Source organism: Elusimicrobiota bacterium (assembly GCA_041660185.1).
GTDB lineage: Bacteria > Elusimicrobiota > Elusimicrobia > 2-01-FULL-59-12 > 2-01-FULL-59-12 > JBAZWU01.
This window is the reverse complement of sequence record JBAZWU010000009.1, coordinates 1-56,535: the sequence shown is the minus strand read 5'-3', so window position 1 is coordinate 56,535 and position 56,535 is coordinate 1. Positions and strand designations below refer to the sequence as shown.

Genomic DNA, 56,535 nt, shown 5'->3' with positions numbered 1-56,535 from the left:
ATAGGGAGCCGCTATGGGACCGATTTTTTTGCGGATTCGTCGCATGTGAACATCCAGGGTTCGGTGATGGAGGCGCTCCGCTGGAACTCCCCAGACGGCCAGAGCCAAAGCATTTTTATCAATGACTTTGGGGGCATGCAACAAGACTTGTCGCAAAAGCTCAAATTCTTTGGGCGCCAGGCTCGGGATCGGTCGCCCTTTGACCATGACGCGCCGTTCCCCTACGTGCAGGCTGAGAGGACCCTTATGAAAAACCGCATCACTGGAAGAATAAAGACGGGGGCGCCGCAACAGAGACTTGACCCTGGCCACCAGTTCCTTTATATCAAACGGTTTGGCAAGGTAATCGTCAGCCCCGCTGTTCAAACATTCGGCAGTAAGGCCCTCCATTACCCGGCCGGTTAAAATCAATATGGGGATGGAACAGGCCAACGGGTCCTTGCGAATGCGCTGGCACACCTCATTCCCGGACAAATCCGGAAGGTTCAAATCCAACACCATGACATCCGGCTGTTGGTCCTTGAGGATCTGAAGCGCTTCTTTCGCGGAAGCCGCCAACAAGACCTGAAAACCTTCCTTCCGCAGGATTCTCTCCAGAACCGCGCGGACGGATACTTCGTCATCAACAACCAGGACTCTCGAAACAGGGCTCATGAGTTCATATAAAGTGAAGTAGATTCACTGATTTTTAACATAGCATTTATAGTAGAGCTTTGAAATGCTGTCAATCAAAAAAATGCGGGTTACAGGTGCTGATAGTCGGCCATCCCGAAGGGAAGACCGACAAAGGATTGAGCCTGCTGCAAGAGGAATAACGAAAAAGACTTCAGGGATTCTGCCGCGCCAAGCTCGCTGACAAAAGGGATACGATCCGGATCCCCGTACCAACCGCGGGAATTGCGGATCAGGGCATGGTGTCCCAGCGTTAAAACACCGTCGATGGCTTCGCCTCCCTGGCTTTTCAGGAGATCCGCGACATGGTCTAAAACCAAGGGTTCAAAGGAAATGACCCCACAAAAAACAGGAAGGGTACTTTTTCGCTCAAGTTTTTTAAGGGCCGCCGCCTGGCGGCCATATTCCGTGAGATCACTGACGGACCAATCGCGAGCCTGGAGCACGAACGCCACGCCATCGGCCGGATAAAGACTTCCGGCGCCTTCCCCAATCGCCGGGAAGACCTCCCAGGCGCCGACAATATCAAAAGAACCGACCTGACGATCTTTCAGATCAACGATGCTGCCCGGACCCAGACGAATCGCGCCGGGCAAAAGGGGTTTCAAGAGGCGGGAGATTAAGATTCCTGCCGGAGAAGCCCGACGGACCGCCGGCAAACCCGCCGCGTGGTCCGCCAGCAGGGCTTCGGTCAGATTGGCAAACCCTTCGCTCAGACTTCCCATAGGCTTAGTACCGTAGCAAATCCAATACGGCTAAGAAAGTTCATTAAAGCTCATCCATTCAATGCCGGCGAATTGAAGACGCTTTCGAATGTCTGAAGAAATGCAACGGGCCAGTTCCTGTTCTCGCCATGCCTCGCCTTTCCCCGGATGAACCATCAACTCGGCTGTCTGAAAGGAGGCGGAAGGGTCAAAATAGCGATACCCCGGCAAACTCGATTCCACCGGTTCCCACCCCGCGAAAAACATATCGGTACAACGCAATTGAAAACGTTGGACAATCTCCAGGATCCAATTCATATCAGATTGAGGGTAAAGTCCCTCGTAGAATCCTTTAAAATAGCGAATCGTTGGGATTTTGTATTTGACGGTCAACGCCGCGACGGAAGCGAAAAGCTCCGGGCGCAGGTGAACATGGTGGTGGCCATCCAGATGCCCGATCGGCAGCCCCGTGGCCAGAGCTTTTTGGATTTGAGCCTCGGTTTCCTGAACAATCGAAGCCATGGGAAGGGTGGGATCTCGATACCCCAGGAGGCGTCCGGCCCCGTGTTGTAAATTAAAAAAATGATCCAAATCGAGATGTAGCCCGATCCCCAACTTCGGATTGGCCTTGGCCAGATTCACCGCCTCCGCAAAACCTTCGCGGTTGGTCATGAGACTGGCACTCGTCACGATCCCTTTCTGGTGCGCTTCTATAATTCCCTGGTTAACCGGAGAGGAACGGCCAAAATCGTCGGCATTGATAACCAGTTTTTTCATGAGGGATCGGCTCGGCCTCTATCGTTAAATGGATTCCCTTTCCAACAGGACTTCGGCGATCTGGACCGCATTCAATGCGGCCCCTTTTAACAACTGATCCCCTGCGACAAAGAGCGCGATCGACCGGCCGGACGGATCACTGATATCCTGCCGTATGCGACCGACCAGAACATCCCCCTGGCCCGTTGCATCCTTGGGCATCGGGAAGTAATTCTTTTTCATATCGTCCACAATTCGAACACCCGGGGCTTCCTTTAAAATAGCCGTCACTTCTCCGGGCGTAATCGGCCGTTCGCACTCAATCGTCAACGCTTCCGAATGAGCGCGCAGCACAGGAACCCTGACGCAGGTGGCGGTCACCCGGATCTCGGGATCGTTAAAGATTTTCCTCGTCTCCTGAATCATCTTGATTTCTTCTTCGTTGTAACCGGTCGCCGGGTCGATCTTGGAATTATGGCTGAACAGGTTAAACGCATAGGGATGCGGAAGAACCGTCTGGGGATACTCCCGATTCTCCAGATACGCCCGAGTCGATTCAACCAGTTCGGTCATGGCCGCGGCACCGGCCCCTGACGCGGCCTGGTAAGTGGCCGCGATCAGCCTTTTGATCCGGTTTCGCTGATGGATGGGCCACAGGGGCGTGATGGCAATGATCGTCGAACAATTAGGATTGGCAATGATTCCTTTGTGACCCAGCGCGGCTTCCGGATTAATTTCCGGAATCACTAAAGGGACGGCCGGATCCATCCGAAAAGCAGACGAGTTGTCGATGACTACACATCCTGCTTGTGCCGCCAAGGGAGAAAATATCTTCGAAATGCTTGAGCCAGCGCTGAAGAACGCGATATCGATCCCTTTAAAGCTCTTCTCGGTAAGCTCTTCGACTGTGATCTCCCCCCCGCCAAACGCCATTTTCTTCCCCCGCGAACGGGCGGAAGCCAGCAAACGCAATTCGGCTAAGGGGAAATGCCTTTCTCCCAGGCATTTCAAGAATTCAACGCCTACCGCTCCGGTGGCGCCGACGATCGCAACATTCAATTTCTTTTTGGACACCTCCGCCTCCTTTCCTTTATTGTGACAAGGTGGCGCTTATTTTAGCAGGACCATCCCTCTCCAGGCAATGCGCGATGCGTACGAAAAACAACGTTGATACATGATATTTTACACGTTGGACATGTTCCTGTAACGCAGGCGCTCTAGACTGTTTATCGCGAGAAGGAACAACACGATTTACCCCTTGACCGTTATAACTCGCTCTGTTAAACTGGCCAAGTATGGAGATATGTACAATAGGGGCATGATCAGCTTCCCGATCACCTCCAAAAATCAACGAAAGATGAAAACCGCGTTAACAAAACTTGAAATGAGTCGTTGGGGGTGCGTAGCTATTTTGGTTTTATCCTTAGGGATTCCCCTCTTCACCATCAGCGCTTACGCACAGGAGAAAAAGGTTTTTACGCACTCTGTGGATGTCCGGCCCGAACGGGAAGACGCCTTGCTGGGCATTTTTAAACCCATATCCGAACAATTCGAAAATGACTATCGAGCGCTGGGAACCGTTTACACAACCGGTGAAATTCTTTATCAAGAAAAACGTTATGATGATGCGGCCCGAAATTTCGAGACGGTCGTCAACAAAGGGCGGAAATATCCTTATTTGACAGACAGCGCCAAGACCCGCCTGGCGCAGACCCATTTATTGAGCGGACGATCCAGCGAATCGCTCCTGATCGCACGAGAAGTCGCCAACTCAACAAACCGATTTCTGGCCGCTGAAGCCTGGTATACGATTGCACGTGCTTACCTCGCCAAGGGAAAAATTGATCGCGCGGAGGAGGCCTACAAAAATATCCTTACCGTCAACCCTGCCTATGGGAGTCTTCTGAAGGTTGACCTCCTGGCCGGGCTTTTATCGTTTGAGAAGGGGGCTTACCTGTCTGCCGCGGCTTATTTCAAACGGCACCAGGATAACATCCCTTCCTTATATTATTCCATCGCCTGCTTCTGCCAGATTAAGGACATCGCCAAAGCCGTATCGGCCTACCAGAACTTACTTTCCAAAGCCAAAAAAGGCGCCTGGGTGGATCGCGCTCGAATTCTGATCGGGGAAGCCATCTATCAGACGCATGACTACGATCTGTCCATGACCTTTTTCGGTCCGGTCAGCCGACGGGACGCTCCTCGAGATCTTCGCGTTCTGGCGCTCTATCGCCTGGCCTGCATCGATTTTCAGAAGAAAAACTACACCCGTTGCGAGCTCACGCTTCAAAACCTGCTGAAAGAATACAACTCCCATCCGCTCGTGACGGATTGGGTCTATCTCCTGGCGACGATTCCCGTTTATCAACGCGACTGGAACCGGACCATCCATGAGGATAACCGCTACACGTCGGGTGGATCCGGGGTAGCCCCGGCGCCCCGCTCGATTCCCAAAGAGCAATTGATCCCGGAGTCGGAATTCCGCGTGATCTGGGCTTACATGGCGCTGGGAAACTATCGGGAAGTGATTAAACTATCGGACAAATTTTTCAGAAAATACGCGAAGAATCCCCTGACCGGCTATGCGCTTTTGCTTCAAGGAGTGGCCTACGATCAAGTCAACAACGCGGAAAAAGCGATCGACTCCTACCAAACGCTTGTGGATCTTTTTCCTCAGAGCCCGGCCGCCGGCAAAGCCGTTTATCTGATGACACTCAGTCTCCATCGAGCCAACGAACCGTCTCGGATTGTGAGCGCGCTGAACCACATGAACGAAGGGCTTCAGCGGCAGGAAGAAACCAAATCAGACGCCTGGCGAAAAAACACACTCTTCTGGATCGCGGAGGGCTATTACTCCATTCAGGATTGGCCGCATGCGGAGCAGACCTATCGCCGATTTGTCGAGTTGGCTCCCGACAGCACGGTCATTCCTTACGCCCTCCAGGGATTGGCAGCCAGTCTGGCGGCTCAAGGACCCGAGAAACTGGATCAGGCGAAAATTTTTGAACAACAGGCCATTCAACGCGCCACGGAACTGGGGAACACCGCGGTCGGGGCCGATGCCAAGCTTCAATTTGGGAAAATCCTTTTCAATCAGAAGAACTTCGACGGGGCCATGACTCAATTTGACGCATTCATCCACGAATCCACCAATACCGTCCGGGTGGCGGAGGCTCTTTATACGTCTGGGATAGCGCTTTTTAATCAACAGTACTACACCGAATCCATCGCCCGGTGGAAGCAAGTCATTGACGGTTATCGGTTCTCTCCTTTCCGTTCGCTGGCCTACTTAAAAACCGGTCAGACCCAGTTTGGGTTGGGACATTACGACCAGGCGATCGCCGCTTACCAGTCCCTGGTCGCCAACTACCCCAACACCACGGAAGCGCAGGAAGCGCAATTCCAAATCATCCAAAGCTACTTTAACAAAGGCGATATCCGGGGAGCCTATCAGCAGTTCAGCGCCTTCAGCAACGCCTACCCGGCGGACCCGCGGATTAAACAGATGGCGGAAACCCTGCTGACGGCTTATCAAAACCAGGGGAGTAATTCACTCCATTCCCCCGAAATCAGCGATCTCTTACGCAAAGCGCCGGGCAGCCAGACCGCCTCCCAGATTCTATGGGAACGCGGGGCCACTCTCTTCAACAAGAAGGATTACTCGGCCGCACAGAAATACTTCCAGCGAATCATGCTGTCCTATCCGAACGAGGAATTTGCGGCGCAGGCTTACTTTTACAACGCTGAATGCTACTTTTTCCTCAACAACATGGACGCGGCCGCATCCGCCTACAAGGCGTTCTATATCAATTACCCGAATGACAAGATGGTTTCCCAGGCCATGTTCCAAGTCGGAGTTAGCTTTTTCAACAAGAAGGATTATGAGAAGGCGGCCGAGGCTTTCAACGAATTTGTTAAACGCTATCCGCAGAATCCGCTCGCCAAAGACGCGGCTTTAAACGTTGCGCTCTGCTACAAGAAAGCGTTCCGATTGGATGAAGCGATCAAGTCGTATCAGAATTTCCTGCAGCTTTTCTCCTCTGATCCGAAGGCGACCTTTGTCCGCCTGCAGATCGGGACACTCCATGCGAGCAAGGGCAATTTTCAGCAAGCCATCCGTGATTTTGAGTCTATCCCGCCGGGAACAGCGGAGCGGGCGGAGGCGCACTATCAGATCGGGCAAGCCTATCAGAATTTGCACAAAGATGCAGAGGCGCGGGCGGCTTTCCAGCGTCTGCTCAGCATCGGGCCTCGCGATAATGAATTTCGGATCGCGGGGCTTGTCGAACTGGCCAAGATGATCGAGGCCAAAGGATCCACGGAAGGACTGACGACGATTTACGGAGAGATCGCTTCATCTTCCAAGAATCAGGAAATCGCCCTGATGGCCCAGCAAAAATTGAAAGAACTCAAAGGAGGACAATAAGATGGAGAACATGACACTGACCTCACTACTGAAAGTAAGCCTCGTCATCCCCGTACTGCTTTTCTGCTCGGTGATCATGGTGGCTTATGCTCTGGAACGATTCTGGGCCTTTCTCAAAATCGGGCGGCTCGAGGGGACTATTGGAGAACGCATTAAACAATTCATCCGGCAAGGACAGGTGAAGGAAGCCATTGCCTTGTGCACCCGAAACCCGAACTTCATTACCCATGCGCTCGAAGTCGCTCTGAATGCGGCCAGTTTTCCGCGCGAAGAGATGGAAAGCATTTTCGCCCTGTATCGCATGAAACTGCAGGGGCTTCTCACCAAACACCTGGCCATTTTCGGAACCCTGAGCTTTATCGCTCCTCTTCTGGGTCTGCTCGGGACGGTGCTGGGGGTGATTCGAGCCTTCCGAGACCTGGCGCTTTCCGGATCGGGTGGTCCGACCATCGTCGCGGCCGGCATTGCCGAAGCCTTGATTGCGACGGCCGCCGGCATTGCGGTCGCCGTCACATCAGCCGTTCTGTACAACTACTTCACGACACGCGTCCGAACAATCGTTCAGCAGTATGATCTGCTCAGTCAGGAAGTCGCGATCCTGGTTTACACAGGGAACGAAAAGCATCACTAAGAGGTGACTTATGTCTGCCGGCTCGCAAAATGCGCAAGAGGACGATCCACTCTCTGATGTCAACGTCATTCCGTTGGCGGACCTTTCGCTCGTCCTGCTGATCGTCCTGATGGTGCTGTCTCCGATGATCATGCAATCGATGATCAAAGTTCAGGCCAGCAAGGCAACGGCAACCAGAGTATTGGCCAAGCAACCGCTGGAGCCGCCGATGATTCTGGCGATCAATTCGGATGGAACCGTCGTGCTGAATGCGGTTAAGACCACGACGGATCTGGATCTGGCGGCCCGCCTGGCGCAGGAGATCGGCGGTCGGCAGGACAAAACCGTACTCCTGACAGCGGATCCCGGCGTCATTCATGGACGGTTTGTCCAGATCCTGGATCTGGTGAAGCAGCAGGGGGCTGAAAAAATTGCCCTCCTGAAAAAGGCAGGCGGTTCCGCTGGACCGGTATGGGTCCAGCCGAAGAAGCGATAAGATCGGAGAATCTGATGAAATTTAAACCCCGATTAGACGAAGAGGTCCCTTTATCCGGAGTCAATATTATTCCGGTCATCGACGTTTCGCTCGTGCTGCTGATCATTCTCTTGGCCACGTCACCCATTCTGAACCTGCCCGGTTTTGCGGTGAAACTGCCCAAGGCGGTGACCGCCGAAAGTAAAGAGAAAAACATCAGCATCAGTCTGTCCACCAAGGACGAGCTGGCGGTCAATGAAAATTCGGTGAACTGGGACAACCTCGGAGCGGCTATCAAGAAGGAATTGGTGAACAAAAAAGATTTCCTGGTGATTGTGCGCGCGGATCAGGGCGTGGCTTATGGCAGAGTGGAACGTGTGATGGAGATTGCCAAGAGCATCGGCGCTCAGCGTATCGCAATTGCGACGCAACAACAGGAAGAGAAAGTGAAGTAAATGACCATGATGAGGATCTCTCCAGCCGATGCGAGGATTGAATCGACGCTCCAGCGGGAAAGCGTCTGTCTGATAGCGGCCGCAGTGATCCATGCGTTGGCCTTATGGTGGAACCCCGGTATTCTGAAAAGCAACTGGCACCCGGCCCACGAATTTGTGACCATTGATATCGTTGAACAACCGGCTCCCGGTGGATCCGCTCCCGCACCGGAGGCCCCGAAAAAAACCGGGCTCATGGAAGCTCTCAAAGATATGCTCATGAAGCCCAAAATAGAAGAAATCGCTCATATCGCCCCTGAACCTCTGACGACCCGGGTGGCGGCCCCCCTGCGGCCCACGTTGACAGAGAAACTGATGCCGAAATCCATCGCCAAAGTCTTTCAGCCGAAAAGCAGTGCGGAAGACATCGCGATGGCCAGCATGCCCAATCCGATTCAAACGGGGATGAAAACACCGACTCTGCCCATGCCCAGTGGTCCGACCCTCACAACCAAGGCTTTCAGCGGCATTAAGGCCAAGGATCTTCCTTTTCAGGTGGGCGCCGATGAAGCCATCACCGGAGGCGGGGCCGTGATTCCGATTGCCGTCGGAAAGACGTCCCTGAAACAGACCATTAATTACGGTGGAGCTCAGCTGCAGGAATCCAAGGGAAAACCCGTTCTCCAAAGCAAAACCGGGTTTATGTCAGCCGGTAGCGCTGAGATGAACAGCCTGGGCGCTGGCGCGGCCTCATCCATCCAGCTTTCCGGCACCGGAGGGACAGGAAACGCACCGACCGGCGCACCATCCGGATCCGTTTTAACGAACCGCGCCGGCAGCAGCGGCGGTTTTGGCCGAGGAGGATTTGGATCCGGGACAGGACGCGGCAGCGGCCTTGGATCGGGATCAGGATTGGGCGGAGGAATCCCCAGCGCAGCAGCCCAACTGGAACAGGAACTGGAGGCATCCAACGCTTCCGGGAAGAGCTCAAAAAGGGCGGGCGGGAGCGGGCCGGAGATTGTCGGGCCCCTGAAAAACCGTCCCGTGGTGAAGAAAGTGATCCCGCAATACCCGGCTTGGGCCGAGGAACAAGGAATTATCGGATCCGTACGGTTGTATTTTACCGTGACCGCCGATGGGGTTGTGCGCACCAATATGCGCATCACGAAAACCACCGGATACCCGCAGCTCGATGAATTGGCGATCGAAGCGCTGAAACAGTGGCGATTCGCTCCGATCGGCGGGGTCGGCGATGAAGGACAATGGGGTATTATCACCTTTAATTTTGCGTTGTCGTCATAAGGAGGAGAGGGTGCTTGTGAAGTTATTGAAATTGTCCGTACGGTTATTGGTTTGCGGAGCGGTGGCGTGGAGCTTGGAAGGATTCAGCCAGGCCGCTCCCGCAGCACCCGCGGCCGCCCAACCCCAAACCCCGGCGCCGACATCGATCCAGGCCCCCCCCGCGTCGTCGCAGGGAGATCTCGGCGATATCACCATTAAAGGCGAACGGAAAGATAAACTCCAGGTCGGCAAATTCGATCCCCCGGCCGCCTTTAATCTGGAAGATATTCAAAACTTTCCGGAAGAGCGGCTTCAGCCGGTCTTGAACAACCCTCTGACGTTCGAAGAAGGCCGGGATTTCTCCTCCATGATAGACTTCCAGGATGAACAGCTTTTCCATCCTTGGCTTCCGGACATCTCGTACGCCCCATTCCTATCCATGAAACCCGTTCTGGATAAACCGGCTAAGGAATGGATCTTCACGATTATCGATCAGGCGGGAACTACGGTGGCCAAGCAAGAGGGCAAAAATACTCCCCCCTCTGTTTTAAACTGGAACGGCGAAGACCTGGCCCGAGACCATATCGCCGTCGATACGGTTTATATCCCGCAGTTGGCGACCACCGACAAGGACGGCTACCATCACACCTACATGGGCCAACCTATCCAATTCTCGATTCTGATGTTCAAAGACCGCGGCAAAACCGTCATTGAGCTTTCCAGCAAACGGTTGTTCCTGGAAAAAAAGGCTGAATGGACCAAGGAAGCCTCAACCCTTCTGGACAAGGTGTGTGACACCATTCGAGAAGACGGGCGTCTGCCGTTTGCGATTCAACCCTACGACGCGGACCCCGAACTGGCCCGAAGCCGTCAGCAGCTTCTCATCAAATATTTCAGCGAGAAACTCTTTATCCCCGCGAATCAAATTGTGGCGTCCAATCCGAGCAGCGCCGATAAACGCGGTTCCGCCATGGCCATTATCTCAAACGCCGTTCCGGGAGGATCCGGCACGTGAAAAAACCACCGCTACTCCTTCTGTTGAGTTTAGGGATTTCATTCGTTCTGGCCGGAGAAGGATGGGGAGAAACCAAGGACAACAACCCCACGGACCAGACTGACAGCAACTACTACTGGCAGGGGACCCAACTGTACAATTTAGGCCGGCTGGGCGAGGCCTTTGAAAGTTTTGAAAAAGCCATTCAACGCAAGCAGAACGCGAAAGAATCCGAAGCCTACCTGCTCCAGATCCGGCAGGAGATCGTCACGAACGCCAAAAAGCGGGCGGAGGGACGTTCCACTTTAAACTATGGCGGGCAGAATCCGGACAGCGCGTTGACGGTGGTCTATCTGGATCGGGATCATCTTAAAGTGACTCTGCAGGCCAAATTCCTATTTGACGAGAACACCGCTTGTCTCAAGAACTCGGCGATGGATGTCTTGAACCGGTTGTCGGATCTGATTCAAACAAAGGAAGGAAGCCGGGTTGAAATCGAGATGGTGGATGAATTGGATGTGACGGGAAAGTCAAAAGATATCGACGCCGAACGAACGCTTCTGGTCTTTGCTCTCTTAAATTTCAAACGCCTTTCTCTACCCCCCAGCTGATCGGTTGCTGGGGACTTACTCGTCCTGCCTGTTTTCAAATTCAATCCCGTAGACCATCGCTCCGCTTTTGGATTTCATCCAAATCACTGTCGCGGAGATCTCGGCCACAATTTCACTCACCAGGCGCATCCGAGCCACCAATCGCTCTCCAACCTGGAGCCGCTTGGTCGTCGTGAAACAGGCCCCCATCGCGGAGTAATTCATCAGATGCCCAACCCCGACGATCAAGTTGCCGCTGTCGTCGTAAAGCTCCAAGACCGATTCCGTCCGGGTCCGGGGGGCACGACGTTTTTCAGACCGGTGGCTCATTAAAATTACCTCTTCGCAATCCGTTGTTTGACGTACGGCATCAGCCCGCCCGCCCGGATAATCTGCTGCATAAAAGGAGGGAAGGCCTGGGCTTTATAGCTTTTCCCTTTGGTCACATTCCTGATTTCCCCTTTATCGAGATCCACTTCCAGCTGATCGCCTGTGGCGGTGTCTTGAGCCGCCGCCGGGCATTCCAGAATGGGCATTCCAATGTTAATGCAGTTGCGAAAGAAAATGCGGGCAAACGATTCGGCGATCACCAACCCCAACCCCATCCCCTTGATGGCGAGCGGCGCATGCTCGCGGCTGGAACCGCATCCAAAGTTTCGTCCAGCGACCAGAATATCCCCCGGCTTGGCTTTGGTTGGAAAATCCGCATCAGCGGTTTCCATGCAGTGCTTGGCGAGTTCCCTGGCATCGGTCGTCACCAGATATGGGGCCGGGATGATCTGATCCGTATCCACATTATCCCCGAATTTGTAAGCCGTTCCCTTGATCATGGTTCTATCCTTATCCTGCGACCGGTGTCGCTTTTTTCCCCAGAATGTCCTCAGGATGGCTGATCGTGCCGGTGATCGCGCTGGCGGTCACAACCGCCGGATTGGCCAGATACACTTGGGAATCCCGGTGACCCATGCGGCCCGGGAAATTCCGGTTGCTGGAGGAAATACAAACCTCTCCCGGCCCGAGCACTCCCATGTGCCCTCCCAGGCAGGGACCGCACGTGGCGGCAGAAACAATGGCTTCCGCCTCCATGAAAATCTCGATCAGACCTTCCTTCAGCGCCTGGCGATAGATCGTCTGGGTCGCGGGGATGACCATGAAACGGATTCCTTTGGCCACTTTGCGCCCTTTCAGCAACTGGGCGGCGATCCGAAGATCCTCGATGCGGCCGTTGGTGCACGACCCCAGGAAAGCCGAGTTGATTTTGGCCCCTTTCACCTGGCTGACCCCCGCCACTTTGTCCGGCAGGTTGGGCTGCGCCACCTGGGGCTCCATCCCGGAGATATCCCAATCGTAGCGGGCCACATACGAAGCGTCCGGATCACTTTTATAGATCGTGTAAGGCCGTTTGGCCCGTCCTTTCAGATAGGCTTCCGTAACCTCATCGGCCTCGATGAAACCACTTTTGCCGCCGGCTTCAATCGCCATATTGGTGATGGTGAGACGCGCCTCCATGGAAAGGTGCTTGAGCGCAGGCCCGGTGAATTCCATATTGCGATAAAGGGCTCCGTCAAAGGTAATCTGACCAATGGTATACAGGATCAGATCCTTGCCCGTCACCCAGGGACCGGGTTTCCCCCCATAATTGAACTTCATGGTTTCCGGAACTTTGAGCCAGATCTCGCCCGTCGCCATGACCGCCGCCACATCGGTGCTGCCGACGCCTGTGGAGAAAAGGCCCAGCGCGCCGTAGGTACAGGAGTGCGAATCCGCCCCGATCACCACATCCCCGGGGACGACCAGCCCCAACTCAGGAAGCAGCGAGTGTTCAACACCGCCCCGTCCTTCGTCAAAGAAAAGACTGATGTCCTGTTTCTGGCAGAACGTGCGGGCCACCGCCGCCTGCGCCGCGCTGAGGATGTCTTTCGCGGGAACAAAATGCGAAAGAACAATCGCAATGCGATCCTTGTTCCAGAGTTTCGTGATCCCGGCGCGCTCCAGCGCTTTGATGGCGATCGGTGCGGTGACATCATTGGCCATGGCCAGGTCGGCCTTGGCCATAATGAATTCCCCCGGTTCGACCGACGCCTTGCCGGCGTGCGCCGCCAGGATTTTCTGCATCGCTGTCTGTCCCATCATGTCCTTAAACCTTTCCTTGAATTTTTGTTTTATTGTGCTGCTTCTTCGCCTTCATCAGCCGGTTAATGGCGTGCAAATAGGCTTTGGCGCTCGCCTCTATAATGTCCGTTGAAGCGCCCCGGCCAAGGATCATCAGACCGCTCTCTTCAATTCGAACGGTCACTTCCCCCTGCGCATCCTTGCCGCTGGTGACAGCATGCAGATTATAATCGACCAATTTGGGCTTCAGACCGACGACCTTATCAATCGCGCGAGTGGTTGCATCCACGGGACCATCGCCGCAGGCGGCTTCCTGAACGATGTCGCCATTGGCCAGTTTCACCCGTATGGTGGCGGTCGGGACGGTTCCCATTCCACTGGAGGTATGCAAATACTCCAGGGAATAGGCGTCGCAGACCTCTGCCGTTTCCTCGTCCATCAAAGCGAGCAGGTCGTCGTCGAACACATAGCGTTTCTTGTCCGCCAGCGTTTTAAATTTCACAAACATCTCATTCAACTGCTTCTGGGTGAGCCGGTATCCCAGCTGTTTCAGGCGTGATCCCAGCGCATGACGGCCGCTGCGCGAGGTCAAGAGCAGGCTCGACTCCTCGATGCCGACGTCCTCGGGATTCATGATCTCATAGGTTTGCCGGTATTTGAGGATGCCGTCCTGGTGGATACCGGACGAATGCGCGAAGGCATTGGCCCCGACAATGGCCTTGTTCGGGGGGACCATCACGCCGGTCAGGGACGACACCAACCGGCTGGTCTTGGCGATTTCCCGGGTCCGAATCCCTGTCGACAAACCAAAGACATCCTTCCGCGTCCACAACCCCATGACGACTTCTTCCAGACTCGTATTGCCCGCGCGCTCACCCAACCCATTGATCGTGCACTCCACTTGACGCACCCCGGCCTTGATTCCGGCCAGAGAATTCGCCACCGACAGCCCCAGGTCATCGTGACAGTGGGTGGAAACAATCGCCCGGTCGACGTTGGGGATCCGGTCCACCAGCGCTCCGATGAGCTGCCCATACTCCGACGGGATCGCAAACCCGGTGGTGTCAGGCACATTGATGGTCGTAGCACCCGCTTCGATGACGGCGGTGAAGATCTGCACCAGAAAAGCCACATCCGATCGGGTCGCATCCTCAGCAGAGAACTCCACAGCCCGGGTGTACTTCCGGGCCAGCTTGACGGACTCGACCGCACGCTGCAGCACCTGCGCGCGCGTCATATGCAGCTTATGCTCCAGGTGAATATCCGACGTCGCGATAAAGACGTGAATGCGGGGGCGCTTGGCCGGTTTGACGGCCGCGCCGCAAGCCTCAATATCCCCTTTAACGCAGCGGGACAACCCGCAGATCTCCGGCGCATCCGCTTGACGCCCGATCGTCCTGGCGATTCGCTGAACCGACTCAAAATCCCCTCGCGAAGAAACCGGAAAACCCGCCTCGATGACATCGACGCCCAGACGATACAGCTGCTCCGCCACCTGCAATTTCTCAGGAGCTCCCAGGCTGCAGCCCGGCGCTTGTTCGCCATCTCTTAACGTAGTGTCGAAAATAATTACTTTTTTAGATTCCATGGTTATGATCCCTCAGAAACGGTTAGTGTGATGCTCCCGGATCTCCAACATCCGTGCTTCGGCGGCCCCATTTTTGTGGCGCCATTCTTTTCGCTCGCTGCGCGTAATAAAACCGCACCGCGAGCCGACTAAGGCCGGAGAGGACATAGAGGCAGAAGATCACAAAGATCATGTTCTGCGGATAAATGAAGACCAGCAGCAGGCCGCCTACGAGGACGACCAGCGTCTGAATGGATTTCGGGCTGCCAAGCTTCAGCTGCTTGAAATTCCCATATTGCACTTGCGACACCATCAAAACGGACAACAGCATCATCATCACCGGGACAAAGCGGTAAAAGGTCGGCATCCGGTGCATGACCGCCGGAATGGTTCGCGCCGGAATGGTATCGTTGCCGAAAAGTTCATAACTCAAAACGAAAGAAGCTAGAATCCCGGCGGCGGCGGGAACGGGGAGCCCGGTGAAATGCGTCGAGGGTTCCCCGGTCTGGGCTTTGAGATTGAAGCGTGCCAGACGCAGGACTCCGGCCATCACAAAGAAAATCGAAATCGCAGCGCCCGAGCGGCCCATGGACGAAAGGGCCACCTGATACATCAAAACAGCCGGAGCCACGCCGAACGTAACGGCATCGCAGAGAGAATCCAGTTCCAGACCGAATTGACTCGTGGCCCCGGCCCAACGCGCCACCCGGCCATCCATCATGTCCATCACGATCCCGACCAAAATGGCCCAGGAAGCGGACGTGTAATGACCATTCGACGCAAACAGCACCGAAACCATCCCGGCGGCCAGATTGCTCAGCGTGAGAATACTTGGGAAAAGATAAATGCCTCGCTTCATTCTGGAAGAACCTCAGCCATCACACTGGACCCACCCTTAACTCGATCGCCTGTTTTGACCTTCAACTGAACCGACTTCGGGATCACCAAATCGACCTGAGAACCAAAACGAATGAGCCCGATCAGTTCTCCGGCGGCGACCCGTTGTCCCTCGCGCACCCAACAAACGATTCGTCGGGCAATCAAGCCGGCAATTTGGGTCACAACCAGCGGTGAGGAAAACCGCCCGTCCGGCACGAACTCCATGCGGTTTTGTTCGTTCTCAAAACATGCTTTTGGATCTCGTGCATCCAGAAAACGCCCGGTTTTGTATCGAACCGCCTGGACCCGGCCGGCCACGGGAGCGCGCTGGATATGAACATTAAAAACAGAAAGGAAAATTCTCAGGATCCACACCGGCTGCGTCGAGACCGGATCGGTCCCTTCCACGATTTCCATGATCTTTCCATCCGCGGGCGACAGGATCAGATGCTCGCCCCGCGGAATCCGACGGAAAGGATTCCGAAAAAAATAAACGCAAAAACAAGCGCCCAAAAACGAAAGTCCAGCCAGAATTCCGAGGAAAGGACATTCAAATACATGAGCCAACGCCGCGATGACCGCGCCGATGAACAAGCATCCTAGAATAAAGGGCCAGCCGGCCTTGGCGATTCGCATGGCTTATTTCTGGCGGTCCATCCCCCGTTTTTTGAGCCAGGGCATCATGGCGCGCAGAACCGATCCGACCTTTTCAATCGGATGCGCGGCATAGGCTTCCTTCATCCGCGTGAAATTCTTACGGCCCGCCTTGTCTTCGGCGATCCATTCCTTTGCAAAGGCGCCGGACTGAATCTCGCCCAGGATCTTTTTCATTTCTTCCTTGGTTTTTGGCGAAATGATCCGCGGGCCCCGCGTAAACTCTCCGTACTTGGCGGTGTCGGAAATGGAGTGGTTCATCCAATCGATTCCGCCTTCGTAAATGAGGTCGACAATGAGCTTCACCTCATGCAAACACTCAAAATAAGCCGATTCCGGCTGATAACCGGCTTCCACCAGCGTCTCAAAGCCGTTTTTGATCAATTCAACCAGACCACCGCAAAGCACCACCTGCTCGCCGAAAAGATCGGTCTCGGTTTCTTCCTTGAAAGTGGTCTCCAGCGTCCCGGCACGCGTGCAACCGATGCCTCGGGCATAGGCCAACGCCAGCTGTTTGGCTTTCCCCGTCGCATCCTGGAATACGGCGACGAGTCCCGGGGTTCCGCCGCCCTCTTCGAACGTCCGGCGGACCAGATGTCCGGGGCCTTTTGGAGCTACCATGACCACATCCAGATGAGACGGCGGAACAATTGTCTTAAAATGAATGTTGAAACCGTGCGAGAAACCCAGGGCCGCCCCTTTCTTAATGTTGGGAGCGACTTCATCCTGCCAAACCTGCGCCTGAGCGGTATCCGGGAGAAGCATCTGGACCCAATCCGCATCTTTGACGGCCTCTGAGACGGTACAGGGCGCCCACCCATGGCCGCTGGCCAGATCCCAGGTCTTGCCACCTTTACGGGTTCCGATCACAACAACCGCCCCGGAGTCACGCAAATTCAGCGCATGGGCATGCCCTTGCGAGCCATAGCCCAGCATGGCGATCTTCTTCCCCTTCAATAAACCGAAATCCGCGTCCTTGTCGTAATAAACCTTAGCCACCATAAATAGACTCCTTAGTCTTTTTTCTTAGTACCACGGGCCATGGCAATGATCCCGGTTCGGACCATTTCTTTGATTCCGAAAGGCCGCAACAGCGCTTCCAGCGCCTGAATTTTTTCCTCATCACCCGTCATCTCGATTATCAGGGAATCCGAGGCCACGTCAATAATCTTGGCGCGAAAGATATCCACGATCTGATAAATTTCGCTGCGGTTCGTTTTGTCCGACTTCACCTTGATCAGCGCCAGGTCGCGCTCGATGTGCTTTTCGCCGGTGAAGGTCGTGACTTTGATCACATCAATGAGCTTATTGAGCTGCTTTTCCACCTGCTCGAGAACCGCCTCATTGCCGGAAGCGACAATCGTCATCCGGGAAACAGAAGCATCTTCGGTCTCGCCGACCGCCAGGCTGTCGATATTGTACCCGCGGGCCGCGAAAAGTGTGGCGATGCGGGCCAGGACCCCAAACTTGTTCTCGACGAGAACGGAGATGGTTCGGGACAGCGCGTGACTGCCGTTATTGTTTTCCATGCGTCAGAATCCTTTTATGGCGCTGAATGGGTGCGCTCAATCAAAACATTGATCAGATTGGCCAGATGCTGCAGCGGGTCGTCGGGACGCAGGCGAATCATCTTGCCGCTGGCGGCGCCGCTTAAGAGAACCTCAAGATCTTTTTCAATCCGGTAATAAGGGCCGGCGATGCTTCGCGAAACCCAGAGCGACACAAAGGCTCCAATGGCCAGACCGACCGCCACCGCCCAAATCCACTCCTCCATGCAGAAAGCCAAAGTCACCGCGACAGCCATGGAAAAGAAGATGCTTACCCCCACCAGCCAGAGGACACGCAGCTGTGTTTCTTTGGTAACAATCAGCCGGAAAGGATTTCGCCGGTTCGGATTCTCGCTGTCGGGCACGTGTTTTCTCTCTTATTATAGCAAGTAATCGATTCAGCTCTTATTTTCGACGTTTTACCGCTTCTTTAAAGAGTTTATACTCAATGGCATCCACCAGCGCCATCCAGGAGGCTTCAATCAAATTTGTTGAAACCCCGGTCGTGGTCCATTCATCCTGCGGATCCCGCGACTCGATCAGAACGCGGACTTTGGCCGCTGTACCGGCGGCAGCATCAATGACGCGAACCTTATAATCCGTCAACGCCATGTCCCTGATCGACGGGTAAAACTTCTCCAGCGCTTTGCGCAACGCGTTATCCAGGGCGTTGACCGGTCCGTCCCCTTCGGCCACCGTGTGGTCGCTGCGGCCATTCACCTTCAGCTTCACCGTGGCTTCGGTCACCAGACCTTCGGAGTCTCCGTTTTCGACAGAAACCCGGAAACTTTCCAATTCAAAAGCCGGCTTGTAGCGTCCCAAGGCTTTCTCAACCAGGAGATCAAATGACGCTTCCGCCCCTTCATAGTGATAGCCTTCCAGTTCTTTTTTCTTCAGCGCGTCCAGGACAACCTGAGTCGCCTTCCCGTCCCGGAACAATTCTTTCTGAATCCCTTTGCTCTTCATCAAAACGTTGCTCTTGCCGGAGAGTTCGGAAATCAGAATGCGTCTTTGATTCCCGACCAAGGCCGGGTCGATGTGCTCGTAGGTGGCGACATGCCGGGCCAGCGCCGACACATGCACACCGCCTTTATGAGCGAAAGCCGAATGCCCGACGTAAGGCTGCCGATCATTCGGCACAATGTTGGCGATTTCAGCAACAGCATGTGCGGTCTCGGTTAGTGAACGCAATTGATCGTCCGAAAGGACCGGATACCCCAGTTTCAGCTGCAGATCCGGGATAACCACCGCCAGGTCGGCGTTCCCGCAGCGTTCCCCGAAACCATTCATCACCCCCTGAACGAGCGTCACACCCGTCTCGACCGCCGCCACCGTGTTGGCGACCGCGCAGCCGGAGTCATTGTGACAATGGATTCCCAGAGAAGCCCGCGGAAAGGCTTCGCGGACCGCCTCCACAGCGGCGGAGATCTGTCGAGGAATCGACCCGCCATTGGTATCGCAAAGCGTGAGATTGTCCGCGCCTCCGGCCAGAGCCGCTTCCAATGTTTTCAAGGCATAGCCGGGATTGGCGCGATAGCCGTCGAAGAAATGCTCGGCGTCATAAATGACTTCCAACTTTTTAGACTTCAGATAAACGACGGAATCCCGGATCATCCGGAGATTTTCGTCCAGCGTCGTATTCAACGCCCGCGCGACATGGAGATCCCAGGTTTTTCCGAAAATACAGGAAACCGGAACTTTCGCCCGCACAATCGCCTGTAAGTTGGCATCTTCCGAAGCACGGATCCCTTTGCGGCGGGTCGAACCGAAAGCGGTCAGGCGCGCCTGTTTGAGCTTCAGTTGACGCGCCTCGGCAAAGAATTGGTTGTCCTTGGGATTGCTCCCCGGCCAGCCGCCTTCAATGTAATGAATCCCCAGATGATCCAGCGCCTGGAGAATACGCAGCTTATCCTTGGTCGAGAAGGAAATCCCCTCGGCTTGGGAACCATCACGCAGCGTGGTATCGAATAATCGAATAGAGGTCATGGCATTTCTCAACGGTTTTTGACTGTTTTTCCCAACCCGAACTCCTGATGCAGCACCTTGACTGCGTCTTCCACTTTAGAGCGGCTGATGATGCAGGAGATTTTAATCTCCGACGTGGAGATCATCTGGATATTGATCTTGTGATCCGCCAGCGCCTGGAACATGCGGGACGCTACCCCGGGGTGGCTACGCATCCCGACTCCGACCACCGCGACTTTGGCCACGGTTGTGTCGGAGGCGAGTTCCTTGGCTTCGAGCTTGTGCTTGACCAGGTCGAGCGCGGAGAGGGCTTTTTTGACTTCTCCTTCGCTCACCGTAAAGGATATATCGTTAGTCCCCTCGCGGGCCTCAGATTGGATGATCATGTCGACGTTCACACCCGCTTTGGCCAGCGCGCCAAAAATGGAGGCGGCCACGCCTGGACGGTCCGGCACATCCACCATCGAGATTTTGGCTTGTTTGCGATCAAACGCGATCCCTGACACAACGACGTCTTCCATTTGAGAAACCTCCTGATGGACTCGGGTTCCGGACGCCTTGGAAAACGTCGATCGGACCTCGAAAACCACACCAAATTTCTTAGCCACCTCTACCGAGCGGCCCTGCATCACCTGAGCGCCGGATCCGGCCAGCTCGAGCATCTCGTCATAAGAGATTTCGTTCAGCTTGCGCGCGTCCGGCACCACCCGTGGATCGGTGGTATAAACCCCCTCGACATCCGTAAAAATCTCGCACAAATCCGCCTGGAGTGCAGCGGCCAGGGCGATCGCGGTCAAATCGCTTCCTCCGCGACCCAACGTTGTTATATCCTCGTTCGCATTAAGGCCCTGAAAACCAGCGACCACCACGATGCGTTTCCGGGTCAACTGCTCGCGAACCTTCTTGGGCTGGATATCGGTGATGCGGGCCCGCGTATGGTCCATATCCGCAAAAATCCCCGCCTGCGGCCCGGTGAGCGAAATGGCATCGTGCCCCTGGGAGTGCAGGGCCATGCACAAAAGGGCGATCGAAGCCTGCTCGCCTGTGGCCAGAAGCATATCCAGCTCGCGCGGCGACGGGTCGTCGGAAACCTCCTGCGCCATCTCGATCAGGTCATCGGTCATGTCGCCGGGCGCGGAGACCACGACGACCACTCCAAAACCGGCTTTCTTTTTCTCAATCACACGGCCGGCCACATGCTTGATCTTGCCGGCATCGGCCACGGAACTGCCGCCGAATTTCATCACCACCAGCTTTTTCATCGGATGCGAATCCCCGTATTGTCCAGCGCCAGATCCAGGAAACGGCTTTCCAGCCGGCGGACACGAAACGCATGTTTCATGGCATTGGCAACGCGCCGGGCCACCGTCCCCGGAGGGGTCAAAGCGATGATGGAAGATCCCGCGCCGGAAAGCGCCGCACCCCAGGCGCCGGCTTTTCGAGCCGCCTGAATGACGTCATTGAGTTCGGGCACCAGGTGGGACCGTGTCGGCTGGTGCAGAATGTCCTCCATGGCAAACCCCAACAAATCATACTGGCGCTGAAGAATCGCCCCGATCAGAAATGCGACCCGGGAAGAGGTGAACACCGCCGCCGTAAAAGGAACCCGGCGGGGCAGGACACGGCGCGACTGCGAGGTCGCCAATGGACGGGCCGGCGAGTAAATGACGGCATGAAGGTTGGCCGGCGCCGGAAATTTCAAATAACGGACCCGTTGATCGATCAGCCCTGACACGCAAAATCCGCCGACCATGGCCGGCACGACATTATCAGCGTGGCCTTCCATCCGGACCGCCATCTCTAAAATATCCTGATCGGAGAGCGGCTTATGGAGCAGGGCATTGGCCGCAGAAAGACCCCCCAGAACAGCGGCAGCGCTTGAACCGAGACCCCGAGACAGCGGGATCCGGTTCACCATCCGCACGTCAAGGGACTTCGGCCAGCGCTTCACGCGCTTAAACACTTTCAGGGCGGACTTCAACACCAGGTTGGAGTCATTGCGGGGCAAGGTGTCCTGTCCTTCCCCCTCGATCCGAATCGAAAGCGGAAAATGGATCCGATGGTGAGACCATCCGGAACCATGCGCCTCAAATGTAACCTCGTTAAAGTGATGCAGCGCCACACCCAGAACGTCAAACCCGGGACCCAGGTTGGCGCTGGTGGCGGGGATTTGTACTGTGATTCGTTGCTTCATAATTCCTCGACTCATTCTTAATATTTTTGGTTCTCTAAAATTGATTTCAGGTACGTTGTGGCTGCTGCGATATCCATTGTCCCGCAGACCGCCCGCACCACCGCCACGCGCCGGGCACCGACCGCTAAGACCTGCTGGATGTTTTCGGCGCTGATCCCGCCAATCGCCACCTGCGGGATGCGGATCCGGGCCGTGACCTCGCGCACGAGCTGCAGCCCCACCGGTTCAACCGAAGGCTTCGTCGGCGTCGCAAATACAGGGCCGATTCCGATATAGTCTGCGCCCTGCCGCTCGGCTTCCAAAGCCTGGGATAAACGATGGGTTGAACACCCGAGGAGAAACTCCCGCCGGGTCATTCTCCCGATCAATTCACGGGCGGCCGGCAACGGCAGATCCTCCTGTCCCAGATGAACCCCATCGGCCCCCACGGCCAGGGCCAGATCCAGGCTGTCATTCACAATAAAAAGAACGTTCCGCGCGGAGCAGATGTGCCTCAAGCGCAATGCTACCGCGTACCGCTCTCGGCCGCTGAGGAGCTTGTCGCGAAATTGTACCACGTCCGCGCCCCCCTCACAGGCCGCCGTCACCATCGGTTCGTAGCCTTCCGTTCCACCCGCCGGAGGACAGGTGATCACATACAACCGGGAGGCGATGAAGCGTTTAATCAACGTCGGGGGAGCAATCGTTTTTCCCATTGGTATACCCGAAACCGCAGTTTTTGGGCGGTGCTGACCGCACGCGGGGAAAGAACCCGTCCATATTCCTCAAAGACCCGTAACGCTTCTTCGCAGCGTTTGATATTGGCGACCACCAGTTCGGGAACCCCGTCCCGGTACGACTTAGAGAGATTGGTCCGTCCAGGATCTTGCTCAACATCGCGGTGACTCACCAGCGGATGATAGTGGCCTCGAATCAGCCCGTCGAATTCGTGGCGCAGGGCTCGAAACGCTTTCGCGGCACCCGGCCGGTTCAGCACAAAGCGCGCTGTATCTTCGATGACTCGCAGGCCTTCGCGTAACCGGTTGGCGTTGGCGTCCAACAGACGCCAGACACCTTCCTTATCTCTTCCCATAAGCCTTTAAAATCTTTGAAATGGTGTTGGTCGTGGAGCGTCCCGGCACAAGCGGGATGCGCACGACTTTTTTGACCAGGTCCCGGCCGACGATTTCATCGGCACGGTAATCGCCCCCCTTGACCAGGATAGCGGGCCGAAGCTTTTTCAAAAGCTCATGCGGGGTGTCTTCCTCGAAAAAAACAATGTAATCCACCGCTTCCAGAGCGGCTAAGACTTTGGCTCGGTCCGCTTGCGAACAGAGGGGGCGCTTCGGTCCCTTGAGGCGACGCACGGACCGATCTGAATTGAGCCCCAGGACCAGGCAATCCCCCAGGGCCCTGGCCTTCTGGAGAAGCGTGACGTGACCGGCGTGAATCAAATCGTAAACCCCATTCGTAAAAACAACGCGGCCGCCCCGCCGGCGAAGCCGTCGGGCAAGGGCTGTGGCTGAAAATACTTTACTCCGAGATGTGGAGGTCATGGAAAAATCGAACGCGTTAGACGCTCGCGGGGAGGAACACCTCATCCACCCGCGCGCAGAGCGCGTGGATAAGAGCAATGTGCGTTTCCTGGATATGCGCCGTGCGTTGAGAGGGAACGCGAATGCAGCAATCCACAACATCCTTCAACTTGCCGCCCGACATCCCCGTCAGGCCGGCGACCCAGGCGCCGCGACGGCGGGATTCCTCCACTCCGCGCAAGATACTGCGGGAGTTCCCGCTGGTTGAAATCGCCACGACCACATCGCCCGATTGAACCAGCCCCTGAACCTGGCGGGCGAAGACTTCGTCGTAGGAGTAATCATTGCCGATCGCCGTCAAAATGGAGGTGTCGGTGGTTAAAGCGACCGCCGGCAGAGCCTGTCGTTCCTTTTCAAAACGTCCGATGATTTCGGCCGCGAAATGTTGGGCGTCCGCCGCGCTCCCGCCGTTACCGAAAACAACCAGTTTTTTACCCGCCTGCAGCGCGCGGCAGAGACGGTCCGCGAGCTGCTCAACTTCCGCCAGCTGCTCGGCCATGCGCGTCTGAACCGAAGCGGTCTGACGAAGATGATCCGCGATCGAATAGGGCATCGTTATTTCGCTCCGTTGACGTTTTCCATCATATACTTGGCGATAAAATCCGTATAGGCCTCGCCTTTGCGATACACCTCATGCTGCATGATCCTGGCGAACAGCGGCAGAGTGGTCTTCACCCCTTCAATCGTGAACTCCGAGAGGGCGCGCTGCATCCGGCGGATCGCCTCGTCCCGATTGGTTCCCAATACGATCAGCTTGGCCAGAAGCGAATCATAGTAAGTCGGAATGGCATAGCCGGCGTAAATGTGCGTATCCACCCGGACCCCCGGAGGCCCCGGGAATAGGACCTGCTTGATGGTGCCCGGAGAAGGACGGAAATCGTGGTCCGGATCCTCCGCATTAATACGCACTTCAATGGCATGACCCAGGAGCGGGAAATCGTCCCGGTCGTAGGTAATCCGTTCACCGGCCGCCAGACGGATCTGCTCTCTGACCAGATCAAGGCCCGTGACCATTTCCGTAACGGTATGTTCGACCTGGATCCGGGTATTCATCTCGAGAAAATAGTACTCCCCGCGTGGGTCCAATAGGAACTCCACCGTTCCGACCGTCACATAATTCACGGCTTCCGCGGCACGGCGGGCGGCCTTGCCCATCTTCCGCCGCAGGCTGGAATCCACGGCCAGCGACGGGCTTTCTTCGATTAGCTTCTGGTGACGCCGCTGGATGGAACACTCGCGTTCCGGCAGATAAACCACATGTCCTTTGCAATCGGCTACAATTTGAAATTCGATATGCCGGGGCCTTTCCAGATACTTTTCAATATAAACATCGCCGTTGCCGAAAGCTGCTTTGGCTTCAGCCTGGGCGACCTGAATCGCCGGAATCAGCTCGGCTTCGTTCTTGACCACCCGCATGCCCTTGCCCCCGCCGCCGGCGACCGCTTTCACAATGACGGGATAACCGATCTTGCGGGCCAGCTTCGGGAGTCCTGGATCTTCCAGAGATACCGGCCCATCCGAACCTGGAATAATGGGGACCCCGGCTTTGTGCATGGTTTCACGCGCCGCCGCCTTGTCGCCCATGCGTTCGATCGCTTCTTTCGAAGGACCGATAAAATGGATATGGCAGGACTCGCACACATCGGCAAAGTAGGTATTTTCCGCCAGAAAGCCGTACCCCGGATGGATCGCGTCCGCCCCGGAGATTTCTGCCGCCGAGATGATGTTCGGGATATTGAGATAGCTTTCCGTCGCCGGCCCCGGACCGATACAAACCGATTCATCCGCGATCTGAACATGGCGGCTGTAACGATCAGGCTCGGAATGCACCGCCACCGTCCGGATGCCCATCTCCCGGCACGTCCGGATGATCCGGACGGCGATTTCCCCCCGGTTCGCGATAAGTATTTTCTTAAACATTGTCCGGTGCAGGCTCCACTTCAAAGAGGGGCTGCCCATACTCCACGGCATGCCCGTTGGCGACCAGCGCTTTGACAATCCGGCAGGGGGACTGAGCGACCACGTCCTTCATAATTTTCATCGCTTCGATGGCGGCCACCGGCTGCCCGGCGTTGACAATGGTTCCTTCCACCACCAGTGGTGGACGATCCAGAGAATCCGAACGGTAAAAGGTCCCGACCATAGTGGATTTGATGGTCATGGGCTCAAATGATTTCGCGGGCTTCGCCGGCACCCGTGAAGCGGATGGCGCTGGCGCATCCAACCCCCGGGTAGAGGCTCCGCTTCGCCGGAAGCTGATCTGAGCATCCTTCTTCTCCCAGACCACTTCCTGGAGGTCAGTCTTTTGAGCGAACTCCAGAAGCTCCTTCAGCTGCTTTTTCAGCATCGTGGGTTCCATAATCATTTTTCTTCCGTCATCCCCGAAAGCCACTGTCGGGGATCCATCATTGGTTGCTAGATCCCCCGCCAGAGTCCGCGGGGGATGACGGCTCCAAATTAGGCCCGGGACAGATACTCGCCGGTGCGGGTATCCACACGGATCGAATCTCCTTCTTTGACGAAGAGCGGGACCTGTATTTCAACCCCGGTCTCAAGGGTCGCTGGCTTCATCATATTGGAGACGGAGTCGCCCTTGATCCCCGGCACGGTGGAGGAGACTTTCATCTCAACCGACGTGGGAAGCGCAATCGAAAGGAACTTATCATCGAGATAAAGCGCTTCGACTTCCAGGTTTTCGGTCAAATACTGGGCCATGTCTCCCAGCTTTTCCTTCGGATAGGACAGTTGTTCGAAGGTTTCCATGTCCATGAAATGGTACATATCGCCGTCGACGTAGAGGAACTGCTTCTTCCGCTTGGTCGGGATGATCTCTTTAAAGCGGTCCGCCTGTTTGAAAGTCCGCTCAAGGATCGACCCCGTATAGAGGTTCTTGAATTTGACGCGCATGATGGCATGCGACATCGCGGTTTTGTGGTTTTGAAACCATAAAATCTGGTAGGGCGTGCCTTCGTATTCGATGATCAAACCATTTCTAAAATCAACGGGCTCTAACATAAAAATACCTTCTTATTTCGTTAAAATTTCACATCCGGTCCGGGTGACCAGCAGGGTGTCTTCGATCCGCACACCACCGAATCCCTGCAGATAAATACCCGGCTCAACCGTAATGATCATGCCGGGTTCCAGAACCTCTTGACTGGCTGGCCCCACCGAGGGTGCCTCGTGAATCTCGATCCCTACGCCATGGCCGGTGCTATGAATGAAACGCCGCCCATATCCGGCTCGCTCGATTTCATCCCGGGCGATGCGGTCGATCTGGGCGGTTCTTACACCTGGCTTGACAGCTTGGATAGCGGAACGCTGGGCCTGTACGACAACGCTGTATATCTTCTGACCCAAGGGGGATATCCTACCCAAAAAGAAGGTACGGGTCAAGTCAGAGCAGTAGCCATCCACCAGAACACCTAAATCACACAAAACAACATCATTTTTCCGCAAAATCCGGTTTCCGGTAATGTAGTGCGGATAAGCGGCATTTTTGCCGGAAGCCACAATCGAATCGAACGATGATTTGGTCGCGCCGTTCTTACGGATATAGGCTTCAAATTCAGCTGCCAGATCACACTCCCGCATCCCAGGCCTGGCGATCTTCCGGATATGGTTGAACCCCTTCACCACAAGATGTCCGGCCCGGCGCATCGCCCGGATTTCCTCTGGATCTTTTTTGATGCGCAAGGAAGCTATGGCCGAGGGGATCGGGACCCACTTCAACCGGCGGCCAGATGCCTTGCGAATCGCCTGAATGTATGTTTCCACGGTGCGGGACGGGTCGTACCCGATCGTTCGCCACTTGTTTCGAATCGCCAGCTCGACCACCATCCCATAGACATCCCGGGCTTTCTTGACGGTCCTAATTTTAAACTCCGTGGCGATGGCCGAGGCCTGCTCAGCCACAAGGGCCGGAGTCAGCATGATCGCTTGTCGCCGGCCCACGAGTCCCCAGCAACCTTCGCTCGAGAAACCGGCCAGGTAAAACAAATCCGGGACATGGGTCACCCAATAAGCGTCAACTTTCAGGATTTTGAGACGCTTTTGGAAATTGAGGTGATGCGAAACCAGCGCTTTCGGCATGCTAAACGAGGCTGGCACTGAGAAGGCGGGCTTGGCGTTCCTGAAAACCTTCCTCGTAATGCGGATAGAGCGCGCGGATGCGCTCCTGAAGGTCCCGGTAAGACAGCTGGCCGCTGGCGGTAGGCGTACCGATGTATCCATAGATCAGGCACGTGTGGAAAATCGGCATCGCCAGGCGCGAAACCGTCCCCAGCGGCCCCATTCCCATGACCGCCACCTGTTTTTTAGCGCCCAGCCGGGCGCTCACCTGCAGGAGCGTGCGAACATCTTCCTCCACCGTAACGCGCGTTGCGATTTTGACGATATCAGCTTTCTTGGCATAGGCCGCCTTCGCCAGTTTCAGCAGTTTGGCTTCCGTCGGGGTGGCGGTATAGTCGTGATGCGAAATCATCAAGGCCAGGTTATAGCGGCCGGCGTTCTTGAGAATGTCGCGCCAGGAGTATTTGGGATTCCACTCGACATCGATCATAGCGGCATGCGCGAGCGCCCGCCAATGGACCGGCTGCCACCATTTCGGGAAAGGATGGCCGCCGCGGAAACTCACGAGCATGGGGATGCCGATTTTTGCCTTAAAACGGGCCATCTTATCGAGCATGTCGTCCCGGAAGAAATTGCCCCAGAGGTCCAGGCGGATCTCCACGATATCGGCCCGCTCGGAGCGCGCCTGCTCCAGCAAATAGGGCAGATCATCCCCATCCAGCGAGGCCACCAGCAACGGTGAGGATTTCTTCAACAACGATAAAAGCTCGTTTTTCATGGTTTGACCCCCTCAGGCGGTCCGGCTGCTGTGTATTGTGTAATGTGTCATCCCCCGTGTCAAACGGGGAAAATGAACACGGACGTCATCATGAATATTCTGACCGCATGCCCATCCAATGGTTAGGGGCACCCTTTCATTCCTGGGCGGGCAGCATGGCGGGCGCACAGCGGTGCGCCCCAACATACCCAATGGATCGTATTTATCCGCATCGTTTATCCACCCGAATGCCATTGTTCGATTATGGACAATCAGGGGCATATTTTGTTTCCCTGGTTGCAATTGGCCGCCAACCGCTGTTTGGCAGGATTCTGAATAACGCTGTTCAATTGTCTGATGCCGGATTAATTGTCAGGGAGGAATGGTTACGTCCGCCATTAATACGACCGGGTGTTTATCTGGACGATTGGACCATTATGCCGGATCATTTCCATGCGATCCTGATCATCGATATGGACATCCACCGGGACATGGGAACTGTAGGGGCGCACCGCTGTGCGCCCGCCAAAACGTTACATCGACAACCCAGAACATTGGGGTCCGTCATCGCTCAATTCAAGGCCACCACCACCAAATGCATCAATGATTTACGAGGCACCCCAGGTGAAAAGGTGTGGCAGAGAGGTTACAACGACCGCGTAATCAGAAATGAAGTTGAACTGGACAAATTGAGGGAATACATCCAAAACAATGCGCGTTTTCAAGGTCACAATTTGTGACCTTGAAACCTCACCGCCCCTCTCAGGTTGCATATTGCAACCATAGACAAAAAGGACAGGAACGTAGGGGCGGCCGGCTGGCCATCCGGACGGCCCATTCGGTTACAACAACCACATAATCAGAAATAATTTGCGCGCCCGGTCAGTCGGTGATTGTTCGGAAAGCCGTTCGGCAGGAACGCCTCTCTGCTTCCCTACAACCCCGACGCGGCGAGGGCGGGGTCGAGGAGGTCGGGCGGGACGGTCTGGCAGCTGACGGCTTTGCCCAGGGACTGCAGGAGAACAAATTTTACGATTCCGTCTTCCACTTTCTTGTCCCGGGCCAGGAACTGCATCAGCTGCTCGCGGGGAATCGGTCGTTTGACGCGCGAAGGCAGGCCGGCCTGGGTCAGAAGGGTTCCCAACCGGATACGATCCACCGGCTCCAGAAGCCCCATCTGCGACGAGAGGTAGCCGGCGACAAACATCCCGATGGAAATAGCTTCTCCATGAAGGGTGGTCTTGTATCCGCCAGCCGCTTCAATGGCATGTCCCACGGAATGGCCGAAATTTAAAATGGCGCGTTTTCCCTTGATCTCTACCGGGTCGTCCTGAACAATCTCCGCTTTAATCTCCGCGCACCGGGCAATAATGGACATCCAGAGTGGGGAGTAACCTTTTTTCAAAATATCGATTTTTTCTTCCAGCGTGCTGAAAAGCTTGGCGTCATAGATCGCCCCGTACTTAATGACCTCGGCTAAACCATTACGCCAATGCTCTTTCGGAAGCGTCCGAAGCAGAGTCGGATCGATCCACACGATCCTCGCCTGACAAAAAGAACCGACCAGGTTTTTCCCTTCCGGGAGATCCACCCCTGTTTTCCCGCCGATCGAAGAATCCACCTGCGCGAGGAGCGTGGTCGGCATCTGAACGTACTGAATCCCGCGCAAATACGTGGCGGCCACAAACCCGGTGAGGTCCCCCACAACTCCTCCACCCACCGCGATCAGCCAGGAACGGCGTTCAAAGCGGCGCCGGGCCAGAAGCCGGTAAAGCCGGCTGGCCTGGGCCAGGGATTTGGATTTTTCTCCGGAAGGCACGACGAACAGCTCCGCGGCAAAATCCGCCTTGATCAGCTCACGTTTCAACGCCTTCCCGTAGGAGGAAGCGACCGCGGCATCGCAGATAATCCCGACCTGGGTCCCCGAAACAGCCGCCTGATGAGCAAGATGCGAGACGAACCGGGACAACGGCTGCCCCACCCAGATTTCGGAGGTCTGATCACAGACTTGAAGCGAGATCGGCTGATTCATCCGTTCGGCCATTGGGATTCCACTTTCTGAAGGATATCGCCGGCGACTTCGGCGATAGTTTTGCCATCCGTCGCCACCTGATACCTGCAGGCGGCGTAGACGGATTCCCGTTCTTTCATCAGACGTTCGATTTTCGCTGACAGATCTTCGCCCGCCAGAAGCGGCCGCGTGACATCGTCTTTCAGCCGTTCCAAGAGCGTTCCGGTGCGCGCGGTCAGGCAGACCAGAAGGCTCGAGCGTTCCAGCGCGGTCCGGTTCGCGGAGTCGACCAAAGCCCCGCCCCCCGTGGCGATCACCGCATGGTCTTTGGTCGCCAACTCAGCGATCACCTGGCGTTCCAGCTCCCGGAACGCGGGTTCGCCCTCTTCGGCAAAAATCTGAGCCACAGGTTTTCCCGCCCGCTTGACGATCAGCGCATCCACGTCATGGAAAGAAGCCTTCAGGCGTTCCGCCAGATGACGTCCGACAGCGGTTTTCCCCGTCCCCATAAAACCTGTTAAGACGATATTCATGCACGATGCTCCGCAACTACCCCTCGATCGTCATTCCCCGCGGCCACTGGCGGGGAATCTATTCTTTTGTCGGAGATGCTGGCACGGCATGATGGATCCCCCGCCAACAACCGCGGGGGATGATGAGAGGGTACACCGATGGGAATGGCTCTCCTATCGTTTCCGGACATGAGCCGCATACCGGTCGAAGTTGTCTTTCATTTCCCGTAAGGAATCCCCGCCGAATTTTTCGCAGAGGGCGTTAGCGACTTCGAAAGCGACAACCGCCTCTCCCACGACTCCAGCGGCAGGAACCGCGGTTACATCCGAGCGGATCACTTCCGCTTTGAAGGGTTCTTTGGTCTCCACATTCACCGACTGAAGCGGCTTCATCAGCGTGGCGATCGGCTTCATCGCCGCGGACAGAACGAGGCGCTCCCCGTTGGTCATGCCGCCCTCGAAACCACCGGCATTATTGGAGCCCCGGTAATACCCTCGCGCCGGGTCATGAAGGATTTCATCATGGACCTGGCTGCCGCGCTGCCGGGCGGCCTCAAACCCAAGCCCGATCTCCACACCTTTGATGGCTTGAATGGACATCAATGCTCCGGCCAGACGCGCGCACAGCTTACGGTCTCCCTGCACGTGGCTGCCGAGACCCGCCGGGCATCCATCCACGATCACGGTGAAAATACCGCCCAGTGTATCCCCCGCAGACTTGGCCGTTTCGATTTCTTCGACCATCTTGGCGCTCAGTCCCGCGTCCGGACAACGGACCGGGGATTGTTCCGTAGCCGCGATCAGATCCTTTGGACTCAGGCTCTGCAGCGTCGAAAGATCCAGATGATGCGGGCCCAGTTCCCGGACGAACGAATACACCTGGATGCCGAAAACCTCCAGCAGCTTTCGGCAAACCGCGCCGACCGCCACACGAACCGCGGTCTCCCGCGCGGAAGCCCGTTCCAGGATATCCTGCGCGTCGCGCCGGTCGTATTTCAGCATCCCAACCAGATCCGCGTGGCCCGGGCGCGGTTTGATCACGCGCTTGGAGTCGTCGCGATCCGCCGGATCAACGGAAAGCAGCTTCTGCCACTTCTCCCAATCCTTATTCTCGATGACGAGTGTAATGGGCGACCCCAGCGTTTCTCCCCAGCGAACACCACTGGTGATCTGGACGCGGTCGGCTTCGATGGCCATGCGCGGGCCGCGGCCATGCCCTTTCTGGCGGCGGGCCAGGTCCTTCCGAATGTCCTCTTCCGTAACCGCCACCCCCGCCGGCATCCCTTCCAGGATGGCGGTGAGTGAACGGCCGTGAGATTCCCCTGCTGTCAAATATCGCATCATAAATTTTGACCCCTCCGTCATCCCCTGCGGCCCCAGGCAGGGGATCCACAGAGCCGTGCTGATTCTGGATTCCCCGCCAGAGACCGCGGGGAATGACGCGTCTGGTTTATTTTCTGAACTTCAATGCTTGCTCCGCCGCGTTTCTCATCACGCGAAACGGCGCCCGCTTGCCGGTGAAGAGCTCGAAGGAACGCGCCCCCTGGGACACGAGCATGCCCAGGCCGTCCAGTGTTTTCAACCCGCGCCGCTTGGCCATCTTCAGAAGCGCGGTTTCCCGGTAGACCAGATCAAACACAAAGAGTTTCCGGTGCAGACCGTTCGGATTGATATTGAGCCGCTCGTTCCCGACGAGCCCGACGGAGGTGGCGTTCACCAAGAGGTCGCTTTCCTTCATCAGCCAGTAGAGCGCCCGGGATTCATCCAGAGCCACCGGAAGCGTCTCGCGGTCAAAATGGCGCAGGACCCGCTTGGCCAGGATCTCGGAGCGCGTTTTGTTGCGATTGGCGATGACGATCCGCCGCACACCAGCTTCGGCTAAAGACATCGCGGCCGCGCTGGCCGCGCCGCCGGCCCCTAAAATCACAACCTTTTTCCCCTCCGGATCAAAATGACCGTCTTTTCGCAGAGACAGGATAAACCCGGCGCCATCCGTGTTGTAGCCATGAAGGCGTTTATTCTTCTGTACGATCGTGTTCACGGCTCCGATCTGCTTGGCCGACTGGTCGATTTCATCCAAAAACTCAATGACCGCTCCCTTGTGCGGCACCGTCACGTTCACGCCGGAGACTCCCAGCGCGCGCAAGGCCATCGTCGCCTTCCCGAGTTCTTCCGGTTTGACGAGGAAGGGCACGTACACCGCGCGGATCCCCAGGGCCTCAAAAGCGGCGTTATGCATGACCGGCGAAAGCGAATGCTCGATCGGGCATCCCATGATGCCGAAAAGCTGCGTGTCTCCTGATACTTTCATTTAGGCGCCTCCTACGGATATATCGCGAATGCAGAGGGTGGGCGATCCCACCGACCCTGAAAAAATCAGATCCGACCCCACCGCGGTCACGTTCTTCATCAGATCCAACAGATTGCCGGCGATGGTGACGCCGCGAACCCCGTGCGTCCGGCGGCCGTTTTCAATCCGCTCGCCCATGACCCCGAGCGAGAAATCGCCCGAGATGACATCAACGGTATGCAGCCCCATCACGCTGCGGACGTAAATCCCCGAACGGCTGCTCGACACGAGCGTCTCGGGCGATTGGGTGCCGGGCTTCAAATAAAAATTGGTCTCTTCCGGTCCCGGAACGCTTTTGTAAGAGGCCCGTCCGGCATTGCCGCTGGACAGCTTCCCGGCCCGGCGAGCATTATAGCTGTCATACAAAAATCCTTGAAGCACGCCTTGCCGGATCAAAACGGTCGTTTGAGTCGGGAGTCCCTCCGCATCATACGGTGAACTGCCGAGCCCGCGCAACAAACGCCCATCATCGATCAGATCCAGGCACGACGCTCCGACGGATTCTCCGACCCTGCCGCCAAGGAACGATTTTCCCTTCAATACCTGATCGGCCCGCAAAGCGCTGGCGATCAGTTCCAGAATCTCCGCGGCGACGAAAGGATCCAGCAACAGATCGTAACGCCCGGACGGGAGCTGTTTCCCCCCCAGGAGCGATAACGTGTGCTCAACGGTCTTGTCAACGACCCAGCCGGTTTTCAAATCCGCGTGGTGCCGGACCGCCTGAAAACCATAACCCACCTGCGTTTCGCTCCCTTCCACCGCCACACAGGCCAGAGCGAAACTGACGTGGGTCCCCTCCCCGCTCACCCGCACACCGCGATTATTGACGACCGCGGTACGGACACGCCCCTCCCGGTAACTGGCGCGAAGCACTTTGGCCAAACGGGGATCACGCCGCTTCACGTCGGCCTCGACTTCTTTTAAAAAGGACGCCCGGGATTCCGAAGAAGCCAAATTCAGGGACGGATCGACGAGCTGCAGCTCCACCGGCGAAGAAGCCGCTTTCGGAGACTCCGGAATTTCCAGCAAAGGTTCCGCCGCACAAAGGCGCGCGCCGGCCGCGGCCCGCTCCACCACGGCACTGACCGCATCCAGCGTCAGCTGGTTGGTGTAACCAAACCCCAAGCGTCCTTCATGAACCACGCGCAACCCGAGACCCTGACTTTGCGATAAGGCATCGTTTTCCGGAGCGCCTTCGCTCCATTCCGTATTCCGGCTCTCGGACGCAAGCAAAAAAGCTTCGGCCTGCGCTCCAGGAAGACGACGACCGGTTTCCGCTAAAACGCGCTCGCCCGTGAGAACTAAATTCACTGGTCAAGCCTCAGCGCCGAGGCGAATAAAAGAAATCCGAGAAGGAGTAAAACGCTGCCGATGCGTCGATTGTTCAATAACACGTAGGCGTCTCGAAAAACACGCTCGCGCATCCAGGCGTTCACCCGGAGAATGATCGTGGGATGGACAAGATAGGCCAGGCCAAGGAAAACGAGGAAAAATCCTAGAACAACTCTCAGCATAAGCATAATTGTACCTCGACCGGGCAGTGAAATGTGCTTGAAAAATCTATCAAAATCCGTCGAAGCAGTCAAAGAGGCAACGTTCGCCAGCGCCAGGCAACCGCTAAAGCAAGAGGGCCTATGACATGGATCAAGAGCCTGGGAAGGGTCGTCGGCAAGAGCAGCCGAAGATCTCCGGGATAAATGAAGTAGACCCAGGAATAAAGTCCCACCTGGAGAAGAACGATACACACCAAAATCATCGACCCAGAAAGATCCAAACCTTTTCGTTGAGGCCACACGAATCCGCCAACCACCAGCAACCAGAAGAATCCCCATCGGTTAACGTTGGCTAACTCACGGATGCCGAAAGATCCGATCCATCTCGCGCGATTGAGAGCTTCGCTCCAGGCCAACGCAGGCCAATGGATGAAGTGGGCGGCATTATGCGGAATCGTCAATCGAATCACGTACCAGGGAATCAACCCGACTCCGATAACGACCGCCAGCCAGAGAAAGCGTCGACGAAGGCCTCGACCGGTCACCAGGAACGCGATTCCGGCGATCGCCAAAAGCGGTCCCCCCTCCGCTTTTGTAAAAGCGCATCCGATGGCGAAAAGGACGGCCCGCCAGCCATCCGTTCGATTGGGAGATTGCCGCCACCCGAAAACCGCCAGCAGAAATCCGGTCCAATAAAAGGCCAGCGGGATATCCGCAAAACCGGAAGTCGCCTGCCCCATGAATTCTTCGAAAAAAAGCGGAAGGGTCGCCAGACCCGCGACTCCGGCCAACGACCAGGGTCGCGGCCAGCGGAGCCGCAACCCGCGATAGATCAGGCTGAGCCATCCGAGCCAGTAGGCCAGAAAAATCAACCGGATCCAACGCTCTTCGACACGGCCCAGAAGGATGAAATACGACGCCTCCAGATAAGACAGCAGAAGCGGATAATCAGCGTTAATGTGATAGAGGGAGGAATCCTGAAAAGCCCGCGTTCGGAAGGTGCCTTCTGTAAAAAGAATCTTGGCTTTGAACGCGTACATGACAATACTGTCCCACATATAAATGGGAAGCGCGGTCTGCCAGAACGCAAAAACAACCGTCGACGCGATCAGCAGAACCATCAGGGTCTCGATCGGGCGACAAGCGACTGGGACATCTTTCTTGCGGATCACGGCGAAGGATCGCCCCCAAAAAACACCGATTCCCAGGAGCAGAGCAACCCCCACGCCGAGAAGGGGCCCTCGCCTCATAGAAACTCCGCACACATTGGCCAGGAACCAGCCGTAACTCCAAAGGATGGATCCCGTTCCAAAAAGCCAGGGCCATTGCTCGATCAGCTCAACAATCGCCATGATTATCGAGGTCCTTTCGAAGCCTGCAAAGGTTCATAGATTTCAAAATGCTTGGGGACCTGGTCCACAAAAGACAGAACCCACTCCGAAGGGAACCGCCGCCGCACGGACGGCAACTCCTGAAGCGACAACGCCCCATAGAAGAGCAACCGAGGATACAGATAGTACACCACATACCAGGGCGGCTGAGAGGAGACCCACCGGATGGTTGCTTTTTCGGGGATGACGGACTGAGCCCTCAGAAGTTGTTGATAAAACGGTCCCCAAATCAGGACACACCGTTGCGCATCCGTCATCCCTCGAACTCGTTGGAGTGTCCGGAGAGTCTGAAGAGCATGCCGACCGCACAGAAACCATTGGGTCGACAACAACAGGCAGACCAACCCCCATGAGGCTTGCGCACGGTAACGTTTCCATAGGAAACCCATTCGTACCATCCTATAATGGACCCGACCCCAGACAACAGGGAGCGAAGATGAAATTAACGAACCGCTACAAAGAACATCTTCTAAAAATCGCTCATCACTATCAAGGAAACGCGGTTGGATTTCGAACGGATACCATCCGTCTGCCGGACGGGAAGACCGCTCAGCGCGAGTATCTCACCCATCCGGGAGCGGTGGGAGTGCTGGCGTTTCCAAAACAAGACCGCGTCATTTTGATCAAGCAATACCGCTACCCCGTGGGCGACTTTACCTACGAGATCCCCGCCGGGAAACTGTCCAAGGGGGAGGACCCGCTGGCGTGCGTGAAACGGGAACTCGAAGAGGAAGCGGGGGTTCGCGCCGGGAAAATCCGGAAACTCCTCGCGTTCTGGCCTACGGCGGCTTTTTCAGATGAACTCATTCACGTGTACGTGGCGACGGAACTGGTTCAAACACAGGTCAACCCCGACGATGATGAATACCTGGAAATTGTGGAAATGCCGACGGCCCGGCTGGAGCGGATGATTCAGAAAGGTAAAATCCGGGATTCGAAAACAGTGATTGCTTACCTGGCCTGGAAAACTTTTTTGAGCGGACGAAGACGGGCCAGCCGGTAACCGGCGGGACCGGTCCGCTCCTCTTCAACCCGGTACGCACGGAACCAGCGCGCCAGCGTTCCCGGCGGGACAGGACGCAGCGCTCCCGTCTCCAGAACGCGCTGGAATGCCGGGTCCAACAAACTGCTTTCTACCCAAAATCGTCCTCCCTGCAGCACAGACAACCGTACCCGGCGGTCCAGAAACGTGATATCCCCTCCGGGATGGCTGAAAAAATATCCCTGAACGGAACGGGCGGGAACGCGGGGGGCGAAGTACGCCATATATACATTCTGGACAGAAGAATCACCGGTGCCGGCGAAAAGCAAAAAGTCGGTCTCTCGCACCTCCCGCGCAACCCATTCCACGTAAGCCAACCCCGGCGGGACCTGCCTCAAGGGCCGGAGGCCGCGCCATCCGTTAAAAACCAGCATCCCCAGCACTCCCAGAAATCCAAGGGTCCCATACACGAAGGGCCGGTGGGTTTCCGCCAGAGCCATCGCCGCCAGATACAAAAGAACCGGCCAGAGAAGAATTCGATAGCGAATTGTTCCGGTATAGAAGAAAAATAGGAATACATTCAGAACGATGACCCAGATCAGCAACGACCATAACTCCTTTCGCCGGGCCCAGCGTCTTTTTCGAACAACCCAACCCGTCCACGCACCGATGCCGATGGCCAGAACAATGGAACCGACCGCAAAAGATGTTTTCGAAAACTCGTACCAAAGCAGACTGCCGACCAGTCCCTTCCAGGCGTTGACCACATTGGGAACCCAATCCAGACTCCACCAAAAACGACTCAAGATCGCGACGCCAGGGGGCGGGCCACCGGGACCCAGCGCCCAGTAAATCGCTTCCCGCCAGGAAGACCCATGGAAAACAGTCGCGATGAGGCCATACGGCAAGCCGACGGTCAGAAGAAGTCCCATGGAGTAAGCGAGGAGGGCCCGCCACGGCCGGGCCCGCCGCATTACCAGCTGAACGGCAAAAGCAGGCGCGAGCAGGATCAGCATCTGATGAAACAACACCAGGACCCCATGACCCGCTCCCACCCAGAACGCATCGGCCTGATCCGATTCCAAGAGCAACCCGAGCAACAAAACCGCCGCCAAAGCGGCCCAAGCGTAGCATCCCGGATCCGTGACCTCTGACCAAAGCGCGTAACTCGCCCCCCAACACCCGCCGGCGACAAGCCCCAACACAGCGCCATAGCGCCGGCTGACCAGCCACCCCAACAACGCCACAGCCAGAGCGCCAACAAAAGCGTTCAGATTCTGCATGAAAAAAAGCGCCCGGCCCGGGTATCCGAACCACCGGAACAAGTGCCAGGCCTCAGAGGAAACGGCTGTATAAAGCAGATGATTCGGATGGAACAGATTGCTGACAGGGGCCAATTCTACGTCACACGCGTAGCATAGACCGTCATAGGAATAGTTATGCCGCGGAGTAAGCCCGTAGATCAGCCAGAAACCGGCGATCAAAAGGACCCAGACCACTCCGGCGCGAGTTGCGTGTTTGGACATCGTTTAGCTCGTCTTGCTTTTCAGGAAAGAAACCAACGCCTCGACCAGGCGCTTTTTGGCGACCACGCTGTTTCGCAAAAGCCGCCTGGCCAATGGCCACGCCTTCGGATTCACTAAGCGCAGGGCGATCCGAAGATTTGAATAGGCGCCACCGGCTCCCAGGAGCGGTGATAAATCGTCATCCAGCTCGTCGCTCACCACCCGCAAAATATGGATGGGCACGCCCCGGCGTGTCCCCGCTTCGATCACCGATTGGGTTTCCATATCGCAAGCCACCGCATTGACCTGACGGGCTAAAGCCACTCGCTCCGCACGGTTACGGACGGGCGCGTTCACCGTTGCCATCCGATCGGTCACGAGATCGCCCACCCGCAGTCCCGGAACAAGAGCGCCGCAAAATCCGGCAGAGATCAGCACTCCGGCACCTTCATCACAAAGACGATGAGCCGTCCGTCGGGCGGCTTCTTTCCCAACCCCGGACAAAGCCAGAAGAACCGGTTGATTCGCGATCGTGGCCTGGAAGAGGTTGTGCTTTAAACGACGGAACCGGAACTCTTTCAAAACCAGATAGGCTTCCCACCGCGTGGCCATCACAATCCCGAGTGTTTTCATGGTTTTACGTACCCATTCTGACGGAACCAGCTCACCGCTTTTTGAAGCGCTTCTTCAATGGGCGTCTGTGGAAGCCCGAGCTCGCGAACTGCTTTGGAAGCGTCGTAATACATCCTTTCATGAGCCATGCGGACACCGTTGAGCGGGATAGCGGGCTCTTGGTTCGTGAGGTACGACAGCCCCGTGCTGACGGCTCCGGCCATCCAGGCGACCGCATAGGGAATCCGAAAACGCGGAGCCGGAAGGCCTGCGATTTTCGCCAGCATATCCAGAAAGGCTTTGAGGGTCATGTTGCGGTTGCCGAGAATGTAACGATCGCCGATGCGGCCTTTTTGAGCGGCCAGCCAGTGCCCGGCGGCCACGTTCTCGACATCAACAAAATTGAGCCCGGTTTCGACGTATCCCGGCATCTTGCGATTCAGAAAATCCACGATCATTTTTCCGGTTGGAGTGGGTTTGATGTCGCGGGAGCCGATGGGAGTCGACGGATTGACGATGACGATCGGCCAGCCTTTTGAAACAAAATCGCGGGCCAGCTGATCGGAGAGAAATTTGGACTTCTTGTACGGACCGACCAGCTGATCCGGGGCCGGTTCCAACTCCTCCCGCCCGATCCCCAGATGCCCGTCAACCAGAGGCCGCCCGATGGCCGAGACACTTGATGTAAACACGATCCGCTGGATTTTCGCTTCGGCCGCCGCTTCAAAGAGATCGCGGGTGCCCTGAATGTTGACCCGGTCCATTTCTTCGGGATGACGGACCCAGAGCCGGTAATCCGCCGCCACGTGGAAAAGCCAGTCGCAATCCCGAACCGCTAATTTCAAGGATCCGGGATCGCGCAGATCGCCGATCACATACTCGACGGAAAGCCCGTCCAGATTTTTACGCGTGGAGTTTGGCCGGATGAGGCAGCGAACGGTGGCCTTTTGCGCCAGGAGATGGCGGACCACATGACTGCCGATGAACCCGCTGCCTCCTGTAACCAGAGCGCGAGGCATGTTTTATTCCGTCATGGCGAGCGAAGAGAAGGGAACGGGCATGCGACGATGGCGCGTCAACCGTTTATACATCCCGAGGGCCAGGAGCGGGAAGTAATGTCGATAGTAGGTGTACTCCAGATAAAAAACTTTCGGGAAACCGGTTCCGGTGAACTCGGTTTCATCCCAGGACCCGTCCGGCCGCTGCGTTTTCAGAAGATACTGGATCCCCTGGACAACCGCCGGATCCTCCGTATAACCGCACGATAGAAAGGCCATGATCCCCCACGCCGTCTGGCTGGGGGTGCTGGGGCCTTTCCCCTTCAGGCGGGAATCGTCATACGTGTCACAACGCTCGCCCCATCCGCCGTCCGGCTGCTGAACGCTTCGCAGCCACTCCAGCGCATTCTGGATATACGGATCATCCGGATTTTCCCCGACACAGGTCAGACCGCGGACCACCTGCCAGGTCCCGTAAATATAATTCACACCCCACCGGCCGTACCATGATCCGTCGGCTTCCTGCTCTTTTTTCAGGAACGTGACGGCGCGCTGCACGCATGGATAGGTTTTGTCATAACCGACCAGACCCAGCGCCTCTAAAACACGGGCGGTCACATCCGCCGTCGGCGGATCGATCATCGCGTTATGATCGGCAAACGGAATCTGGGTAAAGATCCATTTCGTATTGTCCACGTCAAAGGCGGCCCATCCGCCGTTGGTGCTTTGCATGGACAGCACCCAATTCAAACCGCGCAGGAATGCTTTTTCCCGCGCCTGAGCAAAGGGCCCTTCAAGTTTCACCCGGCGCAACGCCAAAAGGACCATCGCCGTATCGTCGATATCCGGGTAGAAGGCATTTTCATATTCAAACGGCCAGCCGCCGACAGGACCGGTCGTGTTCTTCACGCGCCAATCCCCGCCCATTTTCACTTCTTTATCGAGCAACCAGCGGGTTGCCTTGATCAGCGAAGGATGATCGGCCCGAAGCCCCGACTCCGCCAGCGCCATAACGGAAATAGCGGTATCCCACACCGGCGACACACAGGGCTGAATCTCCAAACCGTCTTCCCCGTGATCAACATAGAACCGCTCCAGCTCTTTTAAATTGTGCTGCAGAACCGGGTGGTCATCCGGATGGCCCAGGGCCTTCAAGGCCAGGATAGTGTTCAGCATGGCCGGAAAGATAGCTGCCAACCCGTCGGATTTTTCGTTGTGTTCCAGCATCCACCGTTCGGCCCTTTTGAGCGCCCAGCCGCGCAGGAAGTAGGGCCCGCGTCCTTCCATGTCTTTCAGGAAAGCGTCCAGCTCGAGGAAGAATTTGCGCCAGGAAAAGAACCCTTCCGGAGGATTCAGGCTCTCGCCCCCCACCGGCACCCAGCGCGGCTCCCCGGGGCGGAAAAGCTCGTCGAGCCGTCCATGGGCGGGCAACGGCAGCTTCGGCCGCTTGGCCCAGACAATGGACAGCGGGATAACGATGCCGCGCGTCCAGGAGGACATCTCGTAAATATTGAAGTAGAACCAATTCGGAAAGAACATCAGCTCCGGTGGAATCGCCGGAACCCCCGCCCAGTCATAAAGACCGAAAAGCGAAAGGTAGAATTTACTGTAGGAATTAATTTTATGGATCCCGCCCAGCCGGAAGAAACACTCCCGGGCTTTGACAAGATGAGGGTCACCGGCTTCAACCCCGGCCAGCTTCAGGGCCCAGTAGGCTTTTAACGTGGCGGAGATCTCGCTCGGGCCGTTCCGGTAAATGGGCCATCCACCCTCTTCATTTTGAGAGCGTAAGATAAACAAAGCCATCCGCCGGATCTTCTCCCGGACCGCGGGACGGTTGTGCCAGCCCAGGAAGAGGTACAGCATGATCATGTCCGACTCGATGGTCGTATCGGCCCGCAGATCAGAGACCCAGTGACCATCCAGAGAATTCTGCTTGCCCAGCAGCCAGCGCTGGGCACGCTCCAGAGAGTCCTTTAAGGTCCGGCTGATCGATTTTTCTTCGCCCGACAAAACGGGTTCCAGGGCCGGGAAGATCCGGTCCCAGTGGCCGGGCTTTTTGAAGAGCCGGCGGCGGGAGAACCCCGGCAGAAAACGCGCCGCATTCCGTTCCAGGAGATCGGCGTTGACATACGAAACAATCTCAGAGACAACCCGTTTAACCATAAATCGAATCTTTCAGCGACCGCCACATAGCCGCCGGTCCCGACGTGGCGTCCAAGACCGCCGTCGGCTCATAACCGCAGTGCGCCATGCAATCCGCGCAGCGAGGATCTTTCCCTGTCCCATACCGGTCCCAATCCGTTGTGTCCATCAATTCCTGGTACGTCTTCGTATGCCCGTCGGACATCAGATAACACGGCTTCTGCCAGCCGAAAACATTCCGGGTCGGGTTTCCCCACGGCGTACACGCATACTCCTTCCCTCCCGTCAGGAACTCCAGAAAGAAAGACGAATGATTAAACGGCCATCGCGGCCGGCACGACGCTCCTGTGCCTGACGAGGGCTTGAGAATCTGGCGGAACAGCTCACGGGTACGCTCCCGCCGCAGAAAATGCTCCTGATCCTGGGCTTTCTGATACGCATAGCCCGGAGAAATCGTCATCCCGTCGATCTTCAGATCGTTCGTCAAATAGTCGAAAAGCCCCTGGAGGTCCTCCGGCTTTTCCCCCTCAAACACCGTCGTATTGGTCGTCACCCGGAAACCAGCGGCTTTCGCGGTCCGAATGGCGCTGACAGCCGCCTTGAAGGTTCCCTCACGGCACACCAGCTCGTCGTGCCGTTTCTCCAAACCATCCAGATGAATGCTGAACGTTAAATAAGCCGACGGCACAAATTCCTTCAGCCGCCGCTCCAGCAGGAGCGCATTGGTGCAAAGGTAGACAAATTTCTTTCGTTTGACGTATTCCGCCACAATTTTCGGCATCTCCGGATGAAGCAGCGGTTCCCCTCCGGCGATGGACACCACCGGCGCTCCGCATGCCTCAATGGCTTCGATGCATTCGTCAACCGTCAGATCTTTTTTGAGGATTTCCACGGGGTATTGGATTTTGCCGCACCCGGAACATGCCAGGTTGCAGCGGAAAAGCGGCTCCAGCATGAGAACCAGCGGGAACCGTTTGGTCCCCAGAAACCGGTGTTTCATGACATAGGCGCCAACTTGGAAGTTTTGCAACAAGGACAACGCCATAAAGAGCTATTCCCCTAAACGTAATGAAAACCGCAGGCCGGGGCCAGCGGTTCAAATATAATAAGGGGATAATAGCAATCAGAAAGAGTAACTGTCAATAAATAAAACGTGCTTAAAAAACAACTTGAATCGCTTTTTGCTTTGGCTGGAATATCAGGTGTTCTTCATGAGAATGTCGCTGATGATGTTGGCGGCTTCATCGGCACGGTCCGCCGCGTTGCTGAGGTGGCGATAGATCTCCCGCATTTTGAGGATCTTTCTCAGGTCAGGGTCCTTAAAAAGCTCCGCTAAAGCCTTCCGATAGAGATGTTCCATCTGATTTTCGGTCTTCTTGGCCAGGATAATGCTTTCTTCTATCCCATTCGGGATATGAGGCAGCTTCGACACCGCCTGTGCGATGTGCCTCCCCCCCTCGTAAAGGGCGTCCGCCATATCCTTGAGGTGCTGGTTCGTCGGCGTCTGAAAGAGCAGCATTTCTTCCACAGTCGACTTCGCATAATCAACCATGTCATCGATGGCCCGAGAAAGCGCGAAAATATCTTCGCGGTCGAGCGGTGTCACAAACGTGCGGTTGAGCGCCTCAATCAGCGCCCGGCGAAGGTCATCCGCATTTTTCTCCGCCGCCTCCACCCGTTCCCCAAGCTCCTGGGTGGGATTCTGGACAAACGCCACCAGCAGGCCGAGCCCTTGCTCGCTCATGCGGGCCTGATCCAGCAACATCTGATAAAAGTTAAACCGTTTACGGAACCACATGACTCACCTTGAAAAGGTACACCCAACCCATGGCGGCGAGGCCGGCCGCCGGGATCGTGACGAGCCAGGCCATGACGATATCCCCGACTAATGACCACCGGATGCCGCGCGGATGGGCGGCGATGCCAGCCCCCAAAACAGACGTCGACATGACATGAGAGGTCGACATGGGATAGCCGGCGAACGAACTGATTCCCACCAGAAACATCGCGGACGTTTCAGCACAGACGCTTTCGATGTTCTGGACCCGGTACAAACGGCGTCCCACGGTGCGAATCGTCCGGCGAGAACCAAAAATAACTCCCACCGCGAGCGCCAGTCCGCAAAGAAGCCACACCCCCAAAGGCAGGGCATCAAGGACAGTGGCGGATGGAACGGCGCAGCTCAGCGCCATCGACGCCAACATCAGAATTCCCATGGCCTTCTGTCCATCATTGCTGCCGTGAACAAGGGACGTCCCGATCAATGCGCTGATCTCAAGTCCCCTTAAAAAACGTCCGGCCACCGGCGGAACATAAGACCCCCCCCAGTACACTCCCTGCGCCAGTATGTAACTGAAAAGCATGCCGGCCAGGGGAACTAAGCCTAAAGACAAAAAGATTTTCGAGAATACCGCCCAATGCACGCTGCCGGTTCCAAAACGAGCCAGCGCGGCTCCAGCCAGGCCGCCGATCAACGCATGGGTGGAGGAACTGGGCATTCCGGAACGCCACATGCCGAGATTCCAGCTGAACGCCCCCAGGAGCGCTGACAGAAGCACCGCTAACAACTCTTCCGGAGACGCTGAACGGGGAAAGACGATCAGATCTCGAGCCAATGTTTTCACCACCTGTTGGCCCAGCAGCAAAATCCCCAGCACCTGACACAGCGCCACCAGCAGCAAGGCCGGCAACGGTTCCAGGGAGCGCGTTGTAATCACCGTCGAAACCAGGCCGCCGCCGTCGATCAACCCGTTCGTTAAAGCAAACAAAAGGGCACACAGCACAATCAGCGCAAAAAGAACCTGCAGGGTTTCCATCAGGAGCTCACTGAGGCCGCTTCGACGACGCAATTCCGGCCTGCGTCCTTGGCCGCATACAGAGCCCGGTCCGCGGCCGCCATCACCGCCTGGGCCGTCGCGCCGTCCTGCGGGAAATGAGCGATCCCAATACTGATCGTCACCTGAATGGCTTCCAATCCGATCACGTAGGACTGAGCGCCTACCCGCTGGCGGATCTGATCCGCTTTTATGCGCAAACCTGCCGGATCCGAACGGGGCAGCAAGCAAACAAATTCTTCTCCGCCATAACGGGCGATGACGTCCGTTTCATACAGCCCTTCCCGAATCCGTTGCGCCACGGTCCGCAATACCTCATCGCCGACCTGATGTCCATACGTGTCATTGAGATTTTTAAAATGATCAATATCGATCATCAGAATTGAAAATGTGCTTCGAAAAGACTGGGCCCGGGCTACTTCTTCCTTCAAGCGTTCCTCAAAAGGGCCTCGCCGGGACAACCCGGTGAGCCCGTCGGTTCGGGAACGTCCCTCGAGTTCCTGATAGAGCTTGGCTTTGGCCATCGCAAAAATGAGCTGGACCGCAAACGTGTTGGCTTCCGCCAGGATCGCCGCCTGCTGATCCGGCGAGAACTCCGGCAGGCGGATCAGGAGAAGGCCGACCCGCTCATGCAGCCGCCAGAGCGGCAGCCCGAGCGCCCACACGCAACGGCCCTGATCGACATCTCCCTGAATAACAAACGTATGCAAATAAGGTTCTTGTTTGGGCAAATCTTCAGCCCTGGGATCGGGGGTGATGCCTCGCCGCTGGACCTGCTGCAGTTCACCCCGTTCATTCGTGAGATAGAGCGCCCAGCCTTCCGCACGGAAGAAATACTTCAGGGATCGCTCCAGGCTTGGCGTCATTTCTTCCAGAGAAACCGCCTCCGCCAGTTTCTTAACCAGTTCGTACTGTTTTAAACCTTTTTCGACTTCAGCAGCCTTGGCCGCGATTTTCTCCCGGATATCCTGAATCGCGGTTTGCACCACCCGTTGCTTTTCGTCGGATTCCGCCTGGTCTTTGGCCGAGCGCTCTTGCCAGGATTGATGTCGCAAGGTCCAGCGCAGGCTGAACCACATCACAAAAACAGCCACCAGGACCTGCACCGCCAGAATCGCCGGATCGCTCGTTCCGTTCATCGCCACGGCCGACCACCCACCAACCAGAAGAATCGCGCTCACGACCCAGCCGGCCACGCCGAACCAGTACACCAGCCCCAGCGCCAGCACGAGTCCCGCCGTAAACATCCATGTGTAGAAGCCGATCATATGAAGAGTGTTTTTGTCGTCATCCCCGAGTGTCTCTGTCGGGGATCCATGGATCCCCCGCCAGAACCTGCGGGGGATGACATCTTATCCGACAACTCTGTTTCTCCCCCCTTCTTTGGCTTGATAGAGCCGGTAATCCGCGACGCGGACCAGCTGGCTGGCGATCGTCGCCTCCTGAGGAAAACCGGAAACCCCGACGCTGATCGTGACATGCTCCTGCATCGTGGCTTCCGGACCGAACTGGAACGATTGGCCCTCAATCGACTGCCGGATGCGCTCCGCAATTTCGCGGGCCTGCGACAGGTCCGTCTGGGGAAGGATCAGCACAAACTCCTCGCCTCCGTAACGGGCCAGCAGATCCACCGGACGCGCGATCTGCTGCAGCACCTGTGAAACCCGCACCAGCACCTGGTCTCCGGCGGCATGTCCGTAAGTGTCGTTGTAGCGTTTAAAATGGTCGATATCCATCATCAGCAGGCAGAACTCGGTGTGGTAGCGTCCGGCCCGTAGGATTTCCTCGTTCAAACGCTCTTCAAAAAAGCGATGCGTATACAATCCCGTGAGATTATCGCGAATCGCCCCCTCCTGCAGGCGGGCCAGGAGCTGGAGATTTTCCAGCGCCAGAGACGCCAGAAGCGAGAGCGCTTCCAGAATCCGTAAATCCCCGACGGAAAACATGCCGGGTTCAAATCCATTCAGGCGGATAATTCCCACCATTTGGCGTTCCACCACGATGGGCGCGGCCAGCACGGACCGCACTTCGTTCGTGGAGCGGACCAGCTTGAAACGGCTGTCCTGCGAAATATCGGTGACCAGCAACGAGAGTTTCCGTTCCATCACCCACTTATCGAGAAGATCCCGCGGCGCGTTGCCGGCGAAGTAATGAATCGTTCCCTGGTTGATGGTCGAGCGGACAAACTCCATGAGCCGCTGCCGGACCATCACCGGATCCATGAGACTGGCCAGCTGGTGCACCGCGTTCGACAAGTGCTGCCGGAGAGCCGCCTGGTTCTGCAGTTCGATCCATCGCTTGGCCAGCGATTCCTTCTCCCTCTGCAGGGAAATCATGGCCTGCTGTCTCTGGCGCAGGGCCTCCGCGCAAGTCCCGTCGTCGTTGAGATCCCGGAGAATAAACCGATGCGCCACATACACCGAGATCCACATCAAAGCCATCTGCCCCGCCAGCCAGGCCTTGTCCTGTCCCTGCACCATCCCGAGGCCGCCCAGTTCAATCAGCGTCACCAGAACGCCGAAGATGGAAGCCATTTCAAGGGAGATGGCCAGCGCCGTGGCCAGGACAAAAGCGGTGAAGAGCAGGCTGATGAGGGGATACTCCGCCGGCAGGCGGAAAAGCATGACCGTCAAACCAAAAAAGAGAAGCATCCCTGGGAGCAGGAATGCCACGGTACGCTGTTGCGTCATCATGAGGTTTCTTTAACAGGAGCGACTCTAAAAATCAAGCTGTTTTCTGGAGATGTTGCCGGAGAAGAGACTCAAATACAGCCGCGGGTACGGGGTGGGCAAAAAGATAGCCCTGGAACTGGTCACAGTGATGTTCTCTTAAGAAAGTTTCCTGCTCAGGCGTTTCAACACCTTCGGCGATTACGCGAAGCTTCATGCTGTGAGCCAGGACAATGACCGCGTTGGCAATGGCCGCATCATTGTCTCCCTGGTTCAGGTCGCGGATAAAGGATTGGTCTATTTTTAATGTATTAATCGGAAATTTTTTCAGGTAACTCAAAGACGAATGGCCGGTCCCGAAGTCATCGACGGCAATCAGGATGCCCATTTCCTTCAATTCTTTCAGGATGACCATCGTATAGTCGACGTTCTGCATCGCGACGCTTTCCGTAATCTCCACTTCCAGCCAGCGGGGGTCGAGTTCCGTCTCTTTCAAAATCCGCGCCACAGTCTCGACTAGATCATGGTGCTGGAACTGCCGGGCCGAGAGGTTCACCGCCACCGTCAAGGGGGGAAGCCCGTCCACCTGCCAGGCTTTGGCCTGGGCGCAGGCCATGCGAATCACACATTCACCCATCGGCACGATCAACCCTGTTTCCTCCGCCAGCGGGATAAACTCCGCCGGATACACGAGCCCCAGGTCCGGATGCTGCCAGCGCAAGAGCGCCTCCATCCCGACGATGGCGTTGGTTTGCATATTCACCTGGGGCTGGTAGTGCAGCAGAAATTCGCTGCGTTCAATGGCTTTTCGAAGGCTGTTTTCCAGAGCCAAGCGCTCGAACGCCCTCGAATTCATGGCCGGCGTGTAGAGCTGATAGTTATCCCGTCCCTGTTCTTTGGCGCGATACAGGGCGGTATCGGCGTTTTTCAGGAGGGTATCGGCATCTTCTCCATCGTAGGGATACAACGCGATACCGATACTGGTGGTAATATGCAGTTCCTGCCCGCTGAATAGGAAGGAGGGTTTCAGAACATCTAAAATTTTCTGGGCCAATTTGACCGCCTGATCCGCCCGCAGGATCTCAGGCAGGAGCACCACAAACTCATCCCCGCCCAGGCGGGCCAGGGTATCGTTTTCCTCCAGGCAGTTCTGAAGCCGCCCGGCCACCCCGCGCAAAACGCGGTCCCCGACCGTATGCCCCAGCGTATCCACGATCGTTTTGAAACGGTCCAGATCGACGAACAGAACCGCCAGCATTTTTCGATTATGGCTGGCCTGCGCCACCGCCATCGTTAACCGGTCGGTAAACATCAGCCGGTTCGGAAGATCCGTCAGCGGATCGTAATAGGCTTGATGCTGCACCGTGGCTTCGGCTCGCCGGCGATCCCGGCGGTCCTGCGCTTCTCTTAGCTCCCGGTCAATGGCCGGACAAAGCCGCGTCAAATTCTCCTTCATGACATAGTCTTTGGCGCCTAGATGCATCACTTCCGCGGCCTCGTCCTCGCTGATATGCGCCGAAACAATGATAAAAGGAATATCAAGCCCTCCTTCTTTGATTATTTTTAAAGCGGCGATGGAATTAAATTGAGGCATGGAGTGGTCGGCGATGACAATGTCCCAACTGCGGCGGGCCAGGGCGGCGCTCAGGGCTGGACCGTTATCCACTCGCTCGCAGAAGGGGTCATAGCCACCTCTTCTAAGGATCTGGACCAGCAAGAGCGCATCGGCCTCGGAGTCCTCGATAATGATGACCTGCAGGGGAATGCTCATATCAGGGTTTTGTGTGTGATGAGTTTATATCGTATTACTTCTCTCGGGCAAGCGCTGAATCAATCGACTTGCCCGGAAGCCATTTACCGGCACGGACCATGGCCTCCAGCTCAGCCGCAGGAACCGGCCGGCTGAACAAATAGCCCTGCATCCGGTCGCATTGCTGCTTGCGAAGGATGGCCAGTTGCTCCAGCGTTTCAACTCCCTCCGCGACCACTTCCAGTCCTAAATTATGCGCTAAAACGATAATCGCCGAAGCGATGGCCGCATCATGGGGATCCGCGGAAAGATCCTTCACGAAGGATCGGTCGATCTTCAAGGCATCGATCGGGAATTGCTTCAAATAGCTGAGGGAGGAATAGCCGGTCCCGAAATCATCAATGGACAATCGAATGCCTTTTTCTTTCAGGTCGCGCAGAACCGATATCGTGTAGTCGGCGTTTTGCATCGCATAACTTTCGGTGATTTCCAGTTCCAAAAAGCGGGCTTCCATTCCAACGGACCGGATGACCTGGCCGATGGTTTTAGCAAGGTCCTGTTCATGAAACTGCCGGGCGGACAGGTTCACGGCGACGGACAATATCGGAAGTCCCATCTGCCGCCAGGCGCAATGCTGGGTACAGGCGGTGCGGAGCACCCACTCGCCCATCGGCACGATCAACCCCGCTTCCTCTGCGATAGGAATAAACTCCACCGGAGGAACGAGCCCGTAGCCCGGCACTTCCCACCGGATGAGGGCTTCCACCCCGACGATTTTTCCGCTGCGCAGGTCCACCTGGGGCTGGTAGTGCAGCACGAATTCCTGGTGTTTGAGGGCCCGCCGGAGACTGCTTTCCAGGGTCAGGCGGCGAATGGCGTTGCTGCTCATGGCGGCGGTATAAAATTGGAAATTGTTTTTCCCGTCCTTCTTGACGCGCTCCAGCGCTGTCTCCGCGTTGCGCAGGAGCGTCTCCGCGGTGTCTCCGTCGAGCGGATACAGACTGACGCCGACACTCACCGTCACATAGTGTTCGTCCCCGTCGAAGGAAAACGGCGGACGAATCGCTTCCAGAATCTGATGAACCATTTGAGTGGCCTGCTGAACCTCCGAAACCGTCAGCGCGATCAAAAACTCATCCCCACCCAGGCGGGCCAGAAGCGTTTGGGGCCCCACGCAACAGCGCAGGCGTTGGGCCATCTGTTCCAGAAGGGCATCGCCTATTCGGTAGTCATAAATATGGTTCGTGTTTTTCAGGCGGTCGACATCGACTGTTAAAACCGCGGTCAACGCCCCCTGCTCGCGGGCGCGAACGAGTGTCTCTCGGAGCCGGTAGTCAAAGAGAATGCGGTTCGGCAAACCCGTCAAGGAATCATGGTAAGCGTGATCGAGCAGCAACTCTTCCGTAGAAGAAAGCAACTCGCGGCGGGATGATCCCTGCCGCTTTTTAATCTTTTTCGGCATATTTGTTCTAGTTTTAGAGGAAAAGAACAATTCTGCAAGGTCTTTTCTCAAAAAATTTTGTTTCATATGGATATGCGACGGGTACTTGCCGGACTATTTTTGATGATACTGCCAGTCATCGCCGTGACAGCGGTCAAACGATCGGAGTGGGGCTCAATCCTGACCGCTCCGGCCAACCGACAGACGGGCGATCCTCACGCGAAACTTTTAATCGTCGAATACTCCGACTTCCAGTGCCCGAGTTGTGCGGTGGTAAACCCTGCGACCCACCGGCTTCTCGAGATCTACCGGGGAAAAGTTCACTTAGTTTACAAATATTACCCATTAACCAAGATTCATCGCAACGCTCTCCCGGCCGCCGTGGCCGCCCAATGTGCCGCCAACCAAAACCGGTTTTGGCCTTATGCGGACCGCCTTTTTGCCACACAAGCGTCGTGGGCACCCTTGACGGATCCCGCCACGAGTTTCATCGCTATCGCGAACGAGCTGGCTCTGGACCTGCCCCATTTCAACACCTGCCGGGCGGATCCACTGCAGAAGGAAGTGGTTCTCCGAGACGCTGACGAAGCACGCAAGCGCCAGATCCATTCCACCCCGACCTTTCTGATCGGCGATGAACGTCTGGTTGGCAAAAGCATTGAGTCTGACGGCGCGCGCGCCATTGAGAAGGCGTTATGGCGATGACTGTTTTAGCGTTGCTGCTTCGGCTCTTGATCGGCGGAGTTCTGTGTTACGCGGGCTTTGAAAAAGCCATCGCTTCATCGGCGGAGTTCGCCGCGGTGATTCAGGCATACCGCCTTCTTCCGAATGCGCTGGCGATCCCGCTCGCCAGCAGCCTGCCGTGGCTGGAGATGTGGATCGGGACGTTTTTGATTTTCGGCTATTTTACCCGCCGGACGGCTGGGCTCGCGGCCGGACTCTTTGCCGTTCTCATAACCGCCGTCGGATCAACTCTCCTCCGGCACATCGACCTGGCCTCCTGCGGCTGCTTCGGTTCCGATAGGCTCTCGCCCCGTTGGACCATCCTGTTGGATTTTAGTCTTCTGGCCGGAAGTATCGTCCTGATCTGGCTCACCCGCCGGACCGACCGGTTTGCGGTGGATTCGTTCCTGAAAGCTAAATAAGCGGAATGTGCGAAATTTCGGCGGGGGTGTCATCGTAACGGAGACCGTACTCCGAGCGGTACCACTCCCAGAGAACACCCAGAAGCACCTTCACCAGGCACGCCAGCGGCATACCAAACAGGAGCCCCCAGATCCCCCAGAGCGCTCCGCCGGCCATCAACGAGAAAAGAATCCAGATTGGGTGCAGCTCAACGGAGTTTTTAAACACCACCATCTGTAGGATTCCATCATCGATCAGACGCAAAGCGATGCACACCGCCGTGACTTTCAAAACACCGGCCAGTGTTCCCCATTGGAAAAAGGCAACCAGGACCGCCAAGACGCCGGCCACGAGCGGCCCAAAGATCGGAACAACGTTTGTCAGCGCCGCCAGCCCGGCCAATTGGATGGAATAATCCAGACCGATCAACCAGAAACCCGCCAGAGCCACCAACCCGACGAGAAAGGATTTCAAGCACAATCCGCGCACATAATTCCCCATGGTATTGTCGATCTCAAAAATGATGTTGAGGAACATTTCGACATAGCGCGCGGACACCAGCCGCAAAACGTTCTCCAGAAGCGCCGGGCCCTCCAAAAGAAGGAAGAAAGCGATCAGCGGAACGAGAAACAACATCTCCACGAACGGTAAAACGTGGCTGGCCAGAGTCGGGGTCATCCGGAGCAAGGTGTCCGGCAGCGTCCGCCCGTGCGCGTTGATCTGGTCCAGGAGGGCGGGATTGCTGACCATCCGCTTTAAATAGCCGGACGGTTCGGAGTGCTTTTCCGATGGTCTGGCGGCCCATACTTGAAGATCGCGAAACATCCGTTGCCCCCGTTCCACATAACGAGGAAGCTCCTGCGCGGCCTTGGACGCCTCTTGGCTGGCCAGGTTCACCGTCAGATACGTTCCAAACGAAAACAACGTTAAAAGACCGCCGAAGATGAGTATGGCGACCGGCCGGCGCCGCAGCCCCTGGACCTCGAAAAAGCGCACGAGGGGTGAAATCAAATAGGCCAGCGTCATCCCGAGAATGAAAGGCAGCAGGATATCCTGAACTTTGAACAGCAGGTAACCGATGGCGGCCAGGAGCAGCGAGGGGATCAGGTACTTTCCGAACGGGAAGGAGCCGGGGATCATAAGACTTCGCGAATCCGCTTTTTAGGTTCTGCGGTGTCTGTCGAATCCAGCGAAAACGGAACACGACTCATCACGGCGCGCAGCCGCACCGCCAGAAGCGTGGCCAGATGGGCCATGACAGCCGCCCCGATATGCGGCGCTTGGCGAAGGAGTTTATCGATTTCGGTTTTGTATAGGAGATACGCACGGACCGGCTCGGTCGCCACAACCGTTGCGGTGCGGGGCTGCTCGTCAATCAGCGACATCTCCCCGAAGTAATCACCACCCTTTAAGAGAGCGATCCGCAGCGGTTCATCGTTGGGACCGCGGCGAACCACCTCCACCTGACCCTGTTCCAGAATAAAGAGCGCCCGGCCGATATCCCCTTCCTGACAGAGGACTTCCCCCGGATGGTAGTCACGGACGACCAGAGATTGGAACAATGTGCCGAACTCGCGCCGGGAAATCCCGTGAAAAAGCGACACGCGTTTCAGGAATTCACGCTTGCGGCTGAACTCCGGATCGAGAAAAAGATTCTTAAGCCATTTAATCATCCCATCGGAAGTATAGGGGGATATCGCCAATTAGCAAGGAAATTTTATGACGTAACCGAATCGATGGATTCTTTGACGACACGGGTGAGGAAGTTCATCTCTTTTTCTGAGATCGCCAGGGGCGGCATCAGGACCACGACGTCGCCCAGGGGACGCAGCCAGACGCCCCGTCGGATGGCGGCGTCGCAGGCCTTCAGCCCCATACGATCTTCGGGCGGGTAAGGGATTCCTCGCTGTTTGTCGTCAATCAGCTCAAGACCGGCCATGAGCCCGACCTGGCGGACTTCTTTGACATGGGGATGAGAGGAATACTCGCCTAAGTTTTCGAAGAGCTGTCGTGCACGGCGTCGCACATGGGTCAAAAGATTTGTTTCTTTAAAAAGATCCAGATTCGCCAGCGCGACGGCACACGCGAGGGGATTCGCCGTATAAGTGTGTCCGTGGAAGAAATGTTTAAACTCCTCATACCGTCCTAAAAATATCTTGTAGATCTTTTCCCGGGTCAGAGTCGCGGCCAACGGCAGGTATCCTCCCGTGATACTCTTCGATACGCACAGAAAATCCGGTGAAACCTTCTCTTGCTCACAGGCAAACATCGTCCCAGTCCGGCCAAAACCCGTGGCTACCTCATCGACAATCAGCAAAACGTCGTAGCGACGGCACAGCCGCGCCACATGGGCCAGAGTCCCTTTGGGCATCACGCGCATTCCGGAAGCCCCTTGGACGAGCGGCTCCATGATTACGGCGGCAATCTGCTTATGGTGCCGGCGAAGAATCTCGGCCATCTGGTCGCCCTTTCCGTCACCCCCGAGTGTCCCTGTCGGGGGTCCAAGAGGTCGTTCACTGCCGATGATGGATCCCCCGCCAGAACCCGCGGGGGATGACGACTTAGGCAGGCGGCTAAAAAACGGGTCCACTTGAAACCCTTCAAACAGGAGATCTCGGAACCGCGCATGGAACAAATCAATGCCTCCGACGGATACGGAGCCGATCGTGTCCCCGTGATATCCCTCTTTCAGCGATACGAATTTATGTTTTGCCGGCTGGCCTTGAAGCTGCCAATATTGGTAAGCCATTTTCAACGCAATCTCAACAGAGGTGGAGCCGTTGTCGGAATAAAACACGCGCGACAATCCCCTCGGGGCCAGCTCTGTCAGGCGCTTGGCCAGGCGAATGGCTGGTTCATGGGTGAGTCCCAGGAACGTCGCATGGGCGATCTTGGAAAGCTGCTGATGAATGGCCCGATTCAGTTTCGGATGGTTATGACCAAGCACATTGACCCAGAGGGAGGAAACCCCGTCCAGCAGTTTTCGTCCGCGGACATCTTTTAACCAGACCCCGTTTCCGGACTCAATGATGATGGGCTCACGGCTGGTCCATTCGGCTTGCTGGGTAAACGGATGCCAGACGTAGCGTTTGTCCCAGCTCGCCAGGAGCGTTTGCCGGGACATCACGACAATCCGCAGACCCTTCGAATAGCTTTGGTCAATCGAGGAATACGGGCGAGCCCACGACTAAGCCCTTCCAGGTCATTCGGATACGAGGCGCGATACGTCAGCTCTCCCAGAATATCCACGGCCGTATGATCCTGAAGCGCTTCGGCATTCGTAGTCTCCAGGAGGGTGCGCCCTTTCCCCCCGTTGAACAGGACTCCAACCACAGGGACCTTGCCGCGCTCCAGGGCATCCAACGTCAGCAAGGAGTGACTGATGGTTCCCAGCGTGGCGCGGCTCACCACGAGTGCCGGCAGGCGCAGCGCCTCGATCAGATCCAGGACATACGTGGATTCCCCGATCGGGACCTTCACCCCTCCGATGCCTTCGACAATCATCACGTCATATTTCTTACTCAGTGTCCAGTAAGCTTGATAGACCGCGTCCAAGTCAACCTCGCAGCGCTCCAGATTGGCCGCCACGGTGGGCGCTAGCGGCGCCCTGAAAAATTGAGGGTTCACTATCTCCAGAGAATCGGTCACCCCCGCTGCCTGGATCAATTGCCGGGCATCCCGGCGGTTGCCGGTCGCAATCGGCTTCATCACCCCCACCCGAACCTTCCATTTCTTCAACAGCCGTGCGATCCCGCAAGCAATTAAGGTTTTACCGACCCCTGTATCAGTCCCTGTTATAAAGATGCCCTTATTCATCGTTTCTCCTTGTAGGTATCAAGGACGGTCAAGAGGGTCTCGATGTCCTCATCAGAATGTTCCGCTGTCACACTAAACCGAATACGGCACTCCCCCGCCGGCACGGTGGGGGGCCGGATAGCCGGCGCATAAATACCACCTTTTTGGAGATGGTCCGCGCAAGCCAGCGCCCGATCAGCGCTCCCCAGCAGGATGGGCACGATGTGACTTTCGGAACGCAAAAGATCCCACCCTTGTTGACGGAAACCCTCGCGCAACCGGGCCGCCAGCCTTTGCACGCGGGATCGAAGAGCCGGATCGTCCTGCATCACGCTCAAAGCCGTCCGGGCCGCGGCGATGCAGACCGGCGAAAGACCTGTCGTGTAAATAAACGAGCGGGCCTTATTGAGCAAAGTGTCGATCAACTCGCGCGACCCGGTGACAAATCCTCCCTGAGACCCGAGCGATTTGGACAACGTGCCGACAACGATATCCCATGCGCCGCCTCGCACGCCTTTCCCGCCTTCCCCCCAGACCCCGATCGCATGCGCCTCATCCACGAAACCCATCGCACCATACCGGCGACCGAGTTCACTCAGCTCTTTCAGCGGCGCAAAATCACCATCCATGGAAAAAAGGCTCTCCGTCACAAGCAGGCGA

General features: G+C 56.4%; 59 protein-coding genes and 1 pseudogene (1 of these 60 only partly in view). 11 read left to right on the top strand and 49 right to left on the bottom strand.

Going from position 1 to position 56,535, the window contains the following annotated elements; translation table 11 throughout:
• The 4 genes from WC859_08090 to WC859_08075 all read right to left on the bottom strand — a co-directional run.
• A protein-coding gene (locus WC859_08090; protein MFA5976104.1) for a response regulator transcription factor crosses the window boundary here: on the bottom strand, positions 1–654 show its 5' portion. 48 nt of this gene lie to the left of the window's left edge; the window shows 654 of its 702 coding nt (coding positions 1–654); its start codon is at positions 652–654; its stop codon lies off the left edge, out of view.
• An 89-nt stretch (positions 655–743) separates the two neighbouring features.
• The gene (locus WC859_08085) at positions 744–1,397 is read right to left on the bottom strand and encodes a hypothetical protein (protein ID MFA5976103.1); all 654 of its coding nucleotides are present in this window, start codon (positions 1,395–1,397) and stop codon (positions 744–746) included.
• 30 nt (positions 1,398–1,427) lie between these two features.
• Positions 1,428–2,153, bottom strand: a complete 726-nt coding sequence (locus tag WC859_08080) for a ChbG/HpnK family deacetylase (GenBank protein ID MFA5976102.1) — start codon at positions 2,151–2,153, stop codon at positions 1,428–1,430.
• Positions 2,154–2,177: 24 nt separating this feature from the next.
• Positions 2,178–3,206, bottom strand: a complete 1,029-nt coding sequence (locus WC859_08075) for an aspartate-semialdehyde dehydrogenase (protein ID MFA5976101.1) — start codon at positions 3,204–3,206, stop codon at positions 2,178–2,180.
• Positions 3,207–3,489: 283 nt separating this feature from the next.
• On the opposite strand from WC859_08075, the gene WC859_08070 reads away from it, so the two are divergent.
• The 7 genes from WC859_08070 to WC859_08040 are packed head-to-tail and all read left to right on the top strand — an operon-like array spanning position 3,490 to position 10,963.
• Positions 3,490–6,558 (top strand): tetratricopeptide repeat protein, encoded by a 3,069-nt coding sequence (locus WC859_08070; GenBank protein MFA5976100.1) that lies wholly within the window; start codon positions 3,490–3,492, stop codon positions 6,556–6,558.
• Position 6,559: 1 nt separating this feature from the next.
• The gene (locus tag WC859_08065) at positions 6,560–7,189 is read left to right on the top strand and encodes a MotA/TolQ/ExbB proton channel family protein (GenBank protein ID MFA5976099.1); all 630 of its coding nucleotides are present in this window, start codon (positions 6,560–6,562) and stop codon (positions 7,187–7,189) included.
• Positions 7,190–7,199: 10 nt separating this feature from the next.
• Positions 7,200–7,664 (top strand): biopolymer transporter ExbD, encoded by a 465-nt coding sequence (locus tag WC859_08060; GenBank protein ID MFA5976098.1) that lies wholly within the window; start codon positions 7,200–7,202, stop codon positions 7,662–7,664.
• A gap of 14 nt (positions 7,665–7,678) precedes the next feature.
• Entirely contained in the window at positions 7,679–8,098 is a 420-nt protein-coding gene (locus tag WC859_08055) for a biopolymer transporter ExbD (GenBank protein ID MFA5976097.1), read from the top strand.
• A gap of 6 nt (positions 8,099–8,104) precedes the next feature.
• Positions 8,105–9,379 carry an energy transducer TonB gene (locus tag WC859_08050; GenBank protein ID MFA5976096.1) on the top strand — a complete coding sequence of 425 codons (1,275 nt, stop codon included), beginning with the start codon at positions 8,105–8,107 and terminating at the stop codon, positions 9,377–9,379.
• 16 nt (positions 9,380–9,395) lie between these two features.
• The gene (locus tag WC859_08045; GenBank protein MFA5976095.1) at positions 9,396–10,373 is read left to right on the top strand and encodes a hypothetical protein; all 978 of its coding nucleotides are present in this window, start codon (positions 9,396–9,398) and stop codon (positions 10,371–10,373) included.
• Positions 10,370–10,963 carry a hypothetical protein gene (locus WC859_08040; protein MFA5976094.1) on the top strand — a complete coding sequence of 198 codons (594 nt, stop codon included), beginning with the start codon at positions 10,370–10,372 and terminating at the stop codon, positions 10,961–10,963. The genes WC859_08045 and WC859_08040 overlap by 4 nt, the downstream gene beginning before the upstream one ends.
• Before the next feature lie 15 nt (positions 10,964–10,978).
• On the opposite strand, the gene WC859_08035 is transcribed toward WC859_08040, so the two are convergent.
• The 21 genes and pseudogenes from WC859_08035 to WC859_07935 form a co-directional block, all read right to left on the bottom strand.
• Positions 10,979–11,272: a PilZ domain-containing protein gene (locus tag WC859_08035; GenBank protein MFA5976093.1), complete on the bottom strand. Its 294-nt coding sequence runs from the start codon at positions 11,270–11,272 to the stop codon at positions 10,979–10,981.
• A 5-nt stretch (positions 11,273–11,277) separates the two neighbouring features.
• Positions 11,278–11,772 (bottom strand): 3-isopropylmalate dehydratase small subunit, encoded by a 495-nt coding sequence (locus tag WC859_08030; GenBank protein ID MFA5976092.1) that lies wholly within the window; start codon positions 11,770–11,772, stop codon positions 11,278–11,280.
• Between the two features lie 10 nt (positions 11,773–11,782).
• Positions 11,783–13,072, bottom strand: coding sequence for a 3-isopropylmalate dehydratase large subunit (gene leuC / locus WC859_08025; GenBank protein MFA5976091.1), 1,290 nt, complete (start codon positions 13,070–13,072; stop codon positions 11,783–11,785).
• Positions 13,073–13,079: 7 nt separating this feature from the next.
• Complete coding sequence (locus WC859_08020; GenBank protein ID MFA5976090.1) at positions 13,080–14,642, bottom strand: 2-isopropylmalate synthase; 1,563 nt, start codon at positions 14,640–14,642, stop codon at positions 13,080–13,082.
• A gap of 22 nt (positions 14,643–14,664) precedes the next feature.
• The gene (pssA, locus tag WC859_08015; GenBank protein ID MFA5976089.1) at positions 14,665–15,480 is read right to left on the bottom strand and encodes a CDP-diacylglycerol--serine O-phosphatidyltransferase; all 816 of its coding nucleotides are present in this window, start codon (positions 15,478–15,480) and stop codon (positions 14,665–14,667) included.
• Positions 15,477–16,136, bottom strand: a complete 660-nt coding sequence (locus WC859_08010) for a phosphatidylserine decarboxylase (protein MFA5976088.1) — start codon at positions 16,134–16,136, stop codon at positions 15,477–15,479. The genes pssA and WC859_08010 overlap by 4 nt, the downstream gene beginning before the upstream one ends.
• A 3-nt stretch (positions 16,137–16,139) precedes the next feature.
• Positions 16,140–17,156, bottom strand: coding sequence for a ketol-acid reductoisomerase (ilvC, locus tag WC859_08005; GenBank protein MFA5976087.1), 1,017 nt, complete (start codon positions 17,154–17,156; stop codon positions 16,140–16,142).
• 11 nt (positions 17,157–17,167) lie between these two features.
• Complete coding sequence (gene ilvN, locus WC859_08000) at positions 17,168–17,656, bottom strand: acetolactate synthase small subunit (GenBank protein MFA5976086.1); 489 nt, start codon at positions 17,654–17,656, stop codon at positions 17,168–17,170.
• A gap of 41 nt (positions 17,657–17,697) precedes the next feature.
• Complete coding sequence (locus WC859_07995) at positions 17,698–18,066, bottom strand: hypothetical protein (GenBank protein ID MFA5976085.1); 369 nt, start codon at positions 18,064–18,066, stop codon at positions 17,698–17,700.
• Positions 18,067–18,106: 40 nt separating this feature from the next.
• Positions 18,107–19,687 (bottom strand): citramalate synthase, encoded by a 1,581-nt coding sequence (gene cimA / locus WC859_07990; GenBank protein ID MFA5976084.1) that lies wholly within the window; start codon positions 19,685–19,687, stop codon positions 18,107–18,109.
• Between the two features lie 8 nt (positions 19,688–19,695).
• A complete protein-coding gene (locus tag WC859_07985) occupies positions 19,696–20,928 on the bottom strand; it encodes an aspartate kinase (GenBank protein MFA5976083.1) in 1,233 nt (410 codons plus the stop codon).
• Positions 20,925–21,860, bottom strand: a complete 936-nt coding sequence (gene thrB / locus WC859_07980) for a homoserine kinase (protein ID MFA5976082.1) — start codon at positions 21,858–21,860, stop codon at positions 20,925–20,927. The genes WC859_07985 and thrB overlap by 4 nt, the downstream gene beginning before the upstream one ends.
• A gap of 17 nt (positions 21,861–21,877) precedes the next feature.
• Entirely contained in the window at positions 21,878–22,555 is a 678-nt protein-coding gene (gene thiE / locus WC859_07975; protein MFA5976081.1) for a thiamine phosphate synthase, read from the bottom strand.
• Positions 22,525–22,932 (bottom strand): hypothetical protein, encoded by a 408-nt coding sequence (locus WC859_07970; protein ID MFA5976080.1) that lies wholly within the window; start codon positions 22,930–22,932, stop codon positions 22,525–22,527. The genes thiE and WC859_07970 overlap by 31 nt, the downstream gene beginning before the upstream one ends.
• Positions 22,919–23,356 (bottom strand): annotated as a pseudogene (rfaE2, locus tag WC859_07965) (D-glycero-beta-D-manno-heptose 1-phosphate adenylyltransferase). Before rfaE2 ends, WC859_07970 begins: the two are co-directional and overlap by 14 nt.
• Before the next feature lie 55 nt (positions 23,357–23,411).
• Positions 23,412–23,987 (bottom strand): D-sedoheptulose 7-phosphate isomerase, encoded by a 576-nt coding sequence (locus WC859_07960; GenBank protein ID MFA5976079.1) that lies wholly within the window; start codon positions 23,985–23,987, stop codon positions 23,412–23,414.
• A 2-nt stretch (positions 23,988–23,989) separates the two neighbouring features.
• Positions 23,990–25,354 carry an acetyl-CoA carboxylase biotin carboxylase subunit gene (gene accC, locus WC859_07955; GenBank protein ID MFA5976078.1) on the bottom strand — a complete coding sequence of 455 codons (1,365 nt, stop codon included), beginning with the start codon at positions 25,352–25,354 and terminating at the stop codon, positions 23,990–23,992.
• Positions 25,347–25,799, bottom strand: a complete 453-nt coding sequence (locus WC859_07950) for an acetyl-CoA carboxylase biotin carboxyl carrier protein subunit (GenBank protein ID MFA5976077.1) — start codon at positions 25,797–25,799, stop codon at positions 25,347–25,349. The genes accC and WC859_07950 overlap by 8 nt, the downstream gene beginning before the upstream one ends.
• A 92-nt stretch (positions 25,800–25,891) precedes the next feature.
• Positions 25,892–26,449 (bottom strand): elongation factor P, encoded by a 558-nt coding sequence (gene efp / locus WC859_07945; protein ID MFA5976076.1) that lies wholly within the window; start codon positions 26,447–26,449, stop codon positions 25,892–25,894.
• Positions 26,450–26,461: 12 nt separating this feature from the next.
• The gene (locus tag WC859_07940; GenBank protein MFA5976075.1) at positions 26,462–27,526 is read right to left on the bottom strand and encodes an aminopeptidase P family protein; all 1,065 of its coding nucleotides are present in this window, start codon (positions 27,524–27,526) and stop codon (positions 26,462–26,464) included.
• Position 27,527: 1 nt separating this feature from the next.
• Positions 27,528–28,283, bottom strand: coding sequence for a type I 3-dehydroquinate dehydratase (locus WC859_07935; GenBank protein ID MFA5976074.1), 756 nt, complete (start codon positions 28,281–28,283; stop codon positions 27,528–27,530).
• A gap of 155 nt (positions 28,284–28,438) precedes the next feature.
• Here WC859_07935 and WC859_07930 point away from each other — a divergent pair, with 155 nt between their 5' ends.
• Positions 28,439–29,002: a transposase gene (locus tag WC859_07930; protein MFA5976073.1), complete on the top strand. Its 564-nt coding sequence runs from the start codon at positions 28,439–28,441 to the stop codon at positions 29,000–29,002.
• A 194-nt stretch (positions 29,003–29,196) separates the two neighbouring features.
• Here WC859_07930 and aroB read toward each other — a convergent pair whose 3' ends face one another.
• From aroB to WC859_07890, 8 genes are all read right to left on the bottom strand, one after another.
• Positions 29,197–30,294 carry a 3-dehydroquinate synthase gene (aroB, locus tag WC859_07925; protein ID MFA5976072.1) on the bottom strand — a complete coding sequence of 366 codons (1,098 nt, stop codon included), beginning with the start codon at positions 30,292–30,294 and terminating at the stop codon, positions 29,197–29,199.
• Positions 30,291–30,806 carry a shikimate kinase gene (locus WC859_07920; protein MFA5976071.1) on the bottom strand — a complete coding sequence of 172 codons (516 nt, stop codon included), beginning with the start codon at positions 30,804–30,806 and terminating at the stop codon, positions 30,291–30,293. The genes aroB and WC859_07920 overlap by 4 nt, the downstream gene beginning before the upstream one ends.
• Before the next feature lie 153 nt (positions 30,807–30,959).
• Entirely contained in the window at positions 30,960–32,129 is a 1,170-nt protein-coding gene (gene aroC / locus WC859_07915; protein ID MFA5976070.1) for a chorismate synthase, read from the bottom strand.
• A 106-nt stretch (positions 32,130–32,235) separates the two neighbouring features.
• Positions 32,236–33,096 carry a shikimate dehydrogenase gene (locus WC859_07910; GenBank protein ID MFA5976069.1) on the bottom strand — a complete coding sequence of 287 codons (861 nt, stop codon included), beginning with the start codon at positions 33,094–33,096 and terminating at the stop codon, positions 32,236–32,238.
• Positions 33,097–34,446, bottom strand: a complete 1,350-nt coding sequence (locus tag WC859_07905; protein ID MFA5976068.1) for a TldD/PmbA family protein — start codon at positions 34,444–34,446, stop codon at positions 33,097–33,099. It lies immediately after the preceding gene.
• The gene (locus WC859_07900; GenBank protein MFA5976067.1) at positions 34,443–34,655 is read right to left on the bottom strand and encodes a hypothetical protein; all 213 of its coding nucleotides are present in this window, start codon (positions 34,653–34,655) and stop codon (positions 34,443–34,445) included. The genes WC859_07905 and WC859_07900 overlap by 4 nt, the downstream gene beginning before the upstream one ends.
• A gap of 62 nt (positions 34,656–34,717) precedes the next feature.
• The gene (locus WC859_07895; GenBank protein ID MFA5976066.1) at positions 34,718–35,980 is read right to left on the bottom strand and encodes a hypothetical protein; all 1,263 of its coding nucleotides are present in this window, start codon (positions 35,978–35,980) and stop codon (positions 34,718–34,720) included.
• Positions 35,981–35,982: 2 nt separating this feature from the next.
• Positions 35,983–36,408 carry a hypothetical protein gene (locus WC859_07890; GenBank protein ID MFA5976065.1) on the bottom strand — a complete coding sequence of 142 codons (426 nt, stop codon included), beginning with the start codon at positions 36,406–36,408 and terminating at the stop codon, positions 35,983–35,985.
• A 47-nt stretch (positions 36,409–36,455) separates the two neighbouring features.
• On the opposite strand from WC859_07890, the gene WC859_07885 reads away from it, so the two are divergent.
• Positions 36,456–37,022: an NUDIX hydrolase gene (locus WC859_07885; GenBank protein MFA5976064.1), complete on the top strand. Its 567-nt coding sequence runs from the start codon at positions 36,456–36,458 to the stop codon at positions 37,020–37,022.
• Here WC859_07885 and WC859_07880 read toward each other — a convergent pair.
• The 11 genes from WC859_07880 to WC859_07830 all read right to left on the bottom strand — a co-directional run bounded on the left by WC859_07880 (position 36,971) and on the right by WC859_07830 (position 50,976).
• Positions 36,971–38,527 carry a hypothetical protein gene (locus WC859_07880; protein ID MFA5976063.1) on the bottom strand — a complete coding sequence of 519 codons (1,557 nt, stop codon included), beginning with the start codon at positions 38,525–38,527 and terminating at the stop codon, positions 36,971–36,973. The genes WC859_07885 and WC859_07880 overlap by 52 nt on opposite strands.
• A gap of 3 nt (positions 38,528–38,530) precedes the next feature.
• Positions 38,531–39,139 carry a hypothetical protein gene (locus WC859_07875; GenBank protein ID MFA5976062.1) on the bottom strand — a complete coding sequence of 203 codons (609 nt, stop codon included), beginning with the start codon at positions 39,137–39,139 and terminating at the stop codon, positions 38,531–38,533.
• Entirely contained in the window at positions 39,136–40,137 is a 1,002-nt protein-coding gene (gene hpnA / locus WC859_07870) for a hopanoid-associated sugar epimerase (GenBank protein MFA5976061.1), read from the bottom strand. The genes WC859_07875 and hpnA overlap by 4 nt, the downstream gene beginning before the upstream one ends.
• Positions 40,138–40,140: 3 nt before the next feature.
• Positions 40,141–42,282: a squalene--hopene cyclase gene (shc, locus tag WC859_07865; protein ID MFA5976060.1), complete on the bottom strand. Its 2,142-nt coding sequence runs from the start codon at positions 42,280–42,282 to the stop codon at positions 40,141–40,143.
• The gene (hpnH, locus tag WC859_07860; protein MFA5976059.1) at positions 42,275–43,306 is read right to left on the bottom strand and encodes an adenosyl-hopene transferase HpnH; all 1,032 of its coding nucleotides are present in this window, start codon (positions 43,304–43,306) and stop codon (positions 42,275–42,277) included. The genes shc and hpnH overlap by 8 nt, the downstream gene beginning before the upstream one ends.
• Before the next feature lie 153 nt (positions 43,307–43,459).
• A complete protein-coding gene (locus WC859_07855; GenBank protein ID MFA5976058.1) occupies positions 43,460–44,059 on the bottom strand; it encodes a DUF47 family protein in 600 nt (199 codons plus the stop codon).
• The gene (locus WC859_07850) at positions 44,046–45,077 is read right to left on the bottom strand and encodes an inorganic phosphate transporter (GenBank protein ID MFA5976057.1); all 1,032 of its coding nucleotides are present in this window, start codon (positions 45,075–45,077) and stop codon (positions 44,046–44,048) included. The genes WC859_07855 and WC859_07850 overlap by 14 nt, the downstream gene beginning before the upstream one ends.
• Complete coding sequence (locus WC859_07845; protein MFA5976056.1) at positions 45,077–46,363, bottom strand: GGDEF domain-containing protein; 1,287 nt, start codon at positions 46,361–46,363, stop codon at positions 45,077–45,079. The genes WC859_07850 and WC859_07845 overlap by 1 nt, the downstream gene beginning before the upstream one ends.
• Positions 46,364–46,447: 84 nt before the next feature.
• Positions 46,448–47,788 carry a GGDEF domain-containing protein gene (locus WC859_07840; protein MFA5976055.1) on the bottom strand — a complete coding sequence of 447 codons (1,341 nt, stop codon included), beginning with the start codon at positions 47,786–47,788 and terminating at the stop codon, positions 46,448–46,450.
• Positions 47,789–47,819: 31 nt separating this feature from the next.
• Positions 47,820–49,535, bottom strand: coding sequence for an EAL domain-containing protein (locus WC859_07835; GenBank protein MFA5976054.1), 1,716 nt, complete (start codon positions 49,533–49,535; stop codon positions 47,820–47,822).
• A 34-nt stretch (positions 49,536–49,569) separates the two neighbouring features.
• Positions 49,570–50,976, bottom strand: a complete 1,407-nt coding sequence (locus WC859_07830; protein ID MFA5976053.1) for an EAL domain-containing protein — start codon at positions 50,974–50,976, stop codon at positions 49,570–49,572.
• Positions 50,977–51,078: 102 nt separating this feature from the next.
• Between WC859_07830 and WC859_07825 the strand changes: the two genes are divergently transcribed.
• Together WC859_07825 and WC859_07820 are read left to right on the top strand one after the other, a co-directional pair.
• Positions 51,079–51,660, top strand: coding sequence for a thioredoxin domain-containing protein (locus WC859_07825; GenBank protein ID MFA5976052.1), 582 nt, complete (start codon positions 51,079–51,081; stop codon positions 51,658–51,660).
• Positions 51,651–52,100, top strand: coding sequence for a MauE/DoxX family redox-associated membrane protein (locus WC859_07820; protein MFA5976051.1), 450 nt, complete (start codon positions 51,651–51,653; stop codon positions 52,098–52,100). Before WC859_07825 ends, WC859_07820 begins: the two co-directional genes overlap by 10 nt.
• Here WC859_07820 and WC859_07815 read toward each other — a convergent pair.
• The 5 genes from WC859_07815 to WC859_07795 form a co-directional block, all read right to left on the bottom strand.
• Positions 52,093–53,220 (bottom strand): AI-2E family transporter, encoded by a 1,128-nt coding sequence (locus WC859_07815; protein ID MFA5976050.1) that lies wholly within the window; start codon positions 53,218–53,220, stop codon positions 52,093–52,095. The two genes, WC859_07820 and WC859_07815, sit on opposite strands and share 8 nt — an antisense overlap.
• Positions 53,217–53,753 (bottom strand): cyclic nucleotide-binding domain-containing protein, encoded by a 537-nt coding sequence (locus WC859_07810; protein ID MFA5976049.1) that lies wholly within the window; start codon positions 53,751–53,753, stop codon positions 53,217–53,219. Before WC859_07810 ends, WC859_07815 begins: the two co-directional genes overlap by 4 nt.
• A 44-nt stretch (positions 53,754–53,797) precedes the next feature.
• Positions 53,798–55,204, bottom strand: coding sequence for an aspartate aminotransferase family protein (locus tag WC859_07805; GenBank protein MFA5976048.1), 1,407 nt, complete (start codon positions 55,202–55,204; stop codon positions 53,798–53,800).
• On the bottom strand, positions 55,204–55,896 hold the full coding sequence (gene bioD, locus WC859_07800; protein MFA5976047.1) for a dethiobiotin synthase: 693 nt from the start codon (positions 55,894–55,896) through the stop codon (positions 55,204–55,206). Before bioD ends, WC859_07805 begins: the two co-directional genes overlap by 1 nt.
• Positions 55,893–56,535 (bottom strand): aminotransferase class I/II-fold pyridoxal phosphate-dependent enzyme (locus WC859_07795; GenBank protein ID MFA5976046.1); only part of this gene is annotated, 643 nt, incomplete at its 5' end. The genes WC859_07795 and bioD, both read right to left, overlap by 4 nt.

What these genes read in the sequence shown, in the direction of transcription:
- WC859_08085 (MFA5976103.1), bottom strand. Translation starts at nt 1,397, where the DNA reads ATGGGAAGTCTGAGCGAAGGGTTTGCCAATCTGACCGAAGCCCTGCTG.
- WC859_08080 (MFA5976102.1), bottom strand. Translation starts at nt 2,153, where the DNA reads ATGAAAAAACTGGTTATCAATGCCGACGATTTTGGCCGTTCCTCTCCG.
- WC859_08070 (MFA5976100.1), top strand. Translation starts at nt 3,490, where the DNA reads ATGAAAACCGCGTTAACAAAACTTGAAATGAGTCGTTGGGGGTGCGTA.
- WC859_08065 (MFA5976099.1), top strand. Translation starts at nt 6,560, where the DNA reads ATGGAGAACATGACACTGACCTCACTACTGAAAGTAAGCCTCGTCATC.
- WC859_08060 (MFA5976098.1), top strand. Translation starts at nt 7,200, where the DNA reads ATGTCTGCCGGCTCGCAAAATGCGCAAGAGGACGATCCACTCTCTGAT.
- WC859_08055 (MFA5976097.1), top strand. Translation starts at nt 7,679, where the DNA reads ATGAAATTTAAACCCCGATTAGACGAAGAGGTCCCTTTATCCGGAGTC.
- WC859_08050 (MFA5976096.1), top strand. Translation starts at nt 8,105, where the DNA reads ATGATGAGGATCTCTCCAGCCGATGCGAGGATTGAATCGACGCTCCAG.
- WC859_08035 (MFA5976093.1), bottom strand. Translation starts at nt 11,272, where the DNA reads ATGAGCCACCGGTCTGAAAAACGTCGTGCCCCCCGGACCCGGACGGAA.
- WC859_08030 (MFA5976092.1), bottom strand. Translation starts at nt 11,772, where the DNA reads ATGATCAAGGGAACGGCTTACAAATTCGGGGATAATGTGGATACGGAT.
- leuC (MFA5976091.1), bottom strand. Translation starts at nt 13,072, where the DNA reads ATGGGACAGACAGCGATGCAGAAAATCCTGGCGGCGCACGCCGGCAAG.
- WC859_08020 (MFA5976090.1), bottom strand. Translation starts at nt 14,642, where the DNA reads ATGGAATCTAAAAAAGTAATTATTTTCGACACTACGTTAAGAGATGGC.
- pssA (MFA5976089.1), bottom strand. Translation starts at nt 15,480, where the DNA reads ATGAAGCGAGGCATTTATCTTTTCCCAAGTATTCTCACGCTGAGCAAT.
- WC859_08010 (MFA5976088.1), bottom strand. Translation starts at nt 16,136, where the DNA reads ATGCGAATCGCCAAGGCCGGCTGGCCCTTTATTCTAGGATGCTTGTTC.
- ilvC (MFA5976087.1), bottom strand. Translation starts at nt 17,156, where the DNA reads ATGGTGGCTAAGGTTTATTACGACAAGGACGCGGATTTCGGTTTATTG.
- cimA (MFA5976084.1), bottom strand. Translation starts at nt 19,687, where the DNA reads ATGACCTCTATTCGATTATTCGATACCACGCTGCGTGATGGTTCCCAA.
- WC859_07985 (MFA5976083.1), bottom strand. Translation starts at nt 20,928, where the DNA reads ATGAAAAAGCTGGTGGTGATGAAATTCGGCGGCAGTTCCGTGGCCGAT.
- thrB (MFA5976082.1), bottom strand. Translation starts at nt 21,860, where the DNA reads ATGAAGCAACGAATCACAGTACAAATCCCCGCCACCAGCGCCAACCTG.
- thiE (MFA5976081.1), bottom strand. Translation starts at nt 22,555, where the DNA reads ATGGGAAAAACGATTGCTCCCCCGACGTTGATTAAACGCTTCATCGCC.
- WC859_07970 (MFA5976080.1), bottom strand. Translation starts at nt 22,932, where the DNA reads ATGGGAAGAGATAAGGAAGGTGTCTGGCGTCTGTTGGACGCCAACGCC.
- WC859_07960 (MFA5976079.1), bottom strand. Translation starts at nt 23,987, where the DNA reads ATGCCCTATTCGATCGCGGATCATCTTCGTCAGACCGCTTCGGTTCAG.
- accC (MFA5976078.1), bottom strand. Translation starts at nt 25,354, where the DNA reads ATGTTTAAGAAAATACTTATCGCGAACCGGGGGGAAATCGCCGTCCGG.
- WC859_07950 (MFA5976077.1), bottom strand. Translation starts at nt 25,799, where the DNA reads ATGATTATGGAACCCACGATGCTGAAAAAGCAGCTGAAGGAGCTTCTG.
- efp (MFA5976076.1), bottom strand. Translation starts at nt 26,449, where the DNA reads ATGTTAGAGCCCGTTGATTTTAGAAATGGTTTGATCATCGAATACGAA.
- WC859_07940 (MFA5976075.1), bottom strand. Translation starts at nt 27,526, where the DNA reads ATGCCGAAAGCGCTGGTTTCGCATCACCTCAATTTCCAAAAGCGTCTC.
- WC859_07935 (MFA5976074.1), bottom strand. Translation starts at nt 28,283, where the DNA reads ATGAAAAACGAGCTTTTATCGTTGTTGAAGAAATCCTCACCGTTGCTG.
- WC859_07930 (MFA5976073.1), top strand. Translation starts at nt 28,439, where the DNA reads ATGGCGGGCGCACAGCGGTGCGCCCCAACATACCCAATGGATCGTATT.
- aroB (MFA5976072.1), bottom strand. Translation starts at nt 30,294, where the DNA reads ATGAATCAGCCGATCTCGCTTCAAGTCTGTGATCAGACCTCCGAAATC.
- WC859_07920 (MFA5976071.1), bottom strand. Translation starts at nt 30,806, where the DNA reads ATGAATATCGTCTTAACAGGTTTTATGGGGACGGGGAAAACCGCTGTC.
- aroC (MFA5976070.1), bottom strand. Translation starts at nt 32,129, where the DNA reads ATGATGCGATATTTGACAGCAGGGGAATCTCACGGCCGTTCACTCACC.
- WC859_07910 (MFA5976069.1), bottom strand. Translation starts at nt 33,096, where the DNA reads ATGAAAGTATCAGGAGACACGCAGCTTTTCGGCATCATGGGATGCCCG.
- WC859_07900 (MFA5976067.1), bottom strand. Translation starts at nt 34,655, where the DNA reads ATGCTTATGCTGAGAGTTGTTCTAGGATTTTTCCTCGTTTTCCTTGGC.
- WC859_07895 (MFA5976066.1), bottom strand. Translation starts at nt 35,980, where the DNA reads ATGGCGATTGTTGAGCTGATCGAGCAATGGCCCTGGCTTTTTGGAACG.
- WC859_07890 (MFA5976065.1), bottom strand. Translation starts at nt 36,408, where the DNA reads ATGGGTTTCCTATGGAAACGTTACCGTGCGCAAGCCTCATGGGGGTTG.
- WC859_07885 (MFA5976064.1), top strand. Translation starts at nt 36,456, where the DNA reads ATGAAATTAACGAACCGCTACAAAGAACATCTTCTAAAAATCGCTCAT.
- WC859_07880 (MFA5976063.1), bottom strand. Translation starts at nt 38,527, where the DNA reads ATGTCCAAACACGCAACTCGCGCCGGAGTGGTCTGGGTCCTTTTGATC.
- WC859_07875 (MFA5976062.1), bottom strand. Translation starts at nt 39,139, where the DNA reads ATGAAAACACTCGGGATTGTGATGGCCACGCGGTGGGAAGCCTATCTG.
- hpnA (MFA5976061.1), bottom strand. Translation starts at nt 40,137, where the DNA reads ATGCCTCGCGCTCTGGTTACAGGAGGCAGCGGGTTCATCGGCAGTCAT.
- shc (MFA5976060.1), bottom strand. Translation starts at nt 42,282, where the DNA reads ATGGTTAAACGGGTTGTCTCTGAGATTGTTTCGTATGTCAACGCCGAT.
- hpnH (MFA5976059.1), bottom strand. Translation starts at nt 43,306, where the DNA reads ATGGCGTTGTCCTTGTTGCAAAACTTCCAAGTTGGCGCCTATGTCATG.
- WC859_07855 (MFA5976058.1), bottom strand. Translation starts at nt 44,059, where the DNA reads ATGTGGTTCCGTAAACGGTTTAACTTTTATCAGATGTTGCTGGATCAG.
- WC859_07850 (MFA5976057.1), bottom strand. Translation starts at nt 45,077, where the DNA reads ATGGAAACCCTGCAGGTTCTTTTTGCGCTGATTGTGCTGTGTGCCCTT.
- WC859_07845 (MFA5976056.1), bottom strand. Translation starts at nt 46,363, where the DNA reads ATGATCGGCTTCTACACATGGATGTTTACGGCGGGACTCGTGCTGGCG.
- WC859_07840 (MFA5976055.1), bottom strand. Translation starts at nt 47,788, where the DNA reads ATGATGACGCAACAGCGTACCGTGGCATTCCTGCTCCCAGGGATGCTT.
- WC859_07835 (MFA5976054.1), bottom strand. Translation starts at nt 49,535, where the DNA reads ATGAGCATTCCCCTGCAGGTCATCATTATCGAGGACTCCGAGGCCGAT.
- WC859_07830 (MFA5976053.1), bottom strand. Translation starts at nt 50,976, where the DNA reads ATGCCGAAAAAGATTAAAAAGCGGCAGGGATCATCCCGCCGCGAGTTG.
- WC859_07825 (MFA5976052.1), top strand. Translation starts at nt 51,079, where the DNA reads ATGATACTGCCAGTCATCGCCGTGACAGCGGTCAAACGATCGGAGTGG.
- WC859_07820 (MFA5976051.1), top strand. Translation starts at nt 51,651, where the DNA reads ATGGCGATGACTGTTTTAGCGTTGCTGCTTCGGCTCTTGATCGGCGGA.
- WC859_07815 (MFA5976050.1), bottom strand. Translation starts at nt 53,220, where the DNA reads ATGATCCCCGGCTCCTTCCCGTTCGGAAAGTACCTGATCCCCTCGCTG.
- WC859_07810 (MFA5976049.1), bottom strand. Translation starts at nt 53,753, where the DNA reads ATGATTAAATGGCTTAAGAATCTTTTTCTCGATCCGGAGTTCAGCCGC.
- WC859_07805 (MFA5976048.1), bottom strand. Translation starts at nt 55,204, where the DNA reads ATGTCCCGGCAAACGCTCCTGGCGAGCTGGGACAAACGCTACGTCTGG.
- bioD (MFA5976047.1), bottom strand. Translation starts at nt 55,896, where the DNA reads ATGAATAAGGGCATCTTTATAACAGGGACTGATACAGGGGTCGGTAAA.